Annotated in this window: 53 protein-coding genes and 1 riboswitch; of the genes, 25 read left to right on the top strand and 28 right to left on the bottom strand. The window is 66.7% G+C overall.

The features are described from left to right. Positions 1–490 precede the first annotated feature (490 nt). The gene (locus AB0L82_RS40220; protein ID WP_364649548.1) at positions 491–772 is read left to right on the top strand and encodes a hypothetical protein; all 282 of its coding nucleotides are present in this window, start codon (positions 491–493) and stop codon (positions 770–772) included. 96 nt (positions 773–868) lie between these two features. Here the strand turns inward: AB0L82_RS40220 and AB0L82_RS40225 are convergent, their stop codons facing one another. Beyond that, complete coding sequence (locus AB0L82_RS40225) at positions 869–1300, bottom strand: DUF4189 domain-containing protein (protein WP_364649551.1); 432 nt, start codon at positions 1298–1300, stop codon at positions 869–871. Between the two features lie 208 nt (positions 1301–1508). Here AB0L82_RS40225 and AB0L82_RS40230 point away from each other — a divergent pair, with 208 nt between their 5' ends. Then, complete coding sequence (locus tag AB0L82_RS40230; protein ID WP_364649554.1) at positions 1509–1919, top strand: VOC family protein; 411 nt, start codon at positions 1509–1511, stop codon at positions 1917–1919. A 55-nt stretch (positions 1920–1974) separates the two neighbouring features. Here the strand turns inward: AB0L82_RS40230 and AB0L82_RS40235 are convergent, their stop codons facing one another. The 8 genes from AB0L82_RS40235 to AB0L82_RS40270 all read right to left on the bottom strand — a co-directional run bounded on the left by AB0L82_RS40235 (position 1975) and on the right by AB0L82_RS40270 (position 9494). Next, positions 1975–3279, bottom strand: a complete 1305-nt coding sequence (locus tag AB0L82_RS40235) for a sigma-70 family RNA polymerase sigma factor (RefSeq protein WP_364649557.1) — start codon at positions 3277–3279, stop codon at positions 1975–1977. Positions 3280–3291: 12 nt separating this feature from the next. Next, on the bottom strand, positions 3292–3711 hold the full coding sequence (locus AB0L82_RS40240; protein ID WP_364649560.1) for a YciI family protein: 420 nt from the start codon (positions 3709–3711) through the stop codon (positions 3292–3294). Between the two features lie 201 nt (positions 3712–3912). Further along, complete coding sequence (groL, locus tag AB0L82_RS40245) at positions 3913–5535, bottom strand: chaperonin GroEL (protein WP_364649563.1); 1623 nt, start codon at positions 5533–5535, stop codon at positions 3913–3915. Positions 5536–5696: 161 nt separating this feature from the next. Next, positions 5697–5996 (bottom strand): hypothetical protein, encoded by a 300-nt coding sequence (locus AB0L82_RS40250; protein ID WP_364649566.1) that lies wholly within the window; start codon positions 5994–5996, stop codon positions 5697–5699. A gap of 46 nt (positions 5997–6042) precedes the next feature. Continuing rightward, complete coding sequence (locus AB0L82_RS40255; RefSeq protein ID WP_364649569.1) at positions 6043–6777, bottom strand: Clp protease N-terminal domain-containing protein; 735 nt, start codon at positions 6775–6777, stop codon at positions 6043–6045. Between the two features lie 64 nt (positions 6778–6841). Then, positions 6842–7930, bottom strand: a complete 1089-nt coding sequence (locus tag AB0L82_RS40260) for an FAD-dependent oxidoreductase (RefSeq protein WP_364649572.1) — start codon at positions 7928–7930, stop codon at positions 6842–6844. 180 nt (positions 7931–8110) lie between these two features. Beyond that, on the bottom strand, positions 8111–9010 hold the full coding sequence (locus AB0L82_RS40265; RefSeq protein WP_364649574.1) for an RNA polymerase sigma-70 factor: 900 nt from the start codon (positions 9008–9010) through the stop codon (positions 8111–8113). Between the two features lie 52 nt (positions 9011–9062). Next, positions 9063–9494, bottom strand: a complete 432-nt coding sequence (locus AB0L82_RS40270; protein WP_364649576.1) for a hypothetical protein — start codon at positions 9492–9494, stop codon at positions 9063–9065. A gap of 177 nt (positions 9495–9671) precedes the next feature. Between AB0L82_RS40270 and AB0L82_RS40275 the strand changes: the two genes are divergently transcribed. Next, positions 9672–10481: an alpha/beta hydrolase gene (locus AB0L82_RS40275; RefSeq protein WP_364649579.1), complete on the top strand. Its 810-nt coding sequence runs from the start codon at positions 9672–9674 to the stop codon at positions 10479–10481. An 84-nt stretch (positions 10482–10565) separates the two neighbouring features. Here the strand turns inward: AB0L82_RS40275 and AB0L82_RS40280 are convergent, their stop codons facing one another. The 4 genes from AB0L82_RS40280 to AB0L82_RS40295 all read right to left on the bottom strand — a co-directional run bounded on the left by AB0L82_RS40280 (position 10566) and on the right by AB0L82_RS40295 (position 14409). Next, positions 10566–10928, bottom strand: coding sequence for a UBP-type zinc finger domain-containing protein (locus tag AB0L82_RS40280; protein ID WP_364649582.1), 363 nt, complete (start codon positions 10926–10928; stop codon positions 10566–10568). Positions 10929–10943: 15 nt separating this feature from the next. Next, positions 10944–12419, bottom strand: a complete 1476-nt coding sequence (locus tag AB0L82_RS40285) for an ATP-binding protein (RefSeq protein WP_364649585.1) — start codon at positions 12417–12419, stop codon at positions 10944–10946. Positions 12420–12429: 10 nt separating this feature from the next. Continuing rightward, positions 12430–14103: an FAD-dependent oxidoreductase gene (locus tag AB0L82_RS40290; RefSeq protein WP_364649588.1), complete on the bottom strand. Its 1674-nt coding sequence runs from the start codon at positions 14101–14103 to the stop codon at positions 12430–12432. A gap of 99 nt (positions 14104–14202) precedes the next feature. Then, positions 14203–14409: a hypothetical protein gene (locus AB0L82_RS40295; protein WP_364649591.1), complete on the bottom strand. Its 207-nt coding sequence runs from the start codon at positions 14407–14409 to the stop codon at positions 14203–14205. 223 nt (positions 14410–14632) lie between these two features. Here AB0L82_RS40295 and AB0L82_RS40300 point away from each other — a divergent pair, with 223 nt between their 5' ends. Then, a complete protein-coding gene (locus AB0L82_RS40300; RefSeq protein ID WP_364649594.1) occupies positions 14633–15085 on the top strand; it encodes an SRPBCC family protein in 453 nt (150 codons plus the stop codon). Between the two features lie 48 nt (positions 15086–15133). After that, positions 15134–15817: an SIMPL domain-containing protein gene (locus tag AB0L82_RS40305; protein WP_364649597.1), complete on the top strand. Its 684-nt coding sequence runs from the start codon at positions 15134–15136 to the stop codon at positions 15815–15817. On the opposite strand, the gene AB0L82_RS40310 is transcribed toward AB0L82_RS40305, so the two are convergent. Next, positions 15814–16872 carry a beta-ketoacyl-ACP synthase III gene (locus AB0L82_RS40310; RefSeq protein ID WP_364649600.1) on the bottom strand — a complete coding sequence of 353 codons (1059 nt, stop codon included), beginning with the start codon at positions 16870–16872 and terminating at the stop codon, positions 15814–15816. The two genes, AB0L82_RS40305 and AB0L82_RS40310, sit on opposite strands and share 4 nt — an antisense overlap. A 284-nt stretch (positions 16873–17156) precedes the next feature. On the opposite strand from AB0L82_RS40310, the gene AB0L82_RS40315 reads away from it, so the two are divergent. The 4 genes from AB0L82_RS40315 to AB0L82_RS40330 all read left to right on the top strand — a co-directional run bounded on the left by AB0L82_RS40315 (position 17157) and on the right by AB0L82_RS40330 (position 22533). After that, positions 17157–17873: a phosphatidylserine decarboxylase gene (locus AB0L82_RS40315; RefSeq protein ID WP_364649842.1), complete on the top strand. Its 717-nt coding sequence runs from the start codon at positions 17157–17159 to the stop codon at positions 17871–17873. Continuing rightward, on the top strand, positions 17870–18751 hold the full coding sequence (gene pssA / locus AB0L82_RS40320; protein ID WP_364649604.1) for a CDP-diacylglycerol--serine O-phosphatidyltransferase: 882 nt from the start codon (positions 17870–17872) through the stop codon (positions 18749–18751). Before AB0L82_RS40315 ends, pssA begins: the two co-directional genes overlap by 4 nt. A 103-nt stretch (positions 18752–18854) precedes the next feature. Continuing rightward, complete coding sequence (locus AB0L82_RS40325) at positions 18855–21089, top strand: AAA family ATPase (RefSeq protein WP_364649607.1); 2235 nt, start codon at positions 18855–18857, stop codon at positions 21087–21089. An 88-nt stretch (positions 21090–21177) separates the two neighbouring features. After that, positions 21178–22533, top strand: a complete 1356-nt coding sequence (locus tag AB0L82_RS40330) for a hypothetical protein (protein ID WP_364649610.1) — start codon at positions 21178–21180, stop codon at positions 22531–22533. On the opposite strand, the gene AB0L82_RS40335 is transcribed toward AB0L82_RS40330, so the two are convergent. The 5 genes from AB0L82_RS40335 to AB0L82_RS40355 form a co-directional block, all read right to left on the bottom strand. Beyond that, complete coding sequence (locus AB0L82_RS40335; RefSeq protein WP_364649613.1) at positions 22499–23854, bottom strand: DUF5933 domain-containing protein; 1356 nt, start codon at positions 23852–23854, stop codon at positions 22499–22501. The two genes, AB0L82_RS40330 and AB0L82_RS40335, sit on opposite strands and share 35 nt — an antisense overlap. A 162-nt stretch (positions 23855–24016) precedes the next feature. Next, positions 24017–25162: a glutamate--cysteine ligase gene (locus tag AB0L82_RS40340; RefSeq protein ID WP_364649616.1), complete on the bottom strand. Its 1146-nt coding sequence runs from the start codon at positions 25160–25162 to the stop codon at positions 24017–24019. A gap of 14 nt (positions 25163–25176) precedes the next feature. Beyond that, positions 25177–25857 (bottom strand): superoxide dismutase family protein, encoded by a 681-nt coding sequence (locus AB0L82_RS40345; protein ID WP_364649621.1) that lies wholly within the window; start codon positions 25855–25857, stop codon positions 25177–25179. 147 nt (positions 25858–26004) lie between these two features. Next, positions 26005–26586, bottom strand: a complete 582-nt coding sequence (locus AB0L82_RS40350) for a LytR C-terminal domain-containing protein (protein WP_364649624.1) — start codon at positions 26584–26586, stop codon at positions 26005–26007. A gap of 37 nt (positions 26587–26623) precedes the next feature. Then, positions 26624–26977, bottom strand: a complete 354-nt coding sequence (locus AB0L82_RS40355; RefSeq protein ID WP_364649627.1) for a DUF3263 domain-containing protein — start codon at positions 26975–26977, stop codon at positions 26624–26626. A gap of 183 nt (positions 26978–27160) precedes the next feature. Between AB0L82_RS40355 and AB0L82_RS40360 the strand changes: the two genes are divergently transcribed. Genes AB0L82_RS40360 through AB0L82_RS40370 form a run of 3 tightly spaced genes read left to right on the top strand, consistent with a single transcriptional unit; the run spans position 27161 to position 29572 of the window. Beyond that, positions 27161–27751, top strand: a complete 591-nt coding sequence (locus AB0L82_RS40360; RefSeq protein ID WP_364649630.1) for a peptide deformylase — start codon at positions 27161–27163, stop codon at positions 27749–27751. After that, positions 27741–28709: a GNAT family N-acetyltransferase gene (locus AB0L82_RS40365; protein ID WP_364649633.1), complete on the top strand. Its 969-nt coding sequence runs from the start codon at positions 27741–27743 to the stop codon at positions 28707–28709. Before AB0L82_RS40360 ends, AB0L82_RS40365 begins: the two co-directional genes overlap by 11 nt. Before the next feature lie 47 nt (positions 28710–28756). Further along, a complete protein-coding gene (locus tag AB0L82_RS40370; protein WP_364649636.1) occupies positions 28757–29572 on the top strand; it encodes an exodeoxyribonuclease III in 816 nt (271 codons plus the stop codon). 16 nt (positions 29573–29588) lie between these two features. Here AB0L82_RS40370 and AB0L82_RS40375 read toward each other — a convergent pair whose 3' ends face one another. The 4 genes from AB0L82_RS40375 to AB0L82_RS40390 all read right to left on the bottom strand — a co-directional run bounded on the left by AB0L82_RS40375 (position 29589) and on the right by AB0L82_RS40390 (position 35369). After that, positions 29589–30227: a hypothetical protein gene (locus AB0L82_RS40375; protein WP_364649639.1), complete on the bottom strand. Its 639-nt coding sequence runs from the start codon at positions 30225–30227 to the stop codon at positions 29589–29591. A 166-nt stretch (positions 30228–30393) separates the two neighbouring features. After that, positions 30394–32220 carry an acyl-CoA dehydrogenase gene (locus tag AB0L82_RS40380; RefSeq protein ID WP_364649642.1) on the bottom strand — a complete coding sequence of 609 codons (1827 nt, stop codon included), beginning with the start codon at positions 32218–32220 and terminating at the stop codon, positions 30394–30396. Between the two features lie 246 nt (positions 32221–32466). Then, positions 32467–33432: an oxygenase MpaB family protein gene (locus AB0L82_RS40385; protein WP_364649645.1), complete on the bottom strand. Its 966-nt coding sequence runs from the start codon at positions 33430–33432 to the stop codon at positions 32467–32469. Positions 33433–33452: 20 nt separating this feature from the next. After that, on the bottom strand, positions 33453–35369 hold the full coding sequence (locus tag AB0L82_RS40390; protein ID WP_364649648.1) for an acyl-CoA dehydrogenase family protein: 1917 nt from the start codon (positions 35367–35369) through the stop codon (positions 33453–33455). A gap of 192 nt (positions 35370–35561) precedes the next feature. On the opposite strand from AB0L82_RS40390, the gene AB0L82_RS40395 reads away from it, so the two are divergent. The 4 genes from AB0L82_RS40395 (at position 35562) to AB0L82_RS40410 (ending at position 41067) form a co-directional block, all read left to right on the top strand. Further along, positions 35562–36188 carry a TetR family transcriptional regulator gene (locus tag AB0L82_RS40395; protein ID WP_364649651.1) on the top strand — a complete coding sequence of 209 codons (627 nt, stop codon included), beginning with the start codon at positions 35562–35564 and terminating at the stop codon, positions 36186–36188. Between the two features lie 74 nt (positions 36189–36262). After that, positions 36263–37468: a homogentisate 1,2-dioxygenase gene (locus tag AB0L82_RS40400; RefSeq protein WP_364649654.1), complete on the top strand. Its 1206-nt coding sequence runs from the start codon at positions 36263–36265 to the stop codon at positions 37466–37468. Between the two features lie 28 nt (positions 37469–37496). Then, on the top strand, positions 37497–38669 hold the full coding sequence (gene fahA / locus AB0L82_RS40405; protein WP_364649657.1) for a fumarylacetoacetase: 1173 nt from the start codon (positions 37497–37499) through the stop codon (positions 38667–38669). A 121-nt stretch (positions 38670–38790) separates the two neighbouring features. Beyond that, positions 38791–41067 carry an MMPL family transporter gene (locus tag AB0L82_RS40410; RefSeq protein WP_364649660.1) on the top strand — a complete coding sequence of 759 codons (2277 nt, stop codon included), beginning with the start codon at positions 38791–38793 and terminating at the stop codon, positions 41065–41067. Here the strand turns inward: AB0L82_RS40410 and AB0L82_RS40415 are convergent. Next, entirely contained in the window at positions 41034–41732 is a 699-nt protein-coding gene (locus AB0L82_RS40415) for a TetR/AcrR family transcriptional regulator (protein ID WP_364649662.1), read from the bottom strand. The two genes, AB0L82_RS40410 and AB0L82_RS40415, sit on opposite strands and share 34 nt — an antisense overlap. A 95-nt stretch (positions 41733–41827) precedes the next feature. Here AB0L82_RS40415 and AB0L82_RS40420 point away from each other — a divergent pair, with 95 nt between their 5' ends. The 4 genes from AB0L82_RS40420 to AB0L82_RS40435 all read left to right on the top strand — a co-directional run bounded on the left by AB0L82_RS40420 (position 41828) and on the right by AB0L82_RS40435 (position 47397). Continuing rightward, positions 41828–43225, top strand: coding sequence for a lipase family protein (locus tag AB0L82_RS40420; RefSeq protein ID WP_364649665.1), 1398 nt, complete (start codon positions 41828–41830; stop codon positions 43223–43225). Between the two features lie 77 nt (positions 43226–43302). Beyond that, a riboswitch (TPP riboswitch) is annotated at positions 43303–43429 on the top strand. Next, the gene (gene thiC, locus AB0L82_RS40425) at positions 43421–45088 is read left to right on the top strand and encodes a phosphomethylpyrimidine synthase ThiC (RefSeq protein WP_364649668.1); all 1668 of its coding nucleotides are present in this window, start codon (positions 43421–43423) and stop codon (positions 45086–45088) included. Its footprint overlaps the riboswitch before it by 9 nt. A 182-nt stretch (positions 45089–45270) precedes the next feature. Then, the gene (locus AB0L82_RS40430; RefSeq protein WP_364649671.1) at positions 45271–46995 is read left to right on the top strand and encodes a hypothetical protein; all 1725 of its coding nucleotides are present in this window, start codon (positions 45271–45273) and stop codon (positions 46993–46995) included. 12 nt (positions 46996–47007) lie between these two features. After that, positions 47008–47397 carry a hypothetical protein gene (locus AB0L82_RS40435; protein WP_364649674.1) on the top strand — a complete coding sequence of 130 codons (390 nt, stop codon included), beginning with the start codon at positions 47008–47010 and terminating at the stop codon, positions 47395–47397. On the opposite strand, the gene dmpI is transcribed toward AB0L82_RS40435, so the two are convergent. From dmpI to AB0L82_RS40450, 3 genes are read right to left on the bottom strand one after another with little or no spacing between them, the layout of a single operon-like run. Next, positions 47398–47664, bottom strand: coding sequence for a 4-oxalocrotonate tautomerase DmpI (gene dmpI, locus AB0L82_RS40440; protein WP_364649677.1), 267 nt, complete (start codon positions 47662–47664; stop codon positions 47398–47400). A 33-nt stretch (positions 47665–47697) separates the two neighbouring features. After that, entirely contained in the window at positions 47698–48600 is a 903-nt protein-coding gene (locus AB0L82_RS40445; RefSeq protein ID WP_364649680.1) for a LysR substrate-binding domain-containing protein, read from the bottom strand. A gap of 46 nt (positions 48601–48646) precedes the next feature. Beyond that, positions 48647–49297, bottom strand: coding sequence for a TetR/AcrR family transcriptional regulator (locus tag AB0L82_RS40450; protein WP_364649683.1), 651 nt, complete (start codon positions 49295–49297; stop codon positions 48647–48649). An 87-nt stretch (positions 49298–49384) separates the two neighbouring features. On the opposite strand from AB0L82_RS40450, the gene AB0L82_RS40455 reads away from it, so the two are divergent. Together AB0L82_RS40455 and AB0L82_RS40460 are read left to right on the top strand one after the other, a co-directional pair. Further along, positions 49385–50521 (top strand): epoxide hydrolase, encoded by a 1137-nt coding sequence (locus tag AB0L82_RS40455; RefSeq protein ID WP_364649686.1) that lies wholly within the window; start codon positions 49385–49387, stop codon positions 50519–50521. Positions 50522–50640: 119 nt separating this feature from the next. Beyond that, entirely contained in the window at positions 50641–51264 is a 624-nt protein-coding gene (locus AB0L82_RS40460) for an SDR family oxidoreductase (RefSeq protein ID WP_364649689.1), read from the top strand. Positions 51265–51267: 3 nt separating this feature from the next. Here the strand turns inward: AB0L82_RS40460 and AB0L82_RS40465 are convergent, their stop codons facing one another. Then, the gene (locus AB0L82_RS40465; protein ID WP_364649692.1) at positions 51268–52416 is read right to left on the bottom strand and encodes a GTP-binding protein; all 1149 of its coding nucleotides are present in this window, start codon (positions 52414–52416) and stop codon (positions 51268–51270) included. A gap of 77 nt (positions 52417–52493) precedes the next feature. Between AB0L82_RS40465 and thiD the strand changes: the two genes are divergently transcribed. The 3 genes from thiD (at position 52494) to AB0L82_RS40480 (ending at position 56810) form a co-directional block, all read left to right on the top strand. Then, positions 52494–53345, top strand: coding sequence for a bifunctional hydroxymethylpyrimidine kinase/phosphomethylpyrimidine kinase (gene thiD / locus AB0L82_RS40470; RefSeq protein WP_364649696.1), 852 nt, complete (start codon positions 52494–52496; stop codon positions 53343–53345). A 63-nt stretch (positions 53346–53408) separates the two neighbouring features. Then, on the top strand, positions 53409–54650 hold the full coding sequence (locus tag AB0L82_RS40475; RefSeq protein WP_364649699.1) for a bifunctional glycosyltransferase family 2/GtrA family protein: 1242 nt from the start codon (positions 53409–53411) through the stop codon (positions 54648–54650). A 129-nt stretch (positions 54651–54779) separates the two neighbouring features. Next, a complete protein-coding gene (locus tag AB0L82_RS40480; RefSeq protein ID WP_364649702.1) occupies positions 54780–56810 on the top strand; it encodes a glycosyltransferase family 39 protein in 2031 nt (676 codons plus the stop codon). Positions 56811–57052: the final 242 nt, after the last annotated feature.

Below are 57052 nucleotides of genomic sequence, written 5' to 3' on the forward strand. Positions count from 1 at the left end.
AACTCGCTCCGAAGAGCTAATTGGAAGAATTAACCAGAGTCCGAAAACCTTGGCAAAATCAAACGCCAGCAAAAGTATTTGCTGACTAAATGTCCGAACCTCCTCACACGGGGGTGTGGAAGGCCGGAACCAATAAAATATTGGCACTGACATTCATCGACACACTATTGAGTTCTCAAAGAACACACGCACACAGAACTTCGCGGGCTCTTTGTCCCGGTCAGTCTCTGAGGCAACTTTTACAGCTTAGCTCTTACATCGCAGCAGAACCAAATCCGCTGGTCAGTGGAGCTAGTGTGACTGTCAGGCGCTCCTCGTACAACCTCGTTTCCCAGGCCCTTGGGGCTCCGGGTCGGTGTCCGTGTCGCTCTGACCTGGAATAAGTTACGTGTCGCTACGAACGAAGTCAAATCGGCTGGTCAGAGGCTTGAACCGGGCAATCCGAACGAATGGTCTCACCGATGCGCGGCCGAAGCGCACCCTTGTTCGTGTGTACGTCTGCGATTGGTCGATAACGAGCGGTGTCATCGGCGAGTTCGCGGAGCGAATACATCGCGAGGGTGAGGCGCAGTGGCGAGTCAGCTGGCTGCCCGGGCGACTGCTCACCCGGGAACAGGCGCTCGCCGCCATCGAATTGGTGGAACTGCTCTACGACACCACCCGCGCGGATGACGCTGACGCCCGCACCGGGATCGCGGCGGCCGCCGCCCTGCTCGGCATCCGGCCCATCGACGCCGCGGCCGCACTCTCCGAACGACATCCCGGACGATGACTCCCCCACCGACGACTCCCCCCTCAACGCCGGAGGCCGGCTCACCCAGTGGGTGAACCGGCCTCCGTGGAAACGCGAAAATCAGATCAGCTCGGATCAGTTCGCGTTACCCGTGCACTTGGAGACGACCAGGATGCCCTGGCTGCCCGCGGCACTCATCGTGGACGGGCGGGACGCACCCGCGATCGCCTGACGCTCGGCTTCGAAGCGGGTCGGCGCGGTGCCCCAGAAGTAGCGCGCGTTCGAACCGGAGGTCTTGGCGACGGCGCCGCAACCATCCTTGAAACGCACCGCGATGTGGCAGTACGTGGAATCTCCGCAGTCGCTGAGCGCGTCGCGGTCCGCCTCTTCCCAGTTCGGGTAGTTGTAGGCGGCGTGCCAGTCCTCGGTGTCATCGGTGTACTCGAGGATGGCGATCGAACCGTAGAGGCTGCCGTCGGGGCCAGCCTCGGCGTTGGCGGACCCAGCGCCAACCATGGCACCGGCCAGCGTCGAAACGGCGGCCAGACCCAGGGCAACCTTGCCCATTGCAAACATTCAGTACTCCCCATCAGAAACGGCCTCATTTGCAAGACCGGATCTGATCTTGACCGCTCGTATCATGAAAAGTCCAGCGGAATCTCATTCCCAGGGAACTCATCGGAAATTCAGAGAAAGCTCGAGTACACCGATTAGTTTCGCCGGGGTCGGACGTCAGTACCGATGTTCCCAGTTCGAGCACAGAAAAGAGCAGCCCATGAGCACCGACCTCGCCCTCACCCACGTCTCGCTGCTGGTCGACGACCAGGACAAGGCCCTCGAGTTCTACCGCGATGTCATCGGCCTCGAAGTCCGGCAGGACATGGCTTTCCCCGGCGGCCGCTGGCTCACCGTCGGCCCCGCCGCACAGCCCACCATCGAATTCATCATCGAGAACCCGGCGATGAACCCCACCCCCGAAGCGGCGGCGGCCGCCGCGGCCCGGCTCGCCAGCGGTGCGCAGGGCACCCTGATCTTCCGCGTCGAGGATGTCACCGCACTGTTCAACCAACTTCAGGAAGCGGGAGTCCGGGTCGACCAGCCCCTCATCGACCAGCCGTACGGCATGCGCGACTGCGGCTTCCTCGACCCGTGGGGCAACCACCTGCGCTTCTCCCAGGTGCTCTGAAACCACCCCAGAATTCAATACTGTTGCCCTGCAACGCTTTACAACGGTACGGGCATCAATCGAGAGCGGCGACCTTGCGTAACAGCAGGTCCCGCTCTCGGTCGTTCGCGCAGAGTTTCGCGGCCCGCTCGAGCTCATCGCGCGCCTCATCGGTGCGATCCAGGCGGACGAGCAGCTCCCCGCGAACAGCCGGGAGCAGATGCGAATTCGGCAGCGCGTCGGCGGCCAGCAGTTCATCGACGATCGGCAGGGCCGCCGCCGGACCCTGCGCCATCGATACCGCCACCGCACGATTGAGATCGACGATCGGGGACGGCGTGAGCCTGCCGAGCGCCTCGTAGAGCAGCACTACGCGCTCCCAGTTCGTGGCATCGACGGTCGGTGCGACGGCATGGCATTCGGCGATCGCGGCCTGCAACCCATACGCGCCCAAACCCCGGCCGAGCTGACCGGCCCGCGCCAATGCGGCCCGGCCGCGGCGGATCGCGGCTCGATCCCAACGGCGGCGATCCTGATCCTCCAGAAGCACCGGCTCACCATCCGGGCCGGTGCGGGCCGGAAAACGCGCCGCCGTCAATTCCAGCAGCGCCGAAAGACTGTGCGCCTCGGGCTCATTCGGCACCAGATGGGTCAGCACGCGCGCCAGCCGCCGCGCCTCACCGGCCAGATCGAAGCGGATCAGATCGCCGCCCGAACTGGCCGAGGAGCCCTCGGTGAAGATCAGATAGACCACGCTCAGCACCGATCCGAGGCGTGCCGCCCGCTCGGCGGCGGGCGGCACCTCGAACGGAACCCGCGCCGCCCCGAGGGTTTTCTTCGCCCGGGTGATGCGGGCCTGCACGGTGGCGGTCGGAACCAGGAACGCCTTGGCGATCTCATCGCTGGTCAGACCGCCCACCACCCGCAGGGTGAGCGCCACCCGGGCCTCACGCGACAGCACCGGATGGCAGGAGATGAAGATCAGCGTCAGCACATCGTCGTCGATCTGGTCCGGATCCCACAGCACATCGGCATCCGCCGCGGGTTCGGCCGCGGTACCGCCCGATACGGCCTCGCCCTCACCCAGGTCGCGGGCGAGCGCGGAGTACCGCTCATCGAGCGCGGACCGGCGGCGGAAGCCGTCGATCGCGCGGCGGCGGCCGACGGTCAGCAACCAGGCCGCCGGATTGCGCGGCACTCCCTCGCGCGGCCAGGTCACCAGTGCTTCGGCCAGCGCCTCCTGCGCGAGATCCTCGGCCAGCGCGAAATCGCCGGTATAGCGCGCGAGCGCACCGACGATTCGCGCCGACTCGATCCGCCAGATGGCGGCGACGGCCTCACGGCCCGTGGCGGTGGGCTCGTGGCCTGCGGGATCGGTCATCAGCGGTGTCGCTCAGAGCTGACCGGTGGCCTCACGCCACTTGCGTTCCTTCTGAATCCACTCGTTGTCCTGCGGAAACTCATCGATGGTGGTGACCCGGCGAATCTCGGTCTTGAAACCCGGACCCGTCATCGGCGACCGCTTGGCCCATTCGATGGCCTCCTGCTTGGACGCCACATTCAGGATGTAGAAGCCGCCGAACAGTTCCTTGGTCTCGCCGTACGGGCCGTCGGTGACCACCGGGGTTTCGGACGAGAAGTCGATGACCACGCCCTCGGACGGATCGTCCAGGCCCTCGGCGGCGAGCAGTACGCCCGCGCGGATCATCTCGTCGTTGTAGGCGCCGACGCTGTTGATGACCTCGGTGAAATCGGCGGTCATCATGCTCCCCAGCGCTTCGTCGGTGGCCCGGAAAATCAGCATGTACTTCATGGCTCTGTACTCCTCAGGTCGACGGGTCCCGTTCGGACCCTTTCACCACAAGGTCGAATAGGGAAGGACGCGGATCGACACAGCCGGTGAAGTTTTTTCCACGAATTTTTCCGCCGGGTCCGTGACCCGGAAACGCCGGAAGCCGGCTCGCCCGCAGGCGAACCGGCTCCCAGTTCGAAAAGTGTTGCCGGAAGGCAGGACTCAGAAGTCCATGCCACCCATGCCACCGGTCGGGTCGCCCGCGGGGGCGGCCTTCTCCGGCTTGTCGGCGACAACGGCCTCGGTGGTGAGGAACAGCGCGGCGATGGACGCGGCGTTCTGCAGCGCCGAGCGGGTGACCTTGACCGGGTCGGCAACGCCGGCGGCCAGCAGGTCCTCGTACTCGTTGGTCGCGGCGTTCAGGCCGTGGCCGTCGGGCAGGTTGCTGACCTTCTCGGCGACGACGCCGGGCTCCAGGCCCGCGTTGAAGGCGATCTGCTTCAGCGGCGCGGACAGCGCGACGCGAACGATGTTCGCGCCGGTGGCCTCGTCACCGGTCAGCGACAGCTCGTCCAGAGCCGGAGCCGACTGCAGCAGGGCCACGCCACCACCGGCGACGATGCCCTCTTCGACGGCGGCCTTGGCGTTGCGCACGGCATCTTCGATGCGGTGCTTGCGCTCCTTGAGCTCGACCTCGGTGGCGGCACCGGCCTTGATGACCGCGACGCCGCCGGCCAGCTTGGCCAGCCGCTCCTGCAGCTTCTCACGGTCGTAATCCGAGTCCGAGTTCTCGATCTCGGTGCGGATCTGCGCCACGCGGCCCTTGATGGCCTCCGGGTCGCCCGCGCCCTCGACGATGGTGGTCTCGTCCTTGGTGATGACGACCTTGCGGGCCTGGCCCAGCAGCTCGATGCCGGCGGTCTCCAGGGAGAGGCCGACCTCTTCGCTGATGACCTCGCCACCGGTGAGGATGGCGATATCGGCCAGCATGGCCTTGCGACGGTCACCGAAGCCCGGCGCCTTGACGGCGATGGACTTGAAGGTGCCACGGATCTTGTTCACGACCAGGGTCGAAAGCGCTTCGCCCTCAACGTCTTCGGCGATGATCAGCAGCGGCTTGCCGGCCTGGATGACCTTCTCCAGCAGCGGCAGCAGGTCCTTGACGGTCGAGATCTTCGAACCGACGAGCAGGATGTAGGGATCCTCCAGGGAGGCTTCCTGACGCTCCGGGTCGGTGACGAAGTAACCCGAGATGTAGCCCTTGTCGAAGCGCATACCCTCGGTCAGCTCCAGCTGGAGCCCGAAGGTGTTGCTCTCCTCGACGGTGATGACACCTTCCTTGCCGACCTTGTCCATGGCCTCGGCGATGAGCTCACCGATGGACGAGTCGCCGGCCGAGATACCGGCGGTAGCGGCGATCTGCTCCTTGGTCTCGACCTCCTTGGCGGTGGCGAGGAGGCGAACGGTGACGGCCTCGACGGCCTTCTCGATGCCACGCTTCAGACCCAGCGGGTTCGCGCCGGCCGCGACATTGCGCAGGCCTTCGCGTACCAGCGCCTGGGCGAGCACGGTGGCGGTGGTGGTGCCGTCGCCAGCGACGTCGTCCGTCTTCTTGGCAACTTCCTTGACGAGCTCCGCGCCGATCTTCTCGTACGGATCCTCGAGCTCGATTTCCTTGGCGATGGAGACACCATCGTTGGTGATGGTGGGGGCGCCCCACTTCTTCTCCAGCACGACGTTGCGGCCCTTCGGGCCCAGCGTCACCTTGACAGCGTCGGCCAGGGCGTTCAGACCCCGCTCGAGACCGCGGCGAGCCTCTTCGTCGTACGCAATTGTCTTGGCCATTGCGTTGAGATCCTCCAGATCAGGGGATTGACACGATCTGGCCAGGCGCGGTGCCCGCGACGGACGACCTCGATGGGCCTCACCGTCCCGACCTAGCACTCACAGGTCAGGAGTGCCAAAGCCATTTCTAGCACTCACACCCGGCGAGTGCAAGGTCGGGGCTAGCGGACCAAGCGGTCGTCGACGCGCAGAAGTAGAGCGATCAGGGCGTCGGTGCGGCGTTCCTCGGGGGTGCGCGGCTCGCCCTGATCGATGGTGACGAGTTCGGCGTCGTTCAGCAGGAGCTCGGCTTCGATGCGCATGATGGCCCGGACGAAGGCCGGGGCGATGTCCGGTGGGAGGTCGCCGTTGACGATGGTGCCGCCGTCAGGAGCGTCTTCCATGGAGACATAGGAGAGCGCGCGCACCAGATCGCTGCGCTTTTCCCCGGCAACCAGGTCGGAGATTTCCTCGTCCGCCATACCCACATGGTATCGGGCGTGGCTACTGAGACGGGTGAGGCGGGGTTTATTGCGAGTCCTCGGCCGGAACGGGCAGCGAGGCGAGCAGTTGCGCGAGGTCCTCGGACACGCCCTCCTTCTCCAGACCCAGACCGGACAACACACCGCTACCGGCCTCAGTTTCGAGCAGCGCGAGCAGCAGATGCTCGGTGCCGACGTAGTTGTGGCCCAGGCGAAGTGCCTCGCGGAAGGTGAGTTCCAGAACCTTCTTGGCCTGAGAATCGAAGGGAATCAACGCCGGAATGGTGTCCGCGCTCGCGGGCAGGGCCGCGGTGGCCACCCGGCGGACGGCGTCGACGCTCACGCCCCTGCCCTGAATGACGTGCACGGCAAGCGATTCCGGCTCGTGCAGCAGACCGAGCACGAGATGTTCGGGGGTGATCTCGGCATTGCTCGCATCGCGGGCTTCCTCCTGCGCACCGACCACGACCTTGCGGGCGCGCGGGGTGAAGCGAGCGAAACCGGCGCTCGGATCCATGGTCGCGGCGGCCGCGTCACCCGGATTCTTCGGGACGAAACGCTTCTGCGCGGCCTGTTTGGTGACGCCCATGCTGCCGCCGATATCGGTCCAGGAGGCGCCGGAGCGACGGGCCTGGTCGACGAAATGGCCGATCAGATGATCGGCCAGATCGCCGAGGTGTCCGGCGAGCACGACCGCGTCGGAGAGCTGTTCCAGGGCGTTGTCGGGGCGGGCTTTCTTGATGCCGTCGATCAGGTCGTCGAGGCGGAAGGGATTCGTCATGCGTCAACTGTAGGTTGACCGCGCGATGTTGGTCAACCTCTGGTTGACGAAATCTTCGGCGGATTCAGGGCTTCGCCGCCATGCGGATCGCACCGTTGACGATCTGCTCCTTGATCCAGGCCCCGGTCCGGCCGGTCAGCACCGTGCGGGCCGGGGAATCATCGGCGCGCACGAACTGAACAACCCCGTCCTTGCGGCCCAGGCTGATGCATTGGAGGTGGTAGCGGAAGCGCCACGGCGCTGGCGTCTTGCCGGCCAGGCGCGTGGTGAGGGCCGTCGCCGCGTACTTGCCGGTGGGCAGCGCGGTGGCGCAGGCCATGCGGAGATCACGCTCGGCGGGACCGGCGACGACCGCGGCATCGCCCGCGACGTAGATCTCCGGATGCGACCGGGAGCGGAGTTCGGCGTCGACCAGTATCCGGCCGCGCGCGTCCACCGCCAGACCCGAACGGGCCGCGATCTCGGGGACCGCGAAACCCGTTGTCCAGAGCACTGTTTCGGCATCCAGCGCGGTGCCGTCGACCAGTTCCAGACCCCGCGCGGTGACCGCCGCGACCTTGCTGCCCGAATGCACCCGCACCCCGAGCCGATCCAGCACCGCGCGAATGTGCCCGTGCGCCTTGGGTGAGAGCCACGCCCCCGGCTCCTCGGCGCTGACCAGGTGCACCTCCAGATCCTGGCGGGCCTCGGCAAGTTCGGTGGCGGTCTCGATCCCGGTGGAACCGCCGCCGACCACCGCGACGCTGCCGGACAGGGCCGGAATGCGCGCCACATCCTCCGGGGTCGCGATCGGATACGCGTATTCGGTGGCTCCGGGAACCGCGCTGGTATCGGCGTGACTGCCCAGGGCGTAGATGAGCGAGTCGTAGGACACCGACCAATCGCCCTCGAGGCGCACGACGCGCTCGGCGGTGTCGATGGCGCGCACCCGCGCCTGCACGAACTCGATACCCTTGCGCTCCAGCAGTTCTCCGAGATCCCAGCGGGCAATGTCCTGCCCGGTCAGCGCCTGATGCAGCCGCACCCGCTCCACCAGTTCCGGCCGCGCGTCGATGACGGTGACGCGCACGCCTTTCGCCTTCGCGGCCTGGCGTGCCGCCGACAGGCCCGCGTATCCCGCGCCCAGGACGACGATTCGATGTGCTCCGGTCATGAGAGTGGCCCCTTCTCGTGCTGGACCGGCACTTTCGCCGATCCGACACCCTCTAGACCGGATAGGGGCGCGATTCCTGACAGCCCCGGGGTGTGTGCCGCGTCACCGGGTGTGGATCCCGGCCACAAGCACGCCGGGATGACGGGGTGCGCGGGCGATGGGCCGACGCGGCGGTGTAGGTCAGGCGGTGCGGGAGGTGATGTGGTCGGCGCGCTGGAAGTAGGCCAGTTTGTCGGGGTTGACGACCAGGTGGAGTGCGGACACCTGACCGTCGGCGAAATCGACGCCGACCACGCCGATGACGGCAGCGCCGGTGCGGGCGACCAGGGCGGGCGCGCCGTTGACGTCCTCGGCGGTGAGGGACAGTCCCGGGAAATCGCGGGAGAGCAGGCCGACCAGGTAGCGGGCCACCCGGCTCGCCCCGACCACCGCGCGGCGGGCCGCGTTGATCTTGTCCCCACCATCCGCGACCGAGACGATATCCGCGGTGAACATCGCCTCCAACGCCCCCACATCACCGGATTGCGCCGCGGTCAGGAACTTTTCGATGAGGGCGTAGGCATGCGCGGGCGCCGGATCGAAGCGGGTGCGGTCCTCGCGCACGCGCCGGGTGGCGCGGCGGTAGAGCTGCTGGGAATTGGCCTCGGTGAGATCGAGCATGTCCGCGATCTCGCGGTGCGCGTACCCGAACGCCTCGCGCAGCACGAAGACCGCGCGCTCGGCGGCGGTCAGGCGTTCGAGCAGGGTGAGGAAGGCGAGCGAGACCAGTTCGCGCTGTTCCACCGATTCCAGGGGGCCGAGTTCGCCCGCGCCGGTGGCGACCGGTTCGGGCAGCCAGGGGCCGAGGTAGGTTTCGCGGCGGGCGCGGGCCGAATCCAGCCAGTTACGGCAGATATTGACCAGGATGGTGGTCAACCATGCTTCGGGGGAACGGATTTCGGCATTCGCACTGCCCGCCCAGCGCAGATAGGTCTCCTGGACGGCGTCCTCGGCCTCGCTCGCGGAGCCGAGCATGCGGTACGCGAGCGCGAACAGGCGCGGCCGGTGCCGCTCGAACTCCACCACTGCACCGGCGTCCATGGGTTCACCTGTCCTCGCCCAACCTGATTGGACTTGGACATTACGCCCTGCGCTATTTCGTCGCCCCGATGGCGTTGGCGACGGGGGTGTCGGTGTAGGCCGAGGCCAGGCAGGCGAGTTTGGCGGTGCCGAGGGCGACATTGGGGCTGCCGTCGAATTTGGAACCCGGGTTGGCGGCGAGCACCTGCTGGATGACCTGCTTCTCGGTGTCGCCGTCCAGGTTCCGGAATTCGCCGCAGGTGGTCTTCGCGCCGTTGGGTGCGGTGGTCTGTTTGACCGCGGCGGTGCTCGCGGGAGCCGCGGTGGGCGGCTCGACCGGGGCGGCGGCGGGGGTGGAGGCTATCGGGGCGGCGGATTTGACCGCGGCGGAGGTGGACGTTTCCTTGCGTAGCTCGCTCGCATCGGTGGACTTGTCCGATCCACACCCGGTGAGGCCCAGTACCAGCGCGCCCGCGGCGAGGGCGACGATCGCAATCTGTTTCATAACCCTTTTCCGAGACCGTTCGCGCACCGGTCCGGCCCGGCGCTCGCAGCAGAGTACCCGGACACGGCGGGGCGGCGCACCGGGGTGCGAGGCAATCCGGCAGTGCCGGCGATAGCCGTCACGTATCGTCATTACGAGGCGAAATGAGACGAATTACCTTCAACCAGAGGAGGTCTCATGCCCGCACCGAAAACCCCCATCATCTTCGTGCACGGTCTGTGGATGCATAGCGACAGCTGGACCCCGTGGCTCGAATACTTCGACCGCGCGGGATTCGCGACCGTCGCACCCGGCTGGCCCGGTGACGGACCCGATCCCGGCAGCACCCGCGCGAATCCGGACGCGATCGCGAATCGCGGCATCGCGGAGATCACCGACCAGTACGCGAAATACATCGCCGACCTGCCCGCACCGCCCATCGTGATCGGCCATTCCTTCGGCGGCCTGATCGCGCAGCGACTACTGGCGCAGGGCAGCGCCATCGGCTGCGTCGCCATCGCACCGGCGCAGTTCAAGGGCGTCTACGCGTTGCCGCCCGCCCAATTGCGCAGTGCCGGGCCGATTCTGGCGCGGCCGTGGCTGCGGTCCAAGACCTGGTCGCATACCGCGGACAGTTACCACCGCTTCTTCGCCAATTCGGTGCCGCGCGCGGAATCCGATCAGCTGTTCACGCAGTACGCGATTCCGGCTCCGGTGAAACCGCTGTTCCAGGCAGCGCTGGCGAATGTCAGCCCGAAATCCGAGGCGACCGTGGACGTGCTCGCCCCGCGCGGGCCGCTGCTGCTGATCGCGGGCACCGAGGACCGCACCGTTCCGGCGGCCATCGTGCAGTCGGAATACAAACTGCAGCAGAAGAATTCGGGTGTCACCGAGTTCAAGCTGCTGGAGGGGCGGTGTCATTCGATGGCCGCGGATCACGGCTGGCATTCGGTCGCGGATCTGGCGCTGGAGTTCCTGTCCGACCAGAAGCTCGCGCCGCTGGAATGAGTCGCACGCTTCAGTAATGAGCAAAGCCCTTGGGAGACAGTGTCTCCCAAGGGCTTTCACACGCCGTCGATCAGCACGGATCGCTCAGTTCAGGTGGCTCTGCCAATCCGCGGGCACCCGCTCGCGCGGGCCGGGGACCGTCTGCGTAGCCGGATGATGGTGCGGCGCGGCCAATTCCGGCCCGTCACCGTACATATCCTCGGTCTGATAGTTGTAGAACCAGGTCTCACCGGGCTCATAGCTCTGCGCGAACGGATGTCCGCTGCTGGCGGCGTGCTTGGAGGCGTGCTGCGACGGCGAACTGTCACAGCAGCCGACGTGCCCGCACTGCGCGCAGCGGCGCAGGTGCAGCCACCAGCCCGCAGTGGCGTCGCATTCCACGCATCCGGCGCCACTCGGGGGCACACCGGGATCGATGCCCTCGATCTCCGCCGACTTGTCCGACATCATTGGCCTCCTGTATCAGCTTGCCGGGCTTGCTGTTTCGATGATCTCAGGTGCGACCGCATCCGATGAGCCTTCCAGCGGCAGGCGCACGATGAACCGGGTATCGCCCGGTTCGGACTCCACCCGGATATCGCCGTGATGCTTGTTCACCACGATGCGGAAGGAGATGTCCAGGCCCAGACCGGTGCCCTCGCCGACCGGCTTGGTGGTGAAGAACGGTTCGAAGATGCGGGTGCGGATCTCCAGCGGCACACCCGGCCCGGTGTCACCGATTTCCACTGCGGCGCAGTCACCTTCACGATAGGTGCGAATGGTGAGCGTGCCCCGCCCGGCCATCGCCGAGATGGCGTTGTCGATCAGATTGGTCCACACCTGATTCAGTTCCGCCGCGTAGCAGGGCACCGCGGGCAAACCGTGGTCGTACTCCTTGACCACCTGGATATCGTCACCGATCTTGCGGCCCAGCATGACCAGCGTGCTGTCCAGCAGTTCATGGATGTCGACGACCTGGAAGGGCGCGCGATCCATCTGCGAATACTGCTTCGCCGCGTTCACCAGCGTGGAGATGCGGGTGGTGGAATCCGCGATCTCGTTCATGAGCAGTTCGGTCTCGACGGTGTAGTTGAGCCAGCGGATCGCGCCCTCGAAAACCGCGCCCTCACAACCGGTGAGCGTGCCGTGCACCTTCTCCAGCCAGTCGATATCGAATCCGGCCTGTACGAAGGTCGGCGCGATATCCCAGCCGTTGCGGATATCGTGCGCTTCGAGCCAGTCGCCGAGTTCGTCCTCGCGATCGGCCGCCTCCATGGGCGTGAGCGTGGGAGCCTTGGCCACCTGCGCGGCGGCCTCCTCCTGCAAGCCGGCCAGCGCGTCCATGGTCGCGGAGTCGAACTTGCCCTGCGACATCATCTTCAGCTTGTGCCGCATCCCGGCCACGCGTTCGCGCAGTGCGGATGTGGCGCGCACCGCGGCGGCGGCCGGATTGTTCAGCTCGTGCGTCAGGCCCGCCGAGAGCGAGCCCAGCGCCAGCAGCCGCTCCCGCTGGCCGATGCGCTCATTGGCATTGCGATTGCCGAAGAAGACGCCCTCCAGCAGATGCACCGCCATCGGGAACCATTCCTGCATCATCTTCGCGAAGACGCCCGCGTCCAGCACGAAGAATTTGGACGGCTTGGTGACGTAGAACGATCCGGCGTAGTGCTGGTCGACCTTATCGCCCATATACGCGGTCCACGCGCCCGAATAGGACCCGTGATGATCGGTGCGGACGAGTTCGATCTCCTCACCGCCCGACATCTTGGTCAGCCGGACCTCGCCCTCCATGAGCACGTAGAAGCAGGTGCCCGGATCACCCTCGCGGTACACCAGACCGGGTTCGAAGCGTTCGACGCGGCCGTCCTTGCAGAGCCAGGCCAGCTGTTCGTCGTTCAGTTTCTCGAACAGGAATAGGTCCCGCAGTTCCTCGGGATCGCAGATCAATGACTGTCCCACGGTTCAACTCCTACTGTTTCGCGATCCAGCGGTGCACCAGCATGACGGCCATCGCGCCCTCACCCACGGCCGATGCCACTCGCTTCGCCGATTCCGACCGTACGTCGCCCGCCACGAAAACTCCGGGAACGCTGGTCTCCAGATGTTGCGGCGATCTGGTCAGTTCCCAGCCCGCGGGCTTGTTGCCGTCGATCATGAGATCGGGTCCGGCGAGCACGTAGCCCTTGTCGTCGCGATGCACCACGCCGTCCAGCCATTCGGTTTCCGGCGCGGCGCCGATGAACAGGAACAAACGCTCGGCGTCGACCTTTTCTTCCACGCCCGTGGCGTTATCGCGCAGCACCAGGCGTTCGAGGTGATCGTCACCGTCGGCGGAGACGACCTCGGTGCGCGCGTGCACCTTGATGTTCGGAATCTGCTCGATCTGCTGAATCAGGTAGTGCGACATGGAATCCACCAGGGATTCCGCGCGCACCAGAATGTGCACGGTGCGCGCGTGCCGGGACATGTAGACCGCCGCCTGCCCGGCCGAATTCGCGCCGCCGACGATGTAGATATCCCGATCGGTGCAATCGGACGCCTCGGTCATGGCCGAGCCGTAGTAGACGCCGCGACCGGTGAAGTCATCCACGCCGGGAGCCGGGTGATGCCGGTAGTTGACGCCGGTGGCGATGAGCACGCTGTGCGCGGAGATGCTGCCGCCGTCGGCGAATTTCACCACGCGGGCCGAACCGCACGGTTCCAGCGAGACCACTTCACGCGCGGTGATGAGTTCGGCCCCGAATTTCACGGCCTGCCGCCGGGCGCGATCGGCGAGCTGCGCGCCGGAGAGCCCGTCCGGGAAGCCGAGGTAGTTCTCGATGCGCGAACTCTGGCCCGCCTGGCCGCCGGTGGCGGTGCGTTCCACCAGCACCGTGCGCAGGCCCTCGGACGCGCCGTACACGGCCGCGCCCAGTCCGGCGGGTCCGCCGCCGACCACGATGAGGTCGTAGAACTCGTCGACGGGGGCGATATTCAGCCCGACCGCCTCGGCCAGCTGCGCGTCGGTCGGCGTGCGCAGTACCTCACCGCCCTGGTTGATGATCACCGGGCAGTCGTCCTCGGTGGCATCGGCGGCGATGAGCAGACGGGCGCCCTCGGGCTCGTCGACCTGGTACCAGCGGTAGGGCAACTGGTTGCGCGCCAAGAACTCCCGCACCTCGGAGCAGCGGGCCGACCAGCGGTGCCCGACCACCTTGGTCTCGGTGACGGGCTTGTGGTCATCGCTGCGCCAGGCGTCGAGCAGCGCGTCGATCACCGGGTAGAGCTTCTCCTCCGGCGGATCCCACGGCTTGAGCAGGTAGTGGTCCAGGTCGACCACATTGATGGCCTCGATGGCCGCGTCGGTGTCGGCGTACGCGGTCAGCAGCACCCGCCGCGCGTACGGGTGCAGGTCCATGGCCTGCTCCAGGAATTCGACGCCGTTCATATTCGGCATGCGATAGTCCGCGATCAAGACCGCGACCGGCTGGCCGCGCAGTTTCAATTCCCGAAGTACCTCGAGCGCGTCCGCGCCCGACTCCGCCCGCAGAATCCGGTAATCGGCCCCGTACCGGCGGCGCAGGTCACGGACCACGGCACGTGAGACGCCCGGGTCGTCGTCCACGCTGAGGATGGCCGGCTTGGCGGCAGCTGGTGAAGTCACCTAACGAGTATGAGCCGCGTAGGCAAGTCGGATCGGTCCTGTATGTCCGCCATGCGCGAACGGTGCTGCGGGGGGCTGCGCTCGAGGGTGCTCACCCGGTCAAATCCGGTGGTGCTGAACCAGATCCAGCTCGTTCGGGGTGAGCAGTCGTTCCAGTCGTTCTTCGGACTGACCATTCGGTTTTGATCGCCCGGGTCGCCGGGGAAGCTGGGAGGCATCGCGCTCATCGAAGGGCAGGAGCGGGACCGTCTCGGCATTTCCGCCGGAGACTCTGGTCTTGCGATGCAGGAGCGAACGCAGTTTCACGGCCGATCACCTCACGTTTCGCATCGGAAGCTGGTGGCCTTGTCTGTTATTTCGTCTATCCCACATTGTGCGCTGCCCATTACATTCGCCAGTACGGCAACACCGGAATGTGATCTAGTTGATTTTCAGTGTTCGGATGGTCCCCGGATGTTCGATTGACCCGATATGTCGGTACAGAACTAGGATTCGTAGTACTGACAGTCACATCTTCTCGGAGGCAGCGTTGCCGAACACTCTCGAAGCCACCATCGACATCGCCGCGGCGCCCGAACAGGTCTGGAACGTAGTCTCCGACCTCAAGCGCATGCCGGAATTCAGCCCCGCGACCGTGCGCATGCAGCCGCTCGGCAAGACCAAGACCGGCACCTGGACCCTCAACCTCAATCGTGACGGGGCCAAGTTCTATCCGACCACCTCGCGGATCGTGCGCTTCGAGCCCAATCGCGCGATCGCCTTCCGGATGAACGAGAACCGCACCATCTGGAGCTTCACCCTGGAGCCCACCGCCGACGGCGGCACCCATCTGGTGCAGCGCCGCGATATCCCCAACGGCGTCAATCCGATCGTGCGCAAGATGATCGACGCCATCCTCGGCGGCGAACAGGTATTCGAGGCGAACCTCGTCAGCGGTATGAACGAAACCCTCGGCAGGATCAAGCAGACCCTCGAGAAGTGATGTGCGTGTTTACCCCTCGACCGCGGGGCTGATGCGTAGGTTCGCGTTATGCGACGACGTATAGGGATCTGCGCCGCGGCCACCGGACTCGCGCTGCTGCTCACCGGATGTGGTTCCGATGGCGACCGTTCGGTGACGGTGGTCGGCAATGGCAAGGTGTCCGGCGTTCCGGATGTGCTCAATGCCGATCTCGGCGCCGAGGTGAGCGCGGCGGATGTGTCCACCGCGGTCGACGGGGTGAACGACAAGGCCAAGGCCATGACCGACGCCATGGTCAACGCCGGGGTCAAGCGCGAGGACGTGAAGACCAGCGAACTCTCCGTGCAGCCCACCTATGGGCCGGAGGGACGCACCGTGATCGGTTACAAGGCAAGCAATTCCGTGCATATCGCGGTGCGTGATCTGCCCAAGGCGTCGGCCATCCTGGACGCGGCGGTGAAGGCGGGCGGCAATGACACCCGCATCTCCTCGGTCGCGTTCGGGCTCGAGGACAATACGAAACTGCTCTCGGACGCGCGGGCGCGCGCCTTCGACGATGCCAAGGCGCGAGCGCAGCAGTACGCGGATCTGGCCGGGCTGAAATTGAAGAGCGTCAAGACGATCAACGAGGGCAGCAGCGGCGGGCCGACACCGATGCTGCGCCAAGCCGCCCCGAGTGCGGGCGACTTCGCGCTGGAACCGGGCCAGCAGACGGTGACCTTCGATGTCACCGTCGTCTGGGAACTCGGCTAGCCCTCCTGGGTGCTCAGTTCCGGCTGGCTCCGCCAATTCGGCAGTGTCACAACCTGTGCCGCGTAGGACAGGCCCGCGCCGAAGGCGATGAGCAGGGCGGTGCCGCCGGGTTTGGCATCGCCCTGGCGCAGCAGCGCCTCCATCGCCAGCGGAATCGAGGCGGCCGAGGTGTTGCCGGTCTCCTCGATGTCATTGGCGAGGGCGCAATGGTCCGGCAGGTGCAGTACCCGAGCCATGATCTCGATGATCCGCCCGTTGGCCTGATGCGGGATCATGGCGTCCAGCTCATCCGGGGTCAGGCCCGCGCGGTCGATGGCGTCCCGGCAGACCTTCTCCAAAGAGTGTGCGGCCCAGCGGAATACGGCCGTGCCCTCCATGGCGAGATACGGGCGGACGGCATCGAGGCCCTTCGCGTCGATCTCGCGGAAGAATTCCATCCAGTCCTTGTCCTGACGGATGGCGTGGTGCTGGGTGCCGTCCGAACCCCAGACCGTCGGCCCGATGGCGGGCTCCTCGGACGCGCCGACGATCACCGCGCCCGCACCGTCCGCGAACAGGAACGCGGTGCCGCGGTCGGCCGGATTGATGGTGTCGGTGAGCCGTTCCACGCCGATGACCAGGACATTGCGCGCGGTGCCGCCCTTGACCAGGTCCGAGGCCACCGCCACGGCGTGACAGAACCCGGCGCAGCCGGCCGAGATGTCGAACGCGGCAATACCGTTGAGCCCGAGTTCGGTGGCGATCTGCGGTGCCGCGGCCGGGGTGAGTAGCAGCCAGGTCGAGGTGGCGACGATGACGCAGTCGATCGTGCTCGCGTCGATCTCGGCGGCTTCGATGGCGTCGCGGGCCGCGGCGGCGCTCATGCTGATGATCGTCTCGTCTTCCGACGCGAAGCGCCGGTTGCGGATGCCGGAGCGGGTCCGGATCCACTCGTCACTGGAATCGATCGGCCCGGCGACCTCATCGTTGCTGACGATTCGAGCCGGGCGGTACACGCCGAGCCCGAGCATTGCGGTGTGCTCTACCCCGCTGATCGAGGCAATTCGAGCAGCCATGGTGCATCTCCTATGTACTGCGCGTCGAACATGACCTTCATCGGGTTCCCCACCCCCCGCGGGACGCGAATGCCGCAGACATGAGGCCCCCTCATATTAATCGGAACAGCCTCTCATGGTTGTGCGTTCCCTCACAATTCGCCGCCGATGCCGGACCGGTCACCATGGTGTAGGGGACGGAGAACGCGAGTGCTGGGCCACCTTCCCGTATCGTGTGAGCGCGGTGCGCACAGCGTGGATATCGCGGTGCGCAACCCACCTACCCGCGCATGAAAGAGGAGCTTGTGGCCCGCCGTCCCACCCCGCCCGGCACTCCCGAAACCACCGGACTCGGCCACGTCGCCGACCTGGTCCGCTCCGCCATCCCGCCGCTGCACCCGGCCGGTCTGCCCTTCGTGGCGGCCCCGCTCGCGGTCGCCGTGCTGGGCTTCCGGCGTAAGTGGGTGCGGCGCACGGGTTTGTTCGCGGCCGCGGCGACCGCGACCTTCTTCCGGCATCCGCATCGGGTGCCGCCGAATCGCCCCGGCGTGGTCGTCGCGCCCGCCGATGGTGAAGTGGCGCTGGTGGATACGGCCGTGCCGCCCGCCGAGTTGAATCTCGGTGATCAGCCGCTGCCGCGTGTGAGCATCTTCCTGTCGGTGCTGGACGTGCACGTGCAGCGCATGCCGATCTCCGGCAGCATCGACAACATCGTCTACAAGAAGGGCGAGTTCCTCTCCGCGGACCTGCCCGAAGCCAGTGACGCCAATGAGCGCAACTGCATGGTGGTGCTGACCGAGAACGGGCAGCGCCTGGTGGTGGTGCAGATCGCCGGACTGCTGGCGCGGCGCATCGTCTGCGAGCCCAAGATCGGCGACAAGCTGTCCATCGGCGAGACCTACGGGCTCATCCGGTTCGGCTCGCGCGTGGACACCTACTTCCCGGCCGGGACCAAACTGCTGGTGGTGCCCGGGCAGCGCACCATCGGCGCGGAAACGGTACTGGCCGAACTGGATTCATGATGGAACAACTCGCGCCGACACCGGCGCTGCGCCGCTCGGCTCGCAATCGCACCGTGCGGCTGCTGCCGAGCATGGTCACCATTCTGGGACTGTGCTCGGGGCTCTCGGCGGTCAAGTTCGCCATGCAGGGTCAGCTGGCGATCGCGCTGGCGCTGGTCGGCGCGGCCGCCATCTTCGACATGCTGGACGGGCGCATCGCCCGCATGCTCGACGCCACCACCAAGATGGGCGCGGAACTCGATTCGCTCTCCGATGCCATCGCGTTCGGCGTCGCGCCCGCCCTGGTGCTGTACGTGACGTTCCTGCACGCGGACAGCATCGGCTGGATCGTGGCGCTCATGTTCGCGGTCTGCATGGTGCTGCGGCTGGCCCGCTTCAACACCCTGATGGACGATGACAGCCGCCCGGATTGGCAGCGGGAGTACTTCACCGGTGTGCCCGCGCCCGCGGGCGCGCTGATCGCGCTGCTGCCCATCGCGCTGTCCGAGCAGTTCGGCGACGGCTGGTGGGTGAGCTTCCCGGCCGTGGCGGTGTGGGTGGTGCTCACCGGCCTGCTGTGCGTGAGCACGCTGCCGACGCTGGCGATCAAATCGGTCTCGGTGGCCCCGCGCACCGCGCCGGTGCTGCTGGTGCTGGTGGCGCTGGCCGCCGCCCTGCTGGTCACCTACCCGCTGATCCTGATGATGGCGCTGGTGGTGCTGTATCTCGGGCATATCCCGTTCGCCGTGCATTCGGCGCGCTGGGTGGCGGCCCGCCCGGAAACCTGGGATCACAAGCCCGCCGAACGCCGGGCGCAGCGGCGCGCCCAGCGCCGCAGGCCGATTCGCAGCATCTCCACCGCGCGCCTGCGCCTGCGCCGCCCGGGCGGACGGCTCTAGTCACACCTGTTTCCGAATGCCCCCGGTTCTCGTGAACCGGGGGCATTCGGCTTTTCGGACCGAGGACGGGTGCTTGCCCGCCCGGTTCCAGCACAATGGTGGCGTGCCCGAACTCTCGTTGACCGCACGACTCAATATTTCCGCCGCCGACGCCCGGAGGGGGTTGGTGCGGCTGCATCCCGAAGCGCTGGCGGCGCTGGGGTTGCGGGAGTGGGATGGGATAGCGCTGATCGGGGCGCGGCGCACGGCGGCGGTGGTCGCCGTCGCCCCCGCCGGAACGCCGACCGGGGTGGCGCTGCTCGATGACGTGACGCTGTCGAACGCGGGTGTGCGCGAGGATTCGATGGTCACCGTCGCACCGGCGACGGTATTCGGGGCCAGGCAGATTTCGGTGACCGGTTCGACCCTGGCCACCGGGTCCATTCCGGAGACCACGCTGCGGCAGGCACTGCTGGGCAAGGTGGTCACGGTCGGCGATACGGTCTCGCTGCTGCCCCGCGATCTCGGCCCCGGCACCAGCACTTCGGCTGCGGCGCAGGCGCTTTCGCGGGCCTTCGGAATCGCCTGGACCTCGGAGTTGCTGACCGTGACCGCGACCGACCCCTCCCCCGGGCCGGTGAGCGTGCAGCCCAATAGCGCGGTGGTGTGGGGTCCGGGCATCGCGGCGACGGATTCGCCGCGTTCGCTCATGGGCGATACGGCGGCGCAGGCCCCGGATCGCCGCGATCGGCCGATCGACCCGACCCGTGCGGCCTCGCCCGCACCGGTGACGGCGGTGGCGGTGGCCGATCTGGCGGGCGTGCAGGCGCAGGCCGCCAAGCTGACCGAATGGCTGAACCTGGCCCTGGACGAGCCGGAACTGTTGAAAACCCTTGGGGCGTCTTCACATCTGGGCGTGCTGGTCACCGGCCCGGCCGGGGTCGGCAAGACCACCCTCGCGCGCGCGGTGACGGGTTCGCGGCGGCTGGTGGAGTTGGACGGCCCGTCGGTCGGGGCGGCCGAGAGCGGCACCCGGCTGCGCGAGGTGAATCTCGCGGTGTCCGATATCTGTTCGGGTGCGGGCGGGGTCCTGCTGATCACCGATATCGACGCGCTGCTGCCCGCCACGGCGGAACCGGTGGCCACGCTGATCCTCGATCAATTGCGGGCGGCGGTGGCGTGTCCGGCGGTGGCCCTGCTGGCGACCACCTCGCATCCCACCGAGGTCGATGCCCGGCTGCGCGGGCCGGAACTGTGTGATCGTGAGGTGTCGCTGCCGCTGCCGACGGCGGCCGTGCGCGCGGCGCTGCTGGAGCAGCTCCTGCGCCGAGCGCCGACCGCGGAGTTGCAACTGGACAAAATCGCCGCGCGCACACCGGGTTTCGTGGTGTCGGATCTGGCGGCGCTGGTGCGCGAGGCCGCACTGCGGGCGGCGTCGCGGTCGAGCCGGGAGCATTCGGAGCCCATGCTGCGGCAGGAGGATCTCGAAGGGGCGCTGGAGGTGATCCGTCCGCTGTCTCGTTCGGGGTCGGAGGAATTGGCCATCGGCTCACTGGGTCTCGACGATGTCGGCGATATGGTCGAGACGAAGCAGGCGCTCACCGAAGCGGTGTTGTGGCCGCTGCGGCATCCGGATTCGTTCGCGCGCCTGGGCATCGATCCGCCGCGCGGTGTGCTGCTGTACGGCCCGCCGGGCTGCGGCAAGACCTTCCTGGTGCGCGCCCTGGCCAGTACCGGGCAATTGAGCGTGCACACCGTCAAGGGTGCCGAGCTGATGGATAAGTGGGTCGGCTCCTCAGAGCGCGCGGTGCGTGAATTGTTCCAGCGCGCACGCGATTCCGCGCCCTCGCTGATCTTCCTGGACGAGGTGGACGCGCTGGCTCCGCGCCGGGGCCAGAACAGCGATTCGGGTGTGACCGATCGGGTGGTGGCGGCCCTGCTCACCGAACTCGACGGTGTGGAGCCGCTGCGCGATGTGGTGGTGGTCGGCGCGACGAATCGGCCGGAATTGATCGATCCGGCGCTGACTCGTCCGGGCCGGTTGGAGCGCCTGGTTTTCGTGCCGCCGCCCGATGCCGCGGCGCGCGCGGAAATCCTGCGCACGGCCGCGAAATCGGTGCCGTTGGCGAAAGAGGTGGATCTGCGCGAACTCGCGAAGGATTTGGATGGCTATTCGGCCGCGGATTGTGCGGCGCTGCTGCGGGAATCGGCGTTGTCGGCGATGCGGCGCGATGTGGACGCGGCCGATGTGACCGCATCGGATGTCGCGGCGGCGCGGTCCGCGGTGCGCCCGTCACTGGATCCGGTGCAGGTGGAGACGTTGCGGTTGTTCGCGGCGCAGCGGGCGGCCTCGGGATAGCCGGAATTGGTAACTGGATCTTCCACTCGAATTATTAATTAGGCGAGTCGGACTGATCGGTACGCGATAGCACGGTATTTTCACCCAGGTGAGGCCGTATCAGGTAGCGACCGAGACGATCACCGCACTGGTCGCGACGACGGTTGCTGGACTTTCGCTAGCCATGCCGATCGATTTCGGCTGGACCTCCAATACCTCCGCGCTGCAATTGGATCTGATGGCATATACGCTGCCGCGGGCCATCGGTGCGGGCGTGCTCGTCGCCATGATCTCCGCGGTCTTGATCACCACCCTCGGCAGCATTGTCATCGCCTGGTCCACCGCGCTCGGCGGTCTGCTCGCGCTGACCGTGAACCACATCTTCGGGCATGAGAGCCCACCGGTCGGCGCGCTGTCCACCATGAATTTCATCGACGCGCTGGCGAGCGGGCTGGTGCTGGGCGCGCTCGGCGCGGCGGTGCTGCATCACCGTTTGCCCGCGTACGGCTGGACGCTCGGGGTCATCACCAGTGTGCTGCTCGGCTCGGTCAGTCCGATCCCGCATCTGGGCGGGGCGCTCAAGGACGGCTCGGGCGACAGCGCCTGGGAGGCGATGGATATGCCGCCGCTGTGGATGCTGGAGACCGCGCTGGTGCTGGTGGCCATCGGCACGCTGAGCAATCGCAATCGCAAACCGGCCGAACGCCCCTCGATCGAATTGCCGCTGGCGCCGATTCTGGCGGGTGTGGTGCTGGTGCTGGTCACGGTGGCCAGTGCGGAGTGGCTGTCGCGGCACGGTGACAGTTTCGCCGGTGTCGGGCTGGCGGTGCTGACCACGGTGGCGACCGCGCTCATCGCGGCCATGCTGCTGCCGGGTCGCGATGGTGAATTGGTGCTGGTGATCGTGGGTTTGGCGGCGGTGGGTTCCGCCGCGCTGGCGGCGGAATTGCCCGCCTGGACCATTCCGGTCGCGGTCGCCATCACGGTGTTCGGCATGTGGTACGGCACCCGCCGGGGTGCGCCGATGACGTGTCTGGTGCTGATCCTGGTGCTCGGCCTGTTCACCGCGATGACCGCGGATTCGGAGTGGGCGGTGCTGACGGTCGGCGGTACGGCGGCGCTGGCCTGGCTCACCGGCTACGGATTGACCTCGGCGAACCCGCGTTTCGTGCCGAACCGGGTACTGGCCACCATCATCGTGTTCATTCCGTCGGCGGTGCTGGGCCTGCGCGACTATGTTGCCCGCGGGCACTACGCCATGCAGGATTCCAGCCGGGCGGTGGTGTGCACGGTGGTCTCGGAGGACACCTCCGCGCCGGCGTGGACGGCGAGCCTGATCGTGATCGGCTGCATCGTGGGCCTGTACGCCCTGCGCCGCAATCGTTCCGCGGCGACTCCCGAAGCCGAGGCGAGCGCCGCGGGTACCCCGGTTACCGAGCCACCTGGTTCAGCGGCAGCGGATTGACCGCGGGTTCGGCCGCGAACCAGGTGCGATAGAACAGCGTGACGTATCCGGCGAGCAGGCCGAGGATGACCACTCCGGCGGGTACCGGGTTCTGGGCGATCTCCAGCGACAGGTACCGGTAGCCGAGCAGCAGCAGCGCCACCAGAGCCGCGCCGCCCGCGACCAATTGCACGCGGGCGCGATCCCAGCCGCGCTCGGGTTCGCGCAGCGCGGATTCGATGGCCAGGCACAGCACCGCGCCCGCGACCAGGTCCGCGCCGTAGTGGTAGCCGAAGCCGAGCGTGGCCGAGAGCGTGGCGATGAGCCAGAAGGCGCCGCCCCAGCGCAGCCAGGTCGGTGCGGGCGCGCCGTCGGCGTCGCGGCGGGAGTGGATGAAGATGGTCAGCGCCCACGCGGTGTGCAGCGAGGGCATGCAGTTGCGCGGTGCGAGGTTGCCGAACGGGAGCGCGCCGGGGTGAAGATCGATGGGCGGCACCACATTCGGCCAGTAGTCGCCGAGCGCGAAGCCCTTGCCGTCCGCGCCGTAGGCGAAGATGGGGCCGACCACGGGGAAGATCACGTAGAACAGCGGGCCGATGAGCCCGACCACCAGGAAGGTGCGAACCAGGTAGTGCCCCGGCCATTTTCCGGTGGTGACCACGCCGCGCAGCTGCCAGATGGTGACGATCATCGCGCCGACGGGCAGTTCGATGTAGACCCAGTGCAGGACGAAACTCGCTATCGGCCCGAGGAATTCGAGCACCTGCCCCATCACCCAGGACGGATTGCCGAGGGCATGGTCGACCAGCACCACGTGTTCGTCGAGCACCTTGGGCCCGGCCATCATGGTGACCATCAGCCAGACTTCGGCGACCTTGCTGGACAGCGTGAGCAGGATGCCGAGCGCGGCGGCGTGCAGGGCATTGCGTTTATCGGCGCCCTCCCAGCCGAAGTTCGCGATCAGCACGATGGCGGTGAGCACGATGACCGGACCGTTGCCCAGGGCCAGCGGTCCGCCGCTGAGGCTGCGCACCACCTGGTAGACCAGGTCGATCCCGGCGGCCGCGCCGACGGCGATGAAGCGCCGTCGCCAGTTCAATCCGATCAGGGCCAGGCCGAGTCCGGCCCACGGCACGGTGACCGATTTGGGGGTGCCCGCGTAGTCCGCCCAGAGGCTTTCCAGGGGGCCGAGGAAGTCATTGCGGGCCGCGACGATCTGCAGTGCGATGAGCAGCACGGGGACGGCGGTCAGCAGCGCCGTGAGCTGGAGGCGCCGCGAGGGCAGCCATGAGGTCCGGCGTGCTCCACCCACCGTTTCGGGACGCGGACCGTCGAGCAACACCGGACCATAGTAAACGCCGTGTGAACACCGGCCCCCGGGCGCGCTGAATACGAGCGGTCATCCCCGCCGCACAGCTCCCGGTCAGCCCTGGCCAGCGCATACGCCGTTCAACCGGGCGTAACCGAAATCACACCCGCGCGAAACGGGCGCGGTGCGCGAAACCTACTGTGCCAGTTCCTTGACGAGGGAGTCGACGACGCTGACCAGATCGCCCTGATTGGCCGCGGCGACCCGGCGCTGGCGCTGATACGAGGCCCCGCGCTTGGGGATATCGGCGACCAGTGCCAGCTCGTTCTCACAGCCCAGGCTCTTGGCGGTCGGTTCCAGCCGGTTCAGCAGTTCCATCAGGTCATCGGTGACCAGCCGCTCATTGCTCGCGGCGTCGGTGATGATGATGGCGTCCAGCCCGTAGCGGGCCGCGCGCCACTTGTTCTCCTGTACATGCCACGGCGGGATGGTCGGCAGCGTTTCCCCCGCTTCGACGCGGCGGTCCAGATCCACGATGAGGCAGTGGATGAGCGCCACGATGGCGGAGAGTTCGGATCGGCTCGGGGTGCCGTCGCAGACGCGGACCTCGATGGTGCCCCATTTGGGCGCGGGGCGGATGTCCCAGTGCATGCCGCCGATCTGTTCGAACACACCGGTTTTCATCTGGTCGTGCGCGAAAGCCTCGAACTGCGTCCAGTTTTCGAATTGGAAGGGCAGTCCGGCGGTGGGCAGCTGCTGGAACATGAGGGCGCGATTGCTGGCGTAGCCGGTGTCAACGCCCGCCCACATCGGGGAGGAGCTGGACAGCGCGAGCAGGTGCGGATAGGACAGCAGCAGGCTGTTCAGGATCGGGAAGACCTTCTCCGGGTGCGAGATTCCCACGTGCACGTGCACGCCCCAGATCAGCATCTGGCGGCCCCACCACTGGGTGCGCTCGATCAGTTCGTCGTAATGCGGACTGCGCGTGAGCTGTTGGGTGGACCACTGCGCGAACGGATGGGTGCCCGCGCAGAACAGGTCGACGCCCAGCGGATCGGCGGCGCGGCGCACGGCATCCATGGTGGCGTGCAGTTCGTCCACCGCTTCGCCCGCGGTGTCGTGCTTACCGGTGACCAGCTCGACGGTATTGCGCAGCAGTTCCTTGGTGATCTGCGGATGGCCATCCCACGAGCGGAGATCGCCGCACGCCTCGAAAACCGCTGCGGCCGTGTTGGAAAGGTCGCGCGTCTGTTTGTCGACGAGCGCGACCTCCCACTCCACGCCGAGCGTGGGCCGAGGCGAACTGTTGAAGTGGACCTTCGAAATGCCTGCCCCGGCCATGGTTCACCTATGGGTTATGCGATCACGCCGCAGGCGACGCGAGCGCCAGCGTCACCGGTCGCCAGTGTTTCGGCGTCCGGCCCGGCGGCGCCACCGGCCTGGGTGTATCGACTCGGAATATTGCCGAAGTTGTCCGCACCCGCGTGGATGATCAGGGCCTTGCCCTTGAGCTCGTCCAGTGTCACGGAGTCGGTGGTGGTGACCAGCTTGGCCGTACCGTCGTTCTTGACCTCGAGCGAGGTGAGGTCACCGCTGGCCGGATGGGTATTGGCGTCGCCGGCCTGGAAGTGCCCACCGGCGGAGAGGAAGTCACCGGCAGCGCCGCCGGTGGGTGCCACGGAGTTCGGCTCACACTTGCCGACCTGATGCACGTGCAGACCGTGGAAGCCCGGCTTGAGGCCGTGCGCCTCGACCGTGACCTCGAGGTGGTTGCCGACCTTGCCGAAGGTGACGGTGCCGACGGCCTGGCCGTTCGAATCCTTCAGCGTGGAGCTGACGGAATCGGTGGGCGGGGTGGTGAGGCCACCGTGTGCCGCGCCCGCCGGTGCGGGAGAGCTGGTGAAGACCGGCGGGGTCGTCCCCTTGACGTCACTCGATTCCTGGCCGTTCGAGCATCCTGCGATGCCGAAGACCGCGACCGCGAGCACCGGGGTCACAGTCCACCAGGACGGGCGACGAGTTGTGGACGGGGCCATCGGGGAACTCCTTTACGAGTCCGAGTTTACGAAAAGCTGGACGGACATGATTACTACTCGGACAAGATGATGCCAGAGCCGTGACCCACTCCCCCGCAGGGGCTGGCGGGGTGTTCGAGCGCCGTGCGGTTGCCGCCGGCAAGCGGGTCAGTTGCCGGTCACTATGACGATGACACCGGGCGGGCTGTCCAGTATTCCGGCGAATCGCGGTTCCGCGGCGACGCCGAGCTGCGCGGCGATGGCCTGCGCGGCGGCCTTCTCCCCGGGCGAAGTGCCGTAGTACACAGTGGTTTTCGGGATGACGCCGGAACCGTAGTTGCCGGTCTCGGCGATATTCCAGCCGTTCGCGACGAGATCACCGGCGGTTTTGGCGGCCAGGCCCGCGACCATGCTGTTGTTGAAAACCCTTACGGGAACGGACTTGTCGACCGCGCCCGCCGGCGGGGTGGTGGTCACCGGGGGCGGGGTGGTGGCCGGCGGAGTGGTCTCCGGGGCGGCGCTGCTCACCGGTGGCGTGGTCACCACCGGCGGCAATGATGATGAAAGTGCCGGTGCGAGTGTGGTACTCGGCACAGTCGTGGAGGGTCCGGTCGAGGCGTCGGCATCGGAGGAGTCCGAACTCGACAGCGACATCGCGCCGATTCCGGCGAAGACGATTGCCAGCGCGATCAACACCATGGCCAGCGCCCGCAGCGGCGGACCGCCGGACGGCGAATTCGGAGTGCTCACGGCGTGGAGCCTAATCGCTGCGTCGGCTCGGGGCGGTTCACACCTGGAATCCGAGACGGCGTGCGGCCCTGGTCTTCTGACGACTGGCCCGCAACCGGCGCAGGCGCTTCACCAGCATGGGGTCCGCGGCCAGGGCTTCGGGTTTGTCGACGACTGCGTTGAGCACCTGGTAGTAGCGGGTGGCGGAGAGGTCGAACAGCTCCCGGATGGCTTCTTCCTTGGCGCCGGCGTACTTCCACCATTTGCGCTCGAAGTCGAGGATGTCGAGTTCGCGTCGCGAGAGGCCGTGCGCGCCATCCGCGCTCATCGCCGTGGCGCCGGCCGCGCTGTCCGCGCTCACGGAAAGGTCGTCCCCGCTTGCGGAAATGTTCCGGGCCGCTGCGCTGTCCATAGTGCTCCCTCGCCGAGTGGTCACCAGACGAATATGGTGCTTGTGTCCGTCGCCCATTCAACCACGCGGCGCAGACTTCCCGGCGCGTACCGTTCGGCGTGTTTTGGCGAACAAACCCCCGGCGTGTCGGGCTGTCGGAAGGTCGTTTCAAGGGGCCCGTAACCTCCCGGTAGGGTGTTCTACATGGCTATTCTCCCGATCGTCATCGTCGGCGACCCGGTTCTGCACAACCCGACCGAGAAGGTCGAGCAGACACCCGAGGAACTGGCCGAGTTGATCGCGGACATGTACGAAACCCTCGATGCCGCGCACGGTGTCGGCCTGGCCGCCAATCAGGTCGGCGTCCCGCTGCGGCTGTTCGTCTACGACTGCCCCGACGAGGGCCCGGACGGCAAGATGGTGCGCCGTCGCGGCGCGGTGATCAATCCGGTGCTGGAAACCTCCGCGCTGCCCGAGACCATGCCCGATCCGGATGACGACGAGGAGGGCTGCCTCTCGGTTCCGGGCGAGCAGTTCCCCACCGGTCGCGCCGACTGGGCCCGGGTCACCGGTATCGACGAGCACGGCGAACCGGTCGATATCGAGGGCGAGGACTTCTTCGCGCGCATGCTCCAGCACGAGGTCGGCCATCTGGACGGCTTCCTGTACGTGGATGTGCTGATCGGCCGCAACGCACGCGCCGCCAAGAAGGCCATCAAGCGGAACGGCTGGGGCACACCGGGTTTGAGCTGGATCCCGGGCACCGTCCCGGATCCGTTCGGGCATGACGACTGACCCCCCGTCACCCGATCCCACGCTGCCACCACTCGGACGCCGGGTGGTGGTGCGCTATCGGCTGCCCGAGGGTTATCCACAACCGCTCACAGATGTGATCGGTGAACTCGTCGCGACCGATCCCCTCACCGTGCGCACCGGCGACGGTCAGGTGGTCTCGGTGGCCTGGGATCGCGTGGTGGCGTGGAAGGAATTGGGCCCCAGGCCCATTCGGACCAGCGAGATCCGCGCACTGGAGGCCGCGGCCGCCGACGGCTGGCCCGGGGTGCGGCGCGCCTGGATCGACGGCTGGCTGCTGCGCGCCGGCGACGGTTACACCGGGCGCGCGAACTCCGCTGTGCCGCTGGGCGGTTCGGACGGTCCCGCGCTGACCTCCACCGAGACCGTGCACAAGATCGGCGAGTGGTACACCGCGCACGGGTTGCCGCTGCAATTGCTGCTGCCGGATCGGCTGGCGCTGGTGCCCGCGGGCTGGCGCACCTGGAGCGAAACCCGGGTGCTGGCCGTCGATATCGCGACCATGGTGCTGCCGCCCGGTCCGCCCATGGTGCGGATCGCGAGTGAGCCCGATGGCGCGTGGCTGTCCATGCATCGGCATCGCGGCGGTGACAACGCCATCGGCTCGACACCGACCGTGGATGTGCTCACTGCGGTGCGCGATGGCGAATTGGGTTTCGCCACATTGGGTTTGCCCTCACCGCTGGCCATCGGCCGGGCCGCGGTCACCACCGCGCCGGACGGCCGCCGCTGGGTCGGGCTGACCTGTCTCACGGTCGCGGCCGAACATCGCAGGCACGGACTCGGTGCGCTGGTGTGCGCCGAACTGATCCGCTGGGGCGCGGCGCGCGCGGCCACACACGCGTACGTTCAGGTGGAGGCCGGTAATGAACCGGCGCTGGCGCTGTACCGCGAACTGGGTTTCGTCGACCACCATCGCTACCGGTACGCCGCGCCCTGAATTTCCGAAAGTACATAGCTCAGTACATATTTCCGAAAGGCTTTGCTGTGCGTCTCGCGACCTGGAATGTGAATTCGATTCGCTCCCGGCAGGATCGGGTGCTGGCGTGGCTGGATCGGTCGGATATCGATGTGCTGGCCATGCAGGAGACCAAGTGCAAGGACGAGCAGTTCCCGTTCGAGGCGTTCGAGGCCGCCGGGTACGAGGTCGCGCATGTGGGCCACAACCAGTGGAACGGGGTGGCCATCGCATCGCGCATCGGTCTCGACGATGTCGAGATCGGTTTCCCGGAGCAGCCCGGCTTCGATAAGGACGCGGGCGAATCCCTGATCGGCGCACCGGTTGTCGAGGCCCGCGCCATCGGCGCGACCTGCGGTGGCGTGCGGGTGTGGAGCCTGTACGTGCCCAATGGCCGGGCGCTGGAAGACCCGCACTACACCTACAAGCTGGAATGGCTTGCGGCGCTGCGCAATGCGGGCGGCAAGTGGCTCGCCGAGGATCCGGACGCGCGAATCGCCCTGGTCGGCGACTGGAATATCGCGCCCACCGACGCGGACGTGTGGTCGCCGGAGTTCTTCGAGGGCAAGACGCACACCTCCGCCCCGGAGCGCGATGCCTTCGAGGCCATGACCGAGGCGGGCTTCACCGACGTCATGCGGCCGTACCACCCCGGTCCGGGCGTCTACACGTACTGGGATTACACGCAGCTGCGCTTCCCTCGCAAGGAGGGCATGCGCATCGACTTCATCCTCGGCTCACCCGAGCTGTCGTCCCGGGTGAGCGATGCGAACGTGGATCGCGAGGAGCGAAAGGGCAAGGGCGCGAGCGATCACGCGCCCGTAGTCGCCGATATCGCGGACTGACCCGGATCAGCTCGGACTAGGCCGGGCGCGTCTTGATGGCGTCCCGGGAGATGAACACGTCATAGCTGCCGCCGGTGGCGATGACGGCGTTGCCGTACGCCGAGCGCACGAACGGCTTGGTGTACCAGGTCTGATCCTTCATATCCTTGAAGAAATCGCCGTCGCCGCCATTGAGGAAGATCTGGTTCTGCTTGGTGGCGATGCCGTCCAGGCGCTGACCGTAGAGCCGGGTGACCTTGTAGCCGGAGTTGAAGCCGAGCGCGTTCACCCACGGTTCCAGTTCGACGATATTGGCCTGGAGCACCCACATATCGCCCTCCACTTGGTATTTCAGGTGCTGCTCGTCGTGATCCTTGTCCCCGTAGAGGGTGAGGTCGACGTCCATCAGGTGTTCCTGCCCGGCGACGGGCGTGGTCACGATGTGCGCCGCCTTGATCTCACCGGTGAGGCCGAGGAACGTTTGCAACAGGGTGGTGATCCAAAGGATCACCACCGCAACGAGAATCAGCGATACGGCGCCCGCGCCGCGCCCGGCGATGACTTTGAAGCCCACCTTGCGTGCCTTGAACAGCGCAGTAACCAACAGGGCGATCGCACCGATCGCGAGCACGGCAATCAGGATCTGAATCCAGCCGAAGGACACCGGGAAGACCATGCGGTAGTTGTACCCGGTTCTACCGACACATCACAGCAGGTAGGGCAGAGAAATGGCGTGTTGCGTCGGCGAGTCGCCAAACCCACCGCGCTGAAACACTTCTCAACCCCCAGAACAGTCCGACCCCCGCACCTCGGGTGCGGGGGTCGGGAGAGTCGGAGAGCGGTCAGAAGGCCGCTTCGTCCAGCTTCATGATGTCGTTGTCGATGGCCTCGACGACCGCGCGCACGCCGGTGATGAGCGGCAGCTTGTTCTTGGCGAAGAACGACGCCACCGCGACCTTGCCGGTGTAGAAGTTCTTGTCCTTCTCGGCGGCTCCCGCATCCAGCGCCGCCTGCGCGATGACCGCGTGCTCCAGCAACCGCCACGCGATGACGAGATCGCCTACGGCGTACAGGAATCGGACCGAACCGAGGCCGACCTTGTACAGCTCCTCCGGGTTCTGCTGCGAAGCCATCAGGTACCCGGTGAGCGCCGCCGCCATGGCCTGCACATCGCCGAGGGCGGTGCCGAGGAGGCCGCGCTCGACCTTGAACTGATCCGGGCCGCCCTCGACGAACTTCTGGATGAGCCCGGCGACGTGCGCCAGCGCGACGCCCTTATCACGAATGATCTTGCGGAAGAAGAAGTCCTGCGCCTGGATGGCGGTGGTGCCCTCGTACAGCGAGTCGATCTTGCAGTCGCGGATGTACTGCTCGATCGGGTAGTCCTGCAGGTAGCCCGAGCCACCCAGGGTCTGTAGCGATTCGGTGAGCGTCTCGTACGCGCGGTCGGAGCCGCAGCCCTTCACGATCGGCAGCAGCAGATCGTTGACCCGCTCGGCGGTTTCGGCGTCGATACCGTAATTGGCCTGTGCCACATCGGCGTTCTGGTAGGAGGCGCAGTACATGTACAGCGCGCGCAGGCCCTCGGCGTACGCCTTCTGGGTGGCCAGCGAGCGGCGCACATCCGGGTGGTGCGTGATGGTGACGCGCGGTGCGGCCTTATCGGTCATCTGGGTCAGGTCCGCGCCCTGGACGCGCTGCTTGGCGTACTCCAGCGCGTTCAGATAACCGGTGGACAGTGCGCCGGTGGCCTTGGTGCCCACCATCATTCGCGCGTTCTCGATGACCTTGAACATCTGCGCGATGCCATTGTGCTTATCGCCGACCAGGTAACCGACGGCCGGGATATCGCCGCCGAAGGTGATCTCACAGGTGGGCGAGGACTTGATGCCCATCTTGTGCTCCACGCCGGTGACCAGCGCGCCGTTCTTCTCGCCGATCGCCATGGTCTCGGGATCGAAGTGGAAGCGCGGCACGATGAACAGCGACAGACCCTTGGTGCCCGGCCCCGCGCCCTCGGGGCGGGCCAGCACCAGGTGGAAGATGTTGTCGGCGGTATCGCCGACGTCGCCGCCGGAGATGAAGCGCTTCACGCCTTCGATATGCCAGGTGCCGTCAGGCTGCTGCACGGCCTTGGTGCGGCCCATACCGACATCGGAGCCGGCGTCGGGCTCGGTGAGCACCATGGTGCCGCCCCAGCGGTTCTCCCAGGCGTGCGCGGCCCAGCGCTGCTGCTGTTCGGTGCCCTCGTCGAAGATCACCTTGTGCATGAGGGGGCCCATGTTGAAGAAGCTGGCCGAGTTGTTGGCGGCCACGATCATTTCCTGGATGCCCCAGATGAGCGCGTTGGGCGCGGGCACGCCGCCCATGTCCTCGGACATGCCGAGACCGGAGTACCCGGCGTCGTTGACCGCGGCGACGGTCTTGCGCAGCAGGTCCGGCACGATGATGGTGTTGTTCGCGGCATCGAATTCGACCGGGGTGCGATCGCCTTCGACGAAGGATTCGGCGACCGGGCCCTCCGCGAGCCGCAGCACCTCGGTGAGCATGTCGCGGGCGGTCTCGCCGTCGAGATCACCGTAGGCGCCCGTATCGAGCAGCGCCCCGATTCCCAGTACTTCGAACAAGTTGAACTCGATGTCTCGCAGGTTCGCCTTGTAATGGGACACGGGAATGGCCTCCTCGCCTAGGTCTTCGTGATCAGAGCGAAGTTTGCCGTACGGCCGTCCGGCTACGCCACCGTAGGCTGGAAATATTTGCCTCCGCTTCGCTCCGGCGGGTCGCGGCCCCCGAAGCCCGGAACCTTCCCTCCCTCCGCTCCTCCGCTTCGCTCCCCCGCTCCACTCAGTCCAGAACCCGGGCGGGCCGCGACCTTCCGGGCTCTGACATGTGGGGCGGGTCACAAACCAGGATAATTATGCACCTCGCCCCTCAGCGTGAGCTCCTGCGGAGCGGCCATAGAGCGCTCGAGCTTGCTGCGGAGTAACTGTGACCGGGTTGGCCGGGACGCCCGCGGCGATGTGCTCGCGGAGCAGGCGGCCGGTCATGGGGCCCAGGACGCCGTGGGCGACACGGACTTTGAAGCGATCGCTCGCGAGCATGGCCGTCACCAGCCGCACCGCGCGCGGGTATGCCTTGTCGAGAATGCCCGGCTGATCGAAGCCGCCGGTCTCGCGCATCCACTTCGGCAGCGACGCGATGGCGGCCGGGGCCACGATGCGACTGCCGATCCACAGCTTCACGCCCTTGGCGCGCGGGGTGAAGAGCAGGTAGTGCATGCCTTCGCGCGCCCGCTCCGAGGTGCACAGCTTGGGCCGCATCATGGCGAAGTACTCGCGCACTTCCGCCCGCGAGGTCGGCACATCGGCGGGCTTGCAGGTCTGCAATTCGGCCGCGGTGACGCAGTCGGCCCAGTACTGCCGCTCCTCCTCCGGGGTCAGCTTGCCCGGACCGTACATCTCGTAGCATTTGAGCACCGAATGCCAGCCGGTGACGTGGATCCACAGCTGCGAGTCGGGATTGTTTGCACTGTAACGCTTTCCGCTGATCGGCTCGATGCCGTTCGCCTTGGCGTGCACCTGCATCAGATGTTCGGACGCCTCGATGCACGTGCGACTGTCGCCGACGGCGGCGATCAGGAAGTACGCGAAGGTGTGGTCGAGCCGCCCGCGCGGATCACTGTAGATACCGCCGACATCCGCGACCGCCGCCGTGAGCGCGGGATCGAAATGCTCGAGGGTGACCGCGCGCTGGAAACCGATGATCGCGGTCGGTGCGGTCCACACCTTCCAGGTCGGAGAGTCCGGCCCGAAGAAGCCGTAGTCGACCTCCCGGATGGTGCGGGCGGGTGCGTCGAACCGGGGACGCTCGTTCACCGTCATCGTCTGCTCCTTTGCAGCGCTCAGGGGTTCATCTCATACTGCCCTGCGAGGGCTCTGACCTGCTTCGATACGGACTCGAAGCGGGTCGCGTCCGCGATCGGCCTGCGGACCAGATCGAGGGCGCGGGTCTGCTGCGCCTTGGTGGCCGAGGGCTTGGCGCTCAAGGCGACGGCGTGCTTGGAGAAGTCGCGCACGAAGATGTCGAAGAGCTGATCGAGGACCTCGGAGTCGGCTCCGGCGATATCGGCCTGCTCCAGGATGAGCTGGGCGTACGGGATCATCGTGAAGAGTTCGCCGAGACCGAAGAGGAAATCGACATCCGCCTGCTGCGCGCGAGTCGGGGTGGCCGCGGCCAGCAGGGTCTGCAGGCCGAGGGCCTGCTCCAGGAAGACCGCGACATTCGGGATGTGCGCGAACTTCTCGAAGACCGGACGCCAGTCCGCGAAGCGAATGCGGCCCAGGCCCGAGCTCGGACCCTGCCGCCAGAGGAATTCGTCATCCGCGGCATCGCGCCGGGTGGGCACGGGAGCATATGCGGCACTGGACAATTCATCGCGCAACTTGGGCACCAGGTTGCCCGCGCGCGGGGTGACGCGGCGGCTGGTCCAGCTCAGCGCCTCGGCGGCGGCGCGGGCCGCACCCTTGGGAGCGGCACCGGGCAGGTAGCGCAGTGCGGCGAGGGCGGCATCGGACGGATGGAACATGTAGTTGGGCATGAACTTCAGCGACAGCGCCATATTCACGTGCACGGTGCCCTCGAGGCGGGGCAGGCCGAACATGCCGACCATGGCCATCGGGAAGTACATATCGTTCTCGAAGCCGCGCGCGGCGATGACGTCGGCGAGATCCTCGTAGATCTTCTGCCCGGTGCGGGTGACCGACATCTTCTCGATGGCGCTGACCAGCAGGTAACGCCGGTCGTTCGGGTTGGCCGAGCGCATGTAGTCGATGGCGCGCTCGCTGTAGAGCTTCATGCCGATCAGGCGCGCGAAGCTGTCCGCGAGCAGCGATTTCACCTGCGGGAACTCGGTGACCTTGTGCCCGAACAGGATTCGGTTCTCGGCATGGGTGACGGCCTCGTACATGGCGTGCTCGCACGCGCCGACCGCACCGAAGCCGAGGTTGAACTTGCCGACGTTGACGGTGTTCATGGCGGCGTCGAAGGCGGCACGGCCGGTGTGCAGGATATCGGCCTCGGCGACCGGGTATTTGTCGAGTTCGAAAGCGGCGACGTACATCTGGGAGTCGACGACGTTCTTCCGCAGCTTGTAGTTCTTGTGCCGGGAGTCGGCGGCGAAGAACAGATAACCCGAGTATTCCTCGTCGGTCATCTTCCGCTGGAAATCGGCGGAGTCGATGATCGGCTTGTCGGCGCGGCGACCGAATACCGAAACCATCGCCGCCGCATTGCCATTGCCGATGTAGTACTTGCCGCCGGACGCGGTGAACCCACCGCCGCGCGTCTTCGGCTCCAGGATCATGTCGGTGGAGTACACGTCCGCACCGTGCGCCTGTTCGGACAGGCCGAAGGCGAAGATCTCACCGGAATCGAGCGCGGCGGCCGCGCGCGCCTTGGCCTCGGCGTTCGCGCTCTGCCAGATCGGCCCGAGGCCGAGGATGGTGACCTGCCAGACGTACCAGTACTGCATGCCGTAGAAGCCGAGGATCTTGCTCATCATGGCGATGCGCGCGGTGTCCCAGCGCTTGTTCGGATCGCCGTTGCCCTCGGCGGCCGGGGTCAGGAAGGTCGCGAAAACCCGTTCGCTCTTGATGAAGTCGAGGAAATCGGAGTACCAGACGCGGTCGCGGCTGTCGGCGAGCAGCCGGACCTTGCCGTGGCTCTCGAACCAGTTGACGGTGGCGCGCAGCAGTCGACGGGTCTCCGCGTCGAACTCCGCGAACTCATGGGTCTTCGGGTTGAACAGGGTCTCGGTCATCTCGTCTTCCTCGGAGCGGCGGGCGCGGGCGAACCACGGCTTTCCTTCGTGAATGTAGCATTATTATTCACTCGTGTAGGAAATGATCTCGCAACCGCCTCGGCGCACGAAGTTCACATACCGGGCCACCGCGCGCGTATGCCCCGCGACCAGCCGTTCACCTGCTCGTGTGCGCTGCTATGGTCGGTGCTCATGGGCACCGAATCGGCTGTACGACCCCGCCAGCGCGCGCGGCATCTGGGGCCCGAACGCCGCCGTCCGCAGGTGCTCGACACCGCGCTCCAGATCGCCGCCGACGATGGCATCGCGGCGGTCACCATCGCCGCGATCGCCGACCGGATGAAGGTGACCAGGCCCGTGGTCTACGCCTGCTTCGCCGATCGGGTCGAACTCATCGAGGCGCTGCTGCGCCGCGAGGAGGACCTCATGCTGGCGGGTGTGCTGGACGCGCTACCCCGCCGCCGGGTCGAAGCCGATGAGGCCGTTTTCGTGGAGGGCTTCCGCGCCCTGCTGCACACCACCTCCGCGCGGCCCGATGGCTGGCGACTGCTGTACGGCAATCCCGATCCGGCCGTGGCGAGTTCCTTCGGGCGGGCACGGGAATTGGCCGTGGAGCGCTGTACCCGCCGCCTGCGCCCGACGCTGCGCGCCTGGGGCACCGTCGATGCCGAGCGCAAACTCGCCGCACTGGTCGAATTATGGGTATCGGCCGGGGAGGGAGCGGTGCGCACCATGCTCACCGATCCGGGCGACTGGACCCCGGATACCCTCGGCGAATTCGTCGGCGCGGCGGTGTATCGAGCACTCCGCAACGCCTGAGCAATTCTCCAGCCGCACCGGCAATTCGGTGGCTACGATGGGCAAGGGACCATCAGTCAGCGGGAGGCTCGGCGATGACGTTCTATCGACAGGTCGGGTCGGTGCCGCCCAAGCGGCACACCCAGCACCGGAATACCGAAGGCAAGCTCTACTACGAGGAGCTGATGGGTGAGGAGGGCTTCTCCGGCGACTCCGCGCTGCTCTACCACCGCGGATTGCCGCCCGCCATAGTGGATTCCAGCGTCTGGGCCCTGCCCGATCAGACGCTGCATCCGAATCATCCACTGCGGCACCGGCATTTGAAACTGCATGAGCTGTTCCCCGAGGGCAAACCCGCCGAGACCGATATGGTGGACGGACGGCGGCTGATTCTCGGCAATGCCGATGTGCGCATCTCCTATGTCGCGGCGCTGCGCGAATCCCCGCTGTACCGCAATGCCATCGGCGATGAGCTGGTCTATATCGAATCCGGCGGCGGCGTGGTCGAAACGGTATTCGGGACCTTGCGGGTGCATCAGGGGCATCAGGTGCTGCTACCCCGGGCCACCACGCATCGCTGGCTACCCGATGGTCCGGAACCGTTGCGCGCCTACATTATCGAGGGCACCCGGCATATCACCCCGCCCAAACGCTACCTGTCGAAATATGGGCAATTGCTGGAGCACGCGCCCTATTGCGAGCGCGATCTGCACGGCCCGGACGAACCGTTCGAGGCCACCGGAACCGATGTGGAGGTGCTGGTCAAACACCGGCCCGCCGGTGAAATCGTCGGCACCCGCATGATTTACGCGTCGCATCCGTTCGATGTGGTGGGCTGGGACGGCTGCCTGTATCCATTCGTCTTCGATATCGCCGACTTCGAGCCGATCACCGGCCGCGTGCATCAGCCGCCGCCCGCGCATCAGGCGTTCGAGGGCAGCAATTTCGTGATCTGCAATTTCGTACCGCGCAAGGTCGACTATCACCCGCTGTCGATTCCGGTGCCGTACTACCACTCCAATGTGGACTCCGACGAGATCATGTTCTACTGCGGCGGAAATTACGAGGCGCGCAAGGGATCCGGGATCGGGCAGGGTTCGGTATCGGTGCATCCGGGCGGATACGCGCACGGTCCGCAGCCGGGTGCGTACGAGCGCAGCATCGGCCTGGAGTTCTTCGACGAATTGGCCGTCATGGTCGACACCTTCCATCCGCTGCGACTCGGCACGGCCGCATTGGCCTGCGAGGACACCGGATATGCCTGGACCTGGTCCGGACGCGGACCGTCGGAATGGATTTGAGGCGACTTGACCCATACGAGAGGTGGATATGAATAGCCGGGTGCGGATCGATATCCCCGAGGGCTCCGGATTCGGCCTGGCACACCTGCCCTACTGCGTATTCCGTCCGCTGGGTGAGGAACCCCGGGTGGGAGCGCGCCTGGGTGACAGCCTGATCGATCTGGCGGTGGCGCTGGATGATCCGATGTTCGCGCAGCCCAGCCTGAACGCCTTCATGACCCAGGGGCCGCAGTGCTGGCGCGAGGTGCGGGAACTGGTGCGGGCGGCGGCCGAGGCCGAATTGCCCAATACCGCAGTGCATTCGGTGTCCGCGGTGCAACTGGATCTGCCCGTCCGCATCGGCGACTACGTGGACTTCTACGCCAGCATCGATCACGCCACCGCCATGGGCCGCATCTTCCGGCCCGATGGTGAAGCGCTGCTGCCGAATTGGCGGCATCTACCGGTCGGCTATCACGGCCGGGCGGGCACGGTGGTGGTATCCGGCACCGAGATCCACCGGCCCGAGGGGCAGTTGCGAACCGATTCCGGCACACCGGATTTCGGCCCGAGCCGACGGCTGGATATCGAAGCCGAGCTGGGGTTTCTGGTGGGCGCGGGATCACCGCAGGGCACCCCGATCCGGACCGAGGACTTCGCCGAGCACGTCTTCGGCGTCGCGCTGGTCAACGACTGGTCCGCGCGCGATATCCAGGCGTGGGAGGGTCAGCCGCTCGGGCCGTTCCTCGGCAAGTCCTTCGCAACCACCCTGTCGGCCTGGGTGACACCGCTGGAAGCCCTGGAACAGGCGCGCATCGCGGTGCCCGAACAGGATCCGGAGCCACTCCCCTATCTGCTGGAGAAAGCGCCGTGGGGTCTGGACATCGACCTCGAGGTGCGGTGGAACGGGCAGCGGGTCTCCACGCCGCCGTTCCGCCGGATGTATTGGTCGCCCGCGCAGATGCTCGCGCATATGACGGCCAATGGCGCCTCCACCCGCACCGGGGATCTGTTCGCCTCCGGCACCGTCTCCGGTTCCGAACGCGATGAGCGCGGTTCGTTCATGGAAATGAGCTGGGGCGGCACCGAACCCATCGAATTGGACGGCGTGCAGCGCACCTTCCTGGAGAACGGCGATGAGGTGGTCATCACCGCCACCGCGCCCGCGGCCGACGGCGGGCGGTTGAGCCTGGGCGAGGTCAGGGGTCGCATCACCGGCTGACACCGCCCTATAGCCGATCGATAGCTGATGGATATGGCCATGACCATGGTCACTGTCCATCGCTTCGGCGAGATCTGGAACGCTACCGTTCCGAGGTCCAGACCTCGGAGGATGTGCGTCAATGTTGACCAGTCTCGCCCGGTTCGCCATGTCCCGGCCCCGCGCCGTCCTGGTGGCCGCCCTGTTGCTGATGATCGTGTGCGGTGGCTTCGGCGCCACCGCCAAATCGCATATGGTCGGCGGCGGCTACCTCACGCCCGAACTGGAATCGGTGCGGGCCAATGACTTCATCGACGAGCACTTCCCGGGCGGCAATCCCAACCTGATCGTCATGGTCACCTCCGACGGCGGCGTGAACAGTCCGGAGTCGCGGCACGAGGCGCAGAGCATCGCCGATGTGCTCGGCCGGGACTCGAATGTGACCGGCGTGCAATCGTATTGGACGAACCTGACCGCGCGCCCGGATCTGGCGACCGCGCTGCGCAGCACCGACGGTAAACGCGGTCTCATCATGGCGACCGTGCTCGGCACCGATAACGAGGTGCAGAACCGGGCGGTGGCGCTGAGCGAGCGGCTGGACGGTGATCGCGACGGCGTGCAGGTGCGGGTCGGCGGTATGGCGGGCACCTTCGCCGATATCAATCATCAGGTCGAGAAGGATCTGATCCTGGCCGAGGCCATCGCGGTGCCGGTCTCCGGAATCCTGCTGGTGCTGGTGTTCGGCAGTGTGATCGCGGCGGCGCTGCCGCTCATGGTGGGCTTCTTCGCGATCGCGGCGACGCTCGGCATTCTGCGGTTGATGACGCTGTTCATGGACGTATCGATCTTCGCGCTCAATATGACCAGCGCGCTGGGATTGGCGCTGGCCATCGATTACAGCCTGTTCATCGTGAGCCGGTACCGCGAGGAACTCGGCAATGGCCTCGAAACCCGGGCCGCGATTCAGCGCGCGGTGCAGACGGCCGGGCGGACCGTGGTGTTCTCCGGGCTGACCGTGGCGCTCGCCCTGGCGGCGCTGGCGGTGTTCCCGCAACCGTTCTTCAAATCGTTCGCCTACGCGGGCGTCGCGGTGGTGGCGGCCGCCGTCGGCGCGGCGGTACTGCTGTTGCCCGCGGCGCTGATCCTGCTGGGCGATCGCGTGAATGCCTGGGATCTGCGCAAACCGCTGCGGCGCGTGCTCGGTCGCGGCGAGCAGACCGCGGTGCGACCGGAGGACAGCGGCTGGTACCGGCTGGTTTCCGGGGTGATGAAGCGTCCGCTGCCGGTCGCGGTGGCGACCACCGCCATTCTGCTGTTGCTCGGAACCCCGTTCCTGTCAGCGCATTTCGGCACCCCGGACGATCGGATGATCGGCACCTTCGCCTCCAGCCGCCAGGTCGGTGACGCGGTGCGCGAGGATTTCAGTGCGAACATGGCCTCGAGCGCGGTGGTGGTACTGCCGGGATTCCACGGCGACACCACCGAAATCCGCGAGTACGCCATGGAATTGGCGGCCGTGCCCGGTGTGCCCGCGGTGCTCTCCAGCGACGGCGTGTACGCCAACGGTGATACCGGCGTGCGCAAGGTGGCGGCGGGCATCGCGCAGATGACCGGACCGGACGGCGCGTACCTGTCCGTCGGCACCAGGGAAGCGCCCTTCACCGAACAGGGCAAAGCCCAACTCCGCGCCCTGCGCGCGATTCCGGCCCCCGGTCCGGTGCTCTTCGGCGGCGCGGCGGCGCTCAACGAGGACACCATGGATTCGGTCATCTCCAGGCTCCCGCTGGCGGCCGGTTTGATCGCGGTGATCACGCTCATCCTGCTGTTCCTGTTCACCGGCAGTGTGGTGCTGCCCGTGAAAGCGCTGCTGCTGAACGTGCTTTCGCTGACGGCGACCTTCGGCGCGATGATCTGGATCTTCCAGAGTGGCCACCTCGCCGGAGTACTCGGCTTCACCCCCACCGGCAGTCTGGACCTGTTCATGCCTATCCTGATGTTCTGCCTGGCCTTCGGCATGTCCATGGACTACGAGGTCTTCCTGCTCTCCCGCATTCGCGAGGAGTGGCTCGCCTCCGATCGCGGCGCCGCCGCCAATACCCGCTCGGTCGCCCTCGGCGTCGCGCGCACCGGCCGAATCTTCACCGCCGCAGCGGGTTTGATGGCGGTCGTGCTGCTCGCGGTCGCCACCTCCGAGGTGACCGCCATGAAGCTGTTCGGCATCGGCCTGGCGCTCGCGGTGATCGCCGACGCCACTGTCATCCGCGGGCTGCTCGCCCCGGCGCTCATGCGTCTGATGAGCACCGGCAACTGGTGGGCCCCGAAACCGCTCGCGGCGCTGCACAAGCGGATCGGGCTCGAAGAGGAACCCGCGGAACACATTCCCGCTCAGTCGGTTTCGGCTCCGGTACTGGTCGACTGAGCCATCCGGCCGGTGTGCACGACGGCGATGAATCGGGTCAGATCCTCGGTGAGGGTCTCCACCGAATCCTGATTCCCGCCGTCATCGTGGTGGTGCAGCCAATCCGCCACGAGTTCGAACATGCCGCCGATGGTGGCCAGGCAGAGCGCCAGACCCTGCCGCTCGGTAAGCGAATCACCCTGGGGCCATTGCTGATTCAGGAAGGCCGCACCCCAGCGCCGGTTGCTTCGGCGCTGCGCCTCGACCGCGGGTGAGATGCCGCCCGCCTCACCGAAGGTCACCTTGGCCAGGCGCGGGTCGTCGGCGATGGCGTGCACGAAAGCCGCGACGAGGGCGCGCATGCGCGCATCCCAGTCCCGCCCGGCGGTTTCGGCGGCCGCCGTGGCGACCCGTTGCTGGATCTGTTCGGTGATCTGGGTCAGCAGCGCGGTGTAGCAGGCTTCCTTGCTTTCGAAGTGGTCGTAGAAGCCCTTGGTGCCGACGAATGCCGCCTGGCAGATCTGTTCAATGGAGGTGCCCGAATAGCTTTGCCTGGCAAAGAGTTCGGTGGCGGCGGCGAGCAACTGGCGGCGGCGCTGGGCGCTGCGCTCGTCCGCGTCGAGGCCGCGGATCCGGCGTCGCGCGGGGGTTCGGTCCGGCGCCGCGGCTGGTTTGCTGCGGGTCATGCCCACACGATAGCCGTCAGTGTTTCAGAAAGGCATCTTGTTGGTAACTCGGCATCGTGTTGTAATCGTCGTCACGTCGATGAAAGGGAATGGACGTGGCTATCAATGGGGATCGCCGAACGAGGGGGTGGCGGCGCTGGACCGCCGCCGCGCTCGCGACGGCAATGACGGCATCGGTCGCGGTACTGCTGGGCAGCGCGGCGGCTGGAACCGCTGCGGCACAACCGCAACCGGTGAATATCGACTCGTTCTACAGTGCGCCGGACGGATTCGAGGCGGCCGATCCGGGCAGTATTCTGCGCTCACGCCCGGTGCAGTTGGCGGTGCTCACCGTACTGCCGGTGCACATTCGAGCCTGGCAGCTGCTGTATCGCACCACCGATCTGTTCGGGCAGCCTGCCGTCGCGGCGACCACGGTGGCAATTCCTGAGGGGGCCAACACTTCTCACGGCCGCCCGCTGGTTTCGCATCAGTTCTTCTACGACAGCACCTCGCCGAATTGCGCGCCGTCGTACATCCTGCAGCAGGGCGGCGGGCTGCCCGCGCTGGAGGGCATTCACTCCACCGCCGAGTACCTCGAGCTGGCGGCATCCATCAGCCAGGGCTATGCCATCAATATCCCCGACTACGAAGGGCTTCACAGCCATCTCGCGGTCGCCAAGGAACCGGGATACATGATCCTGGACAGCGTGCGCGCGGCCGAGGCGTTCGAGCCCCTCGGCCTGGACGGCGCGAATACCCCTGTCGCACTGTGGGGTTACTCCGGCGGCGGAATGGGCAGCGGCTGGGCCGCGGAGATGCAGCCGACCTACGCGCCCGAGTTGAATATCAAGGGCATCGCCATGGGCGCACCCGTCTCCGACGTGGAATCGCTTCTGCACGTGAATGGTTCGATGTTCGCGAGTTTGATCGGCGTCGGCATCGCGTCACTGCGCAACGCCTATCCGAAGTTCGCCGAGGCCACCGAGCGCTATCTGACGCCGGAGGGCAGGGCGGTCATGGATCGCACCGCCGACCAGTGCCTGGTGCGCAATGTGCTGAATCTGATGTTCACCGACTATCAGCGGCTGCTGACCATCCCGATCGCCGATTTCCTGGCACTGCCCGAGGTCAAGGAGGTCTTCGATTCGACCGTGCTGGGTGAGCATCCGCCCACCGCACCGACCATGGTCTATCAGGGCGTCTACGACGAAGCCGTGCCCTGGTACACCAATGACCGCCTGGTGCGGCGCTGGTGCGACGGCGGCACCTCGGTCTACTACAAGCGCGATCACCTCAGCGAGCACCTCACCCTCACCACGCTCGGCATGGCCGATGCCTTCAACTGGATCAAGTCCCGGTTCGTCCCGGGCGCACCCGATCCGGTGGGCTGCCGCACCGAGAACGTGGTCACCATGCTCGCGAATCTGGACGCCCTCGCCACCCAGACCGAGATCAGCCTGAATGCCACGTTCGGGGCGCTCGGTTGGCCGATCGGACCACAGGAACGCTGATCGAGCGGTCCAGGACTGTGTGAATCCACGCCTCACGCGCTCCGGCTACCCGGTAAGGTCGGCGGCGGTAATCAACCATTTTTGCCAACGGGGGCTCGCACCAGCGGGCTGAGAGGACGGCTAGCCCTATCGGGCGGAGCAGGGCCGTCGACCGTATGAACCTGACCGGGTAATGCCGGCGTAGGGAGGATTCACATGTCATCGAGTTCTGTCGTGTCCAAGGGCGGATCCGCCCCGGTCGACACCGTGACAACCGGCCCCATCCAGGGCAGCGTCAAACACTACGAGCAGGTGGAGGCCGACGGCACGACGCTGCGGATTCCGGTGCGGCGCATCAACCTCACCAATGGCGAGAAGTTCGACGTGTACGACACCTCGGGGCCGTACACCGACGACAACGCCGTCATCGATCTGGAGGCGGGGCTACCCAAGCTGCGCGACTCCTGGACCAAACCCGATGTGCCCGGACCGCGTACGCAGCTGGCGTGGGCGCGGCAGGGGATCATCACCCCGGAGATGCGCTTCATCGCCGCCCGCGAGGGCGTCGATGTGGAGTTGGTGCTGGCGGAGGTCGCCGCCGGGCGCGCGGTGATTCCGGCCAATCACAATCACCCCGAGGCCGAGCCGATGATCATCGGCAAGAAGTTCGCGGTGAAGATCAACGCGAACATCGGCAATTCGGCGGTCAGCTCCTCCATCGCCGATGAGGTGGAGAAGATGGTGTGGGCGACCCGGTGGGGCGCGGACACCATCATGGATCTGTCCACCGGTAAGAACATTCACGAGACCCGCGAATGGATTCTGCGGAATTCGCCGGTTCCGGTCGGCACCGTGCCGCTGTATCAGGCACTGGAGAAGGTGAACGGCGATCCCACCAAGCTCACCTGGGAGCTGTACCGCGACACCATTATCGAGCAGGCCGAGCAGGGCGTGGACTATATGACCGTGCACGCGGGCGTACTGCTGCGCTATGTGCCGCTCACCGCCAAGCGCGTCACCGGCATCGTCTCGCGCGGCGGGTCCATCATGGCGGCGTGGTGCCTGGCCCATCATCAGGAATCGTTCCTGTACACCAACTTCCGCGAACTCTGCGAAATCCTGGCGAAGTACGACATCACGTTCTCACTCGGTGACGGCCTGCGCCCCGGATCCATCGCGGATGCCAATGACGAGGCGCAGTTCGCCGAATTGCGCACTCTCGGCGAACTCACCACCATCGCGAAATCCTATGGCGTGCAGGTGATGATCGAGGGTCCCGGTCACGTGCCGATGCACAAGATCGTGGAGAACGTACGGCTCGAGGAGGAGCTGTGCGAGGAGGCTCCGTTCTACACCCTCGGACCGCTGGCCACCGATATCGCGCCCGCGTACGACCACATCACCTCGGCGATCGGCGCCGCCATCATCGCGCAGGCGGGGACCGCGATGCTGTGTTACGTCACGCCGAAGGAACACCTGGGTCTGCCCAATCGCGATGACGTGAAGGTCGGCGTCATCACCTACAAGATCGCCGCGCACGCCGCCGATCTGTCCAAGCAGCATCCGCGCGCGCAGGAACGCGATGACGCGCTGTCCAAGGCGCGCTTCGAATTCCGCTGGCACGATCAGTTCGCGCTGTCGCTGGATCCGGACACCGCGCGCGAATATCACGATGAGACCCTGCCCGCGGAGCCCGCCAAGACCGCGCACTTCTGTTCCATGTGCGGTCCCAAGTTCTGCTCCATGCGCATTTCCGCCGATGTGCGCGAATACGCGGAGAAGCAGGGGCTGACCGATGTCGCCGCCATCGAGGCGGGGATGGCGGAGAAGTCGGCGGAATTCGCGACGGCCGGCAATCAGGTGTATCTGCCCGTCGTTTCCTGATTCGGCCCGGATTCGAATCGGTGCGGGCGGCTGCCGCCCGCACCGGTTTTCCGGAAACAGCGCAGCTCGCGAATGACCTTGCTACCGTCGATATGCAAACGCACCACGGTAGGGGGACTGGTTGTGGGCGAACGCTTTTCGCATTTCCCGGTAAACGGACATAACGCCGCGGCAGGTCGACTATGACCCGCCGGGCCGCCACTGCCACCGACGAGGCCACGCGGTATCTCGCCTCGGCGGTACACCTCGATGACCGGCTCGCCGACGATCTCATCGACGAGCACATCAGCGAACCGCTGCGCGCGGTACCGCCGACCACCGGGCTGCGCTCGGAATTGGTCCTGCGGGAGGCGCTCACCGCGCGGGTGCGGCGGGTCGTCACCAATGCCGTTCTGCTGCTGCTACTCATCGTGCTCGCCGTCCTCGCGCCACCGGTGGCGGCGCTATGGCTGGCCTCGGCGCTGGCCTGGAAACTCGCGGCGGCCGCGGTGACCCTGCTCGCCTGGAAGACGCTCGGCGACGATCGCGGCCGGGTGCCGCGCTGGGTGCACTGGTGGCTGACATACCTGCTGTGGGGCATCGCCTTCGTGGTGGTGGGTATCGCCGTGCTCGGGCCCAGCCTGCTGGCGAGCGGCGGCTCCGATACCGCACTGTCCTCGGACAGCGTCGGCGTCGCCACCGATGACGCCGTCTTCGCGGCGGTAATCCTGGTGCAGCTCATACTGTTCGGCACCCTGCTGACCCAGGCGCTGCTGCGCCGCATGGTGCTGGACAACCATTTCCGATTCGGCGTCTTCGATCCGGACGCGACACCGCGCCCGGCGGTGCAGCGCGCCTGCGGGGCGTTCACCGATCGGCTGCGACGCTACGGTGAGGCCGATGCCCGCGCCACATCGTTCGGCCCGGCCGAATTGGTGGTGTATCGCGGCTACGATCCGTTCGTGGGCAGCGGGATTCACCTGCCCAGATGGTCGTGGTCCATCACCTTGGAGCTGTATCCGGCGGACCGGTCCGCCGCCAACGGCACCGTGCCCGAAGTGCCCACGTTCGCGCCCATCGCGCTACAGGATTACGTCACCGCCGATCTGATGGCGCTGCGGCAGACGCCCACGCTGACGCCGGGCTGGCGTTTCGAGGATCTGCACATCGCGCACTGGGCGGTGCTGTCCTCGGATTTCCTGCTGCACTATCCGGCCGCCGAACCGCTGCGGCGGCAGCTGCTCGAACATACGAATCCGCAACTGAGCCTCACGGATTGGGCGACATTGGCGGACAGTTCACCGGAATGGCTGCGCTACTACCGCTGCTTCCGGGTGGAGGGCTGGGAACGGCAATTGGGCGTCTCCGGATTCCTGCACGTCGGTTATCAACAGCGCACCCTGTATCTGGAATGGCAGACCTACGCGCTACCGCCGATCGATCCGGCGCATCGCGCGGTGGACACCATTCGCCCGCTGCTGCTGCCCGAACTGTGGCAGGCGCTGTGCGAATTCGCACTGCTGCCGCTCACCGTGCCGGGGCGAATCGCCATGCTGTGGCGCTGGTTTCGGGATATGACCGGAATGGGACGCGGGAATTGGCGCACCCCGGGTGAGGCGGCGTTCGCGTTCGGCACCGATCGCAATGTGCGCGAGGCCGGGGCCGGAACCGAATACACGCATTTCTTCGAAGCCACCGATGTGGAGCGGTATCACCGCATCATGCAGAGCCGCATCTTCGACGCGGTGCAGCGCTTTCTCGGCGAAAAGGGTATCGCCACAGGAGGATTCGAATCCGCGGTGGTGCAGATCAATAATTCGACCCATGTCAGCGGCGGCACGTTCGTCGGCAGCGCGGTCGGCGGACAGCAGCACACCGTGGGGGTCGGCAGCGCCGTCGTCGGCACTCCCGCGCCCGCACACACCTAGAAGGAGCAGTCGATGCCGGACAATCTCGCGGGCGGAACGAATGTCTCGGGCGGAACCTTCATCGGTTCCCCGGTCGGCGGGGCCGGCCACACCAGCGCCATCCAGGGGCCGGTGACGGTCGGTATCGGAACCGATTCCGAACAGCTGGTCACGCTACTGGCGCAATTGCGGTCCGAACTGGACCGCTTGCGCGCCCGGCTGCCCGCCACCGGGGGCCCGGACGCACATCCCGATGAGGTGGCCGAACTCATCGAGGAGCTCGACCGGCCCGAGCCGAATGTGGCTCGGGCCGCGAGCAAATGGGAGCGCCTGATGCGGCGCATCCCGGCTTCGCTGCGCAGCGTCGACGGCATTTCGCGCATCGTGACGCTGTTCGGTCAGGTACAGGAGCTGACCAGCTGACTACTTGTCGGCGGTGAGGGTGCCCCCGATGGCCCAGCTGTCGGTGGGCACCTCCTGAATCCACACCTGGACGGCCTCGGCCGGAATCTGCAGCGCGTCCACGAAGGCATCGGTGACGCGACGCACCAGATCGCGCTTGAGTTCGACGGTGCGGGGACCCTGTTGAATGGTGACGATGGGCATGACTGTTCTCCTCGATACGCGATGGTGAATTCGATTGGCCGCCTCCGGTTTTCCGGATCTTCCGGCGGCCTGAGAACAGTTCACCGCAGTGCGGGCGCCCGGCCAATGGCCATTGCGTTAGCGCTGCGATAAGTGATCCTTATCGTGAATCAGCTCGACGAGCAGGTTCAACTGCGGCGAGACCGCGTCCGCCCGCACCGCGAGTCCGATGGGCAGGCTCATCCCCGGCTCGGCGAAGGGCCGGAATGCCACGCGCGAGTTGTGCACAAGTCGCGCGTTGGACGCGTAAATCACTGTCCACATGGGGATTCCGGTGCCGACCGCCGCGAGCGTGTCCTGCAAATTTCCCGCGGCCGGTGCGGGCGTCGGCTCGAAACCCGCACGCTGACAAGCGGATAGCACCAGATCCACGAGCGCGGGATGGTTCCGCCGCTCGGTCATCCGCAATGGCAAGGCGGCCAGATCGGCGATCCGCACCGCCTCCCGTTCGGCCAGCGCATGCCTGGCGGGCAACGCCACCACCAGCGGATCCTCCCAGGCGGGCAGGAAATCCAGCTCCGGACTCTCCCCCGGTGCGGGCGACCGCACGAACGCCACATCCAGTCGCCCGTCCGCGACCTGCCGCATCCGCTCCTGCACCGGCACCGCGACCAACTCCACCCGCACCTGCGGCGCGCGCTCGGCGAATCCGTCCAGCACCGCGTCGAGCCGCTCCCCCAGCCCGCTCACCGTCCCGATCCGGAAAACCGTCGCCCGCTCCCCCGCCAACTCCGCCACCGAGGCCCGCGCCTGATCGGCCGCCGCCAGCACCGCCCGCGCCTCCGGCAGAAACCTGATTCCCGCCTCGGTCAGACTGACCTTGCGCGGAGACCGTTCCAGCAGTTGAACTTTCAGCTCCCGCTCCAACCGCTGCACCTGCTGGCTGACGGCGGGCTGCGCGATATGCAACCGCTCCGCCGCCCGCCCGAAATGCAGTTCCTCCGCCACGGTCACGAAGTACCGCAGTTGCCGCAACTCCATACCGGACCCTTCCGATCGCCGTCCGAACCGCCGCGACCTTACCGATTCAGCGGCTGTTCGGACGCCAGCGGTGGGCGAATTCGCCGGGGGCGGGTGGGGGGCCGGGGAGGGGGCCGGAGGCGGCGAGGCCGTCTATGAGGAGGGCGAGGATGCGGCGGCGGAGTTGGGCGGTGCGGGTGGGGTCGGGGAGGGTGATGGCGGCGCAGGATTCCAGGATGAGGCCGAGGTCGGCGGTGGTGATATCGGGGCGGAGGCGGCCGGATTCGCGGGCGCGGCGCAGGATTTCGTCATTGAGTTCGCCCGAGCGCATGACCGCGGGCAGGATGGAATCGTCGGGGGTGAAGGTGCCCGCGAGATGTGTTGTCAGCGAATGCACGTCGGCGTCGACCACGCGCTCGAGGAAACCGACGAGTCCCTGCCAGCCATCCGAATCCTCCAGGGCCGCTTCGGCTTCCACGTTGTAGCGGTTCAGCCCGGCATAGCAGAGGGTGCGGAGCAGATCCTCCTTGCCGGGGTAGCGGCGGTAGAGGGCGCTGATGCCGACCCCGGCGCGTTCGGCGACGGCCGCGATGGGGGCCTTGGGATCGGCGAGGAAGACATCGCGGGCGGCGGCGAGGATGAGTTCGTCATTGCGGGCGGCCTGCGCCTTGCGGCCCGGCAGGGCGCGCTGAGCTGGGGCTTCGACTGACTTCGGCATGATTTCAGAATAGCACTTGAACGGAATGATCCCTTCCGCTATGGTAGGCAACAGAACGAAACATTCCGTTCCACCAAGGAGAGAATGATGAACGCCATCCGCCCCTTCCGCATCGACGTCCCGCAGGCCCAGCTCGACGATCTGGCCGACCGGCTGCACCGGGCGCTGTGGCCCAACGAGCTGCCCGGCGTCGCCGACGCGTACGGCGTGCCCAACGGCCGCGTCCGCGATCTCGCGGAGTACTGGGCCGGAACCTTCGACTGGCGGGCGCTGGAGGCGAAGCTGAACGCGTACCCGCAGTTCACCACCGAGATCGAGGGCGAGGACATTCACTTCCTGCACATTCGCTCCGAGCGCGAAGATGCCACCCCGGTCATCCTGACGCACGGCTGGCCGGGCTCGATCCTGGAATACCTGGATGTCATCGCCCCGCTCACCGCACCGGAATCGGCCGAGGATCCGGCCTTCCACCTGGTGATCCCGTCGCTGCCCGGTTTCGGTTTCTCCGGTCCGACCCGCAGCACCGGCTGGAGCCGCTACCGCACCGCCCGCGCCTGGGTCGAGCTGATGGATCGCCTCGGCTACCAGCGCTACGGCGCCATCGGCAATGACGGCGGTTCCATGGTCGCTCCCGAAATGGGCCGCATCGCCCCCGACCGGGTGCTGGGAGTGCATGTGACGCAGCTGTTCTCGTTCCCGTCCGGCGATCCGGCCGAGATGGCGGACCTGTCCGAGGAGGACATGGCCGGCCTGGCGCATCTGCAGTGGTTCTACGAGAACAAGATGTCGTTCAACAACCTGCACAGCCAGCAGCCGCAGACCATCGCCTTCGCGCTGGCGGATTCCCCGACCGGTCTGCTGGCCTGGAACGCACAGCTTTTCGGTGAGTCACTGGATTACGACTTCGTCATCGGAAACGTGGCCATCTACTGGCTGACCGGCACCTCCGGTTCGGCGCTGCGCTTCTACTACGAGGACGCGCACAGCGAGCAGCCGACCGAACCGACCACCGTCCCGACCGGTTTGGCCATGTTCAAGGGTGATTTCCAGTCCATCCGGCGGTTCGCCGAGCGCGATCACAAGAACATCGTGAGCTGGAACGCCTACGACGTCACCTCGGTGCATTCGACCAGCGCGAACGACGCGGCCGGACATTACGCCGCGCACGAGGCCCCCGAGGTGCTGGTCGCCGATATCCGGCAGTTCTTCGCCCGGCTGAGCTGATCCGATATCCCGCGTGGAGCCTCTCGCATGTCGGCGAGAGGCTCGACGATGGTTCCGGCGCACGCCCGTTGATGTACTGAATTCACCTTCAAGACAACGAATTACACGAGGTGAACACAATGCGAATCGCACTCTTCGGAGCCACCGGAACCATCGGCCGTCAGGTCGTCACCCAGGCCCTCGCGGCCGGTCACGAGGTCACCGCACTGACCCGCGACGCCACTAATATGCCCGTCACCCACGAGCGTTTGCACGTGGTGGTCGGTGATGTGCTCGATCCGGCCGCGGTCGAACAGGTCGTACTCGGCCAGGAGGCGGTCATCGTCGCCCTGGGCGCGGGCCGCAAGGGCGTGGTGCGCGCCGAGGGCACCCGCACCATCATCGAGGCCATGCAGCGCACGGGGGTGAAACGGCTCATCTGCCAGTCCACCCTGGGCGTCGGTGACAGCAAGGGCAATCTGAACTTCCTCTGGAAGTACGTCTTCTTCGGCATGCTGCTGCGGCAGGCGTTCGCCGATCACGTCCGGCAGGAACAGTATGTGCGGGCGAGCAATCTGGACTGGATCATCGTGCGGCCCAGCGCCTTCACCGACGGACCGGCCACCGGCGCCTACCGGCGCGGGTTCGGACCTTCGGAACCCGGTCTGTCCCTGAAGATCTCGCGCGCCGATATCGCGGCGTTCCTGCTCGAACAGCTGACCGACGACACCTACGTGCGCCGCACGCCCGGCATCTCCAATTGAGAATCAGGCGTGCTCATGCGCCTCGCCCCAGTGCGGGAAGGGATCCGGGAACGACAGCCACGCCTGTCGCCCGGATTCCATCTCCGCATCGGTGAGCAGGGCCGAATACAGCAGGTCCCGCACATGCGGACGATCGAGCTTGATGCCGATGAAGACGATCTCCTGTCCCGGCTGCATATCCAGGGATGTCCAGTACGCGCCCGCCTCGAAGGTCAGATTCGGGCCCGCCTGCGACCAGATGGCGGCCAGATCCGGGCGGCTCGCCAGCCAGAAGAAACCCTTGCTGCGCAACAGTCTCTGCAACTGCGCCAGCGCCGCCTCGAGGCGTTCGGGATGGAAGGGGCGATCGGCGGTGAAGGTGATGCTGCTGATCCCGTATTCCTCGGTCTCGGGGGTGTGCCCGCCCGCGAGTTCCTCATCCCAGCCGTCGAATTGGGCGGCCAGATCCGGATTGTAGCGTCCGGTGCCGAGCACCTCGGCGAGATCGACCACACCGTGCGCCGAATGCACAAGGCGCGCAGTGGGATTGAGCCGCTTGAGCGTGGCCTCCACCGTGCCTACGGCTTTCGCGCTCACCAGATCGGTTTTGTTGAGCACCAGCACATTCGCGAACTCCACCTGATCCACCAGCAGATCGGCGATGGTGCGCGCGTCCCCCTCGCCCGCCTGCATATCGCGATCGGCGAGCGCCTGACCCTTCACCACCTCGGCGAGGAACGTGGAGGCGTCGACCACGGTCACCATGGTGTCGAGCCGGGCGACATCACCGAGCTTGAAACCGTCCTCGAATTCCCATTCGAAGGTGGCCGCCACCGGCATGGGCTCGGAGATGCCCGTGGATTCGATGACGAGCTGATCGAATCGCCCCTCCCGCGCCAGCTTGCCCACCGATTCGATGAGGTCCTCGCGCAGCGTGCAGCAGATGCATCCGTTGGTGAGCTCGACCAGTTTCTCCTCGGTCCGATCGAGGTGCCCCTGCCCCGCGACCAGCGCCGCGTCGATATTCACCTCGCTCATGTCATTGACGATCACCGCCACCCGGCGGCCGTCCCGATTGGCGAGGATGTGGTTGAGCAGGGTCGTCTTGCCCGCGCCGAGGAACCCGGACAGCACGGTCACGGGCAGCTGGGCGGGGCGCTGAGCTGAAGTCATACGTAAATGATAATCGTTTTCAATAATGCCGGAAGGGTCGGGTCCCGCACGCGGCGCGGAGATCGTAGGGTCGTCTCGTGAAGTTCCTGCCGCTGGCCCCTAACGGGCAGACCCCCGTCCGCGCGCTCACCATCGCGGGCACCGACTCCGGCGGCGGTGCCGGAATTCAGGCCGACTCGCGCACCATGGCGATGTGCGGCGTGCACGCCTGTGTGGCCGTGGCCGCGGTGACCGTGCAGAACACGGTGGGGGTCAGCGGTTTTCACGAGATTCCGCCGGAGATCGTGGCGGGGCAGGTGCGAACCGTGGTCAGCGATATCGGGATCGGGGCCGCCAAGACCGGGATGCTGGCCTCCACCGGGATCATCGAGGCCGTCGCCGCGGTGTGCGCGGAGGTCGGGATCGGGCGGGACGGGCATATTCCGCTGGTGGTGGATCCGGTGGCGGCGTCCATGCACGGTGATCCGCTGCTGCACGCCTCGGCGCTGGATGCGCTGCGGGACACGCTGATTCCACTGGCCACCGTGATCACGCCGAATCTGGACGAGGTGCGGCTGCTCACCGGGATCGAGGTGGTGGACGATCTCACCGCGCACAAGGCCGCGGAGGCGCTGCACGCGCTCGGGCCGAAATGGGCCATCGTCAAGGGCGGGCATCTGCGCACCTCCTCGGTCAGCACCGATCTGCTGTTCGACGGGGAGACCTTCCACGAGCTGACCGCGCCGCGCATCGCCACCGGCAATGACCACGGCGGCGGGGACACCCTCGCGGCGGCCATGGCCAGTGCTTTCGCACACGGCTATTCGGTGCCGGACGCGTTCACCTTCGCCAAGGAGTGGACGCGACGGTGTTTGGAGGCGTCGTACGACCTGGGCGCGGGGCATGGGCCCGTGTCGCCGCTGTGGCGACTGCACGAAGGTCCTCGATAGCTCCCAGGAACCTCCCAGCTCCGCCGCAGGGGCGGCCCAGCGTACCGGACGACCGTGGTGATCATGTCCGACACCGTGACCGCCGTCCGGGCGGCGGAACCAGCCGAGTCCGTGACCACGCCCGTTATCGACGTGGTCGTACCCGTCTACAACGAAGAACGCGATCTCGGTCCGTGCGTGCGGCGCCTGCACGCCTTCCTCAATGACAATTTCCCCTTCACGGCGCGAATCACCATCGCCGACAACGCATCCACCGATGCCACCCTGCAGGTGGCGGAGTATCTCGCCGAGGAACTCGACGGGGTGCGGGTGGTGCATCTGGATCGCAAGGGCCGCGGTCGCGCACTGCGCGAGGTGTGGCAGGGGTCGGACGCTCAGGTCGTCGCGTACATGGACGTCGACCTGTCCACGGATTTGAACGCGCTGCTGCCACTGGTCGCGCCGCTGGTGTCCGGACATTCGGATCTGGCCATCGGCACCCGGCTCGCCTCCTCCTCACGGGTGGTGCGCGGACCCAAGCGGGAGATCATCTCGCGCTGCTACAACCTGATCCTGCGCACCTCGCTGCAGGCCAAGTTCTCCGACGCGCAATGCGGATTCAAGGCCATGCGCAGCCAGGTGGCGCGCATGGTGCTGCCGCTGGTGGAGGACGGCGAATGGTTCTTCGACACCGAACTGCTGGTGCTGGCCGAACGCATCGGACTGCGCATTCACGAGGTGCCGGTGGACTGGATCGACGATCCGGACAGCCGCGTCGATATCGTCGACACCGCGCGCAAGGATCTGCGGGGCATCTGGCGGGTCGGGCGGGCGCTCGGGTCGGGGCGGCTGCCCATCAATGAACTGCGCGCCGCCATCGGACGCGAACCGCTGGTGGAAGGCGTACCGCTGGGCATGGTCGGACAGCTGGTGCGATTCGGCATCGTCGGCGTGGGATCGACCCTCGCGTATCTGCTGCTTTACGTTGTGCTGCAATCGATTACCGGCGCACAGGTGGCGAACTTCTTGGCGCTGCTGATCACCGCCGTCGGAAATACCGCCGCCAATCGCGCCTTCACCTTCGGTGTGCGCGGATCGTCGCAGGCGGTGTCGCATCAGTTGCAGGGCCTGTTCATCTTCGGGATCGGGCTCGCGCTCACCAGCGGATCGCTTTTCGCACTGCATCATTGGGCCCCGGATTCGGCCGTGCACGTGGAGCTATTGGTGCTGGTGGTCGCCAATCTGATCGCCACCCTGATCCGCTTCGTCGGGCTGCGCTGGGTGTTCCGCAAAGCGGGAGCGCATGATTCGGCGGGCAGCCGGTGACGGCGGCCGACGAACGGGCCGCGAAGGTCGCGACGGTGACTCCGCCGCGATATGGCCATGGGCAGTTGGACCGCTGGCTGCACTCACCCACAGTCACTCTCACCAACCGCACGACGGAGGAGGTGCATGATGACCGCGACATTGACTGAGCGACAGGTGGTTCCGCCGCCCGAGCGGGATACCGTCTCGAAGCCGCGCTGGGAGTATCCCGCGGTGGCGGCGCTGCTCGTCGGCACCGCGATCGCGTATCTGTGGAATCTGTCGGTGAACGGCTGGGCGAATTCGTTCTATGCCGCTGCCGTACAGGCGGGTTCGGTGTCGTGGAAGGCGTTCTTCTTCGGCTCCTCCGACGCCGCCAACTCCATCACGGTGGACAAGACGCCGTTGTCGCTGTGGCCCATGGAGATCTCGGTGCGAGTCTTCGGCCTGCACAGCTGGAGCATGCTGCTGCCGCAGGCGCTGATCGGCGTGGCCTCGGTGGCGCTGCTGTGGGCCACGGTGCGGCGGGTGTTCGGCGCGCACGCCGGACTGCTGGCCGGGCTCGCGCTGGCGGTGACTCCCGTTGCGGCGCTGATGTTCCGGTTCAACAATCCGGACGCGCTGCTGGTGCTGCTCATGATCGCGGCGACCTGGGCCATGACCCGCGCGGTCGAGGACGGGCGCTGGCGCTGGCTGCTGTACACCGGCTTGTTCATCGGCCTGGGCTTCCTCACCAAGCAGTTGCAGGTGCTGCTGGTGGTGCCCGCGCTCGCGCTGACCTATCTCGTCGCCGGACCGCCCAAGCTCGGCAAGCGCATCGCGCAGCTGTTCGCGGCGGGCGCGGCCATGATCGCGGGCGCGGCCTGGTGGGTGCTCATCGCCGAATTCTGGCCGGTCGACGATCGGCCGTACTTCGGTGGCTCACAGCACAATTCGATTCTCGAACTGACCTTCGGTTACAACGGCCTGGGCCGGTTGAACGGCGATGAGACCGGCAGCGTCGGCCCGGGCGGCGAACTGCCCGCCGGCGGCAACGGCATGTGGGGTACGACGGGCATCACCCGGATGTTCGAACCGCAGCAGGGCGGGCAGATCGCCTGGCTCATCCCGGCCGCACTCGTACTACTGGTAGCCGCACTTGTATTGTGCGGCAGGGCGGCTCGCACCGATCAGCGACGCGCCGGGCTCATGCTGTGGGGCGGCTGGCTGCTGGCGACCGGACTGGTCTTCAGCTTCATGAAGGGCATTTTCCACCAGTACTACACCATCGCCCTGGCTCCGGCGGTGGCCGCATTGGTCGGCATCGGCGCGGTGATGCTGTGGCAGGAACGCGAAAAGCGCTGGGTGCGTGTGGCATTGGCGCTCGCCTTGGGCATCACCATCGCCACGGCGTGGATGCTGCTGTCCCGCAGCAGCTCCTTCCAGCCCTGGCTGCGCTGGACCGTGGCGGCGGTAGGCGTCGTGGTCACCCTGGCGCTGCTGGTTCGGCTGCCCCGCAAGGTGGAAATCGCGGCCGCGAGTGCCGCGGTGCTCATCGGCCTGGCCGGGCCGATCGCCTACACGGTCGACACCCTCGGCACCGGCCACGAGGGGCCGATCCCCAGCGCGGGCCCGAATGTGCGCGGCGGCTTCGGTTTCGGCGGCGGCGGACGGCACGGCGGAGGCGACGGGCCCTGGCAGAACGGCGGCACGGCACCCGACCGGAACGGCGGCATGCGCGGCCAGAACGGCACCGCACCGGGCCGGAACGGCGGTATGCCAGGTGGCGAAATGGGCGGTGGCGCGGGCAATTTCATGATGGCGAGTAACCCGAGTGCGAAGGTCACCGCGCTGCTGTCCGCCAATGGCGATCAGTACACCTGGGTGGCGGCGGCCATCGGCTCGAACAGCGCCGCGGGTTTCCAGCTCGCCACGCAGCTGCCGGTCATGCCGGTGGGCGGGTTCAACGGCAGTGATCCGTCGCCGACGCTGGAGCAGTTCCAGCGGTACGTGACCGATGGGGATATCCACTACTTCATCGGCGGCGGCGGTATAGGTGACGGCGGTGAGGGCCGGATGGGCGGTTCGAACCGTTCGGGCTCACACAGTTCCGAGATCACCGAATGGGTGCAGGAGCATTACACGGCGCAGGAGGTGGACGGGGTGACCCTCTACGACCTGACCGCACCGAAGCCCGCCTAGCCCCGCATACGAAAGAGCCCGTTCCGCGCGATTGCGGGACGGGCTCTTTCGTTTGCTACGCCTGCTCAGGCGAGGCACTGCGCCTGGATCAGGCGAGGCCCCACGCGTGCAGCAGGTAGGTGATGTTCGACGCGATGCTGGTGACAACGTTCGCGAGATTCAGTGCGGCAGAGCCGAGATCGATGATGGGCACAACAATGTCCTTCGCGGATCGGGTTCAATTCAACCCTCGACGCTAGGCT

The sequence above is a fragment of the Nocardia sp. NPDC052001 genome (assembly GCF_040680615.1).
GTDB lineage: Bacteria > Actinomycetota > Actinomycetes > Mycobacteriales > Mycobacteriaceae > Nocardia.

Coding starts and splice junctions, on each gene's coding strand:
- AB0L82_RS40415 (WP_364649662.1), bottom strand. CDS start 41,732: ATGACCCGCAGCAAACCAGCCGCGGCGCCGGACCGAACCCCCGCGCGA.
- AB0L82_RS40305 (WP_364649597.1), top strand. CDS start 15,134: ATGCGACGACGTATAGGGATCTGCGCCGCGGCCACCGGACTCGCGCTG.
- AB0L82_RS40280 (WP_364649582.1), bottom strand. CDS start 10,928: ATGTCGGACAAGTCGGCGGAGATCGAGGGCATCGATCCCGGTGTGCCC.
- AB0L82_RS40275 (WP_364649579.1), top strand. CDS start 9,672: ATGCCCGCACCGAAAACCCCCATCATCTTCGTGCACGGTCTGTGGATG.
- pssA (WP_364649604.1), top strand. CDS start 17,870: ATGATGGAACAACTCGCGCCGACACCGGCGCTGCGCCGCTCGGCTCGC.
- AB0L82_RS40455 (WP_364649686.1), top strand. CDS start 49,385: ATGAACGCCATCCGCCCCTTCCGCATCGACGTCCCGCAGGCCCAGCTC.
- AB0L82_RS40365 (WP_364649633.1), top strand. CDS start 27,741: ATGACGACTGACCCCCCGTCACCCGATCCCACGCTGCCACCACTCGGA.
- AB0L82_RS40225 (WP_364649551.1), bottom strand. CDS start 1,300: ATGGGCAAGGTTGCCCTGGGTCTGGCCGCCGTTTCGACGCTGGCCGGT.
- AB0L82_RS40435 (WP_364649674.1), top strand. CDS start 47,008: ATGCCGGACAATCTCGCGGGCGGAACGAATGTCTCGGGCGGAACCTTC.
- AB0L82_RS40260 (WP_364649572.1), bottom strand. CDS start 7,930: ATGACCGGAGCACATCGAATCGTCGTCCTGGGCGCGGGATACGCGGGC.
- AB0L82_RS40235 (WP_364649557.1), bottom strand. CDS start 3,279: ATGACCGATCCCGCAGGCCACGAGCCCACCGCCACGGGCCGTGAGGCC.
- AB0L82_RS40240 (WP_364649560.1), bottom strand. CDS start 3,711: ATGAAGTACATGCTGATTTTCCGGGCCACCGACGAAGCGCTGGGGAGC.
- AB0L82_RS40450 (WP_364649683.1), bottom strand. CDS start 49,297: ATGCCGAAGTCAGTCGAAGCCCCAGCTCAGCGCGCCCTGCCGGGCCGC.
- AB0L82_RS40255 (WP_364649569.1), bottom strand. CDS start 6,777: ATGACGAATCCCTTCCGCCTCGACGACCTGATCGACGGCATCAAGAAA.
- AB0L82_RS40265 (WP_364649574.1), bottom strand. CDS start 9,010: ATGGACGCCGGTGCAGTGGTGGAGTTCGAGCGGCACCGGCCGCGCCTG.
- AB0L82_RS40375 (WP_364649639.1), bottom strand. CDS start 30,227: ATGGTCTTCCCGGTGTCCTTCGGCTGGATTCAGATCCTGATTGCCGTG.
- AB0L82_RS40390 (WP_364649648.1), bottom strand. CDS start 35,369: ATGACCGAGACCCTGTTCAACCCGAAGACCCATGAGTTCGCGGAGTTC.
- AB0L82_RS40395 (WP_364649651.1), top strand. CDS start 35,562: ATGGGCACCGAATCGGCTGTACGACCCCGCCAGCGCGCGCGGCATCTG.
- AB0L82_RS40360 (WP_364649630.1), top strand. CDS start 27,161: ATGGCTATTCTCCCGATCGTCATCGTCGGCGACCCGGTTCTGCACAAC.
- AB0L82_RS40445 (WP_364649680.1), bottom strand. CDS start 48,600: ATGGAGTTGCGGCAACTGCGGTACTTCGTGACCGTGGCGGAGGAACTG.
- AB0L82_RS40385 (WP_364649645.1), bottom strand. CDS start 33,432: ATGACGGTGAACGAGCGTCCCCGGTTCGACGCACCCGCCCGCACCATC.
- AB0L82_RS40250 (WP_364649566.1), bottom strand. CDS start 5,996: ATGGCGGACGAGGAAATCTCCGACCTGGTTGCCGGGGAAAAGCGCAGC.
- AB0L82_RS40345 (WP_364649621.1), bottom strand. CDS start 25,857: ATGGCCCCGTCCACAACTCGTCGCCCGTCCTGGTGGACTGTGACCCCG.
- AB0L82_RS40480 (WP_364649702.1), top strand. CDS start 54,780: ATGACCGCGACATTGACTGAGCGACAGGTGGTTCCGCCGCCCGAGCGG.
- AB0L82_RS40465 (WP_364649692.1), bottom strand. CDS start 52,416: ATGACTTCAGCTCAGCGCCCCGCCCAGCTGCCCGTGACCGTGCTGTCC.
- AB0L82_RS40460 (WP_364649689.1), top strand. CDS start 50,641: ATGCGAATCGCACTCTTCGGAGCCACCGGAACCATCGGCCGTCAGGTC.
- AB0L82_RS40310 (WP_364649600.1), bottom strand. CDS start 16,872: ATGGCTGCTCGAATTGCCTCGATCAGCGGGGTAGAGCACACCGCAATG.
- AB0L82_RS40230 (WP_364649554.1), top strand. CDS start 1,509: ATGAGCACCGACCTCGCCCTCACCCACGTCTCGCTGCTGGTCGACGAC.
- AB0L82_RS40340 (WP_364649616.1), bottom strand. CDS start 25,162: ATGGCCGGGGCAGGCATTTCGAAGGTCCACTTCAACAGTTCGCCTCGG.
- AB0L82_RS40430 (WP_364649671.1), top strand. CDS start 45,271: ATGACCCGCCGGGCCGCCACTGCCACCGACGAGGCCACGCGGTATCTC.
- fahA (WP_364649657.1), top strand. CDS start 37,497: ATGAATAGCCGGGTGCGGATCGATATCCCCGAGGGCTCCGGATTCGGC.
- AB0L82_RS40270 (WP_364649576.1), bottom strand. CDS start 9,494: ATGAAACAGATTGCGATCGTCGCCCTCGCCGCGGGCGCGCTGGTACTG.
- AB0L82_RS40400 (WP_364649654.1), top strand. CDS start 36,263: ATGACGTTCTATCGACAGGTCGGGTCGGTGCCGCCCAAGCGGCACACC.
- thiC (WP_364649668.1), top strand. CDS start 43,421: ATGTCATCGAGTTCTGTCGTGTCCAAGGGCGGATCCGCCCCGGTCGAC.
- AB0L82_RS40475 (WP_364649699.1), top strand. CDS start 53,409: ATGTCCGACACCGTGACCGCCGTCCGGGCGGCGGAACCAGCCGAGTCC.
- AB0L82_RS40410 (WP_364649660.1), top strand. CDS start 38,791: ATGTTGACCAGTCTCGCCCGGTTCGCCATGTCCCGGCCCCGCGCCGTC.
- groL (WP_364649563.1), bottom strand. CDS start 5,535: ATGGCCAAGACAATTGCGTACGACGAAGAGGCTCGCCGCGGTCTCGAG.
- AB0L82_RS40355 (WP_364649627.1), bottom strand. CDS start 26,977: ATGGACAGCGCAGCGGCCCGGAACATTTCCGCAAGCGGGGACGACCTT.